The sequence below is a fragment of the Pseudomonas arsenicoxydans genome (assembly GCF_006438915.1).
Classification (GTDB): Bacteria; Pseudomonadota; Gammaproteobacteria; order Pseudomonadales; family Pseudomonadaceae; genus Aquipseudomonas; species Aquipseudomonas arsenicoxydans_A.
On record NZ_RCZE01000012.1, the window covers coordinates 1 to 56,511 of the forward strand.

Below are 56,511 nucleotides of genomic sequence, written 5' to 3' on the forward strand. Positions count from 1 at the left end.
GGCCTGCCGCCAGCGTTCAATCTGAGCCATGATCAAACTCTTCAGTTCAAACATCTTTGGGTTTTTAAGAAACCCTAAACTTGGCTCAGCAATCGTTGGTTACATCTTTGATTTCTCGCGGAGTAACTTGTGATGCTGATAATCTTGTTGACTATCAGTCTGACTCCACAAGCACCCACACGAATTGCTTGATTCAGTTGTTAAAGAGCGGTTGGTTAAGATCTTTCGTCTCAACCGAGGCGCGCATTCTACAGCAGCCTCTGTTGCTGTCAAGCGGTTATTTTCAGAAGTTTTCAAAATTTCGCTTGGAAATCTTTAACAACTTCAACCACTTGCGCTTCCGATCACTCGGTAGCGGGAGGCGAATTCTACAGCGTTACACGCTGCTGTCAACACCTCTTTTTCAACTCCTTTCGCGCTTCGATGACCTGAAGTCGCTTGCTGCCGAAAACTGCGTAACTCTTTGTTTACCAAGGAGTTTTCCGTTTCGACTGCGCCGGAAGTGGGGCGAATTATAGACATACAGAATCTGCCGTCAACCTTTAAATTCACAATTCTGTCATATGAGTCAAAAAAAGCCCGGAAACACAAGGCCGGCCCCAAGGGGCCGGCCTTATTCCCTTCTACTTACAAGCTAGGGAATGCGAATTGCGACGCTTCATGGCTCGCACGTTGCGGCCAGCGCTGGGTGATGGCTTTGCGGCGAGTGTAGAAACGCACACCGTCCGGGCCATACGCATGCAGGTCGCCGAACAGCGAACGCTTCCAGCCACCGAAGCTGTGATAAGCCACCGGCACCGGCAACGGTACGTTAACGCCGACCATGCCCACTTCGATCTCATCGCAGAACAACCGCGCTGCTTCACCATCACGGGTGAAGATGCAGGTGCCGTTGCCATACTCGTGATCGTTGATCAGCTGCATCGCCTCTTCCAGGCTATTCACCCGAACGACGCACAGCACTGGCCCGAAGATTTCTTCTTTATAGATGCGCATCTCTGGCGTGACGTTATCGAACAGGCAGCCACCCAGGAAGAAACCTTCCTCATGACCGGCCACGCTCAGACCTCGACCGTCGACCACCAGGGTCGCGCCGGAAGAAACGCCGTCTTCGACATAACCACTGACCTTGTCCCGCGCCTGACCGGTGACCAGCGGCCCCATGTCCAAGCCGCAAGTAGTGCCCGCGCCGATTTTCAGCGCCTTGATCTGCGGTACCAGTTTTTCCACCAGCGCATCCGCCACTTGGTCACCGACGCACACCGCCACCGAGATCGCCATGCAACGCTCGCCGCAAGAACCGTAGGCCGCGCCCATCAGTGCGCTGACGGCGTTATCCAGGTCCGCATCCGGCATCAGCACCGCATGGTTCTTCGCGCCGCCCAGTGCCTGAACACGTTTGCCGCGCTTGGTGCCTTCGGCGTAGATGTATTCGGCAATCGGCGTCGAACCGACGAAGCTCAGCGCTTTGACTTCCGGCGCTTCGATCAGCGCATCCACCGCAGCCTTGTCACCGTGCACCACATTAAGCACGCCTTTAGGCAGACCGGCTTCCAGCAACAGTTGAGCGATCAGCAACGTGGAGCTCGGATCGCGCTCGGACGGTTTGAGGATAAAGCAGTTGCCGCAGACGATTGCCAGCGGATACATCCACAGCGGCACCATCGCCGGGAAGTTGAACGGGGTAATACCGGCCACCACGCCCAACGGTTGGAAGTCCGACCAGGCATCAATGTTCGGCCCGACGTTACGGCTGTATTCACCCTTGAGGATTTCCGGCGCTGCGCACGCGAACTCGACGTTCTCGATACCGCGCTTCAATTCGCCCGCTGCATCTTCCAGGGTCTTGCCATGCTCTTCGCTGATCAACTGAGCAATGCGTGCTTCGTTCTGTTCCAGCAGTTGCTTGAAGCGGAACATCACCTGGGCACGTTTGGCCGGTGGTGTGTTGCGCCAGGCCGGAAATGCGGCCTTGGCCGAGTCGATGGCTTTTTGAATGGTTTCGCGGCTGGCCAATGGCAGCTTGTGGATCGCCTGGCCGGTAGACGGGTTGAACACGTCGGCCGTGCGACCGTCTTCGGTCACCAGTTCGCCATTGATCAAATGCGGGATAAGGCTCATGTAACGCTCCTGAAAAGTTGTCCACAGGCGCCCCGTTGAAGGACGCCTCTATATAGAAGAGAAAATCAGTCGATTTTGTTCAGCACTTCGCCGACCGCGTCGAACAGACGATCAAGGTCTTGCGGCTTGCTGTTGAAGGTTGGGCCGAACTGCAGGGTGTCGCCGCCGAAGCGCACATAGAACCCGGCTTTCCACAGCGCCATACCCGCTTCGAATGGACGCACGATCGCGTCGCCATCACGCGGCGCGATCTGAATCGCACCGGCCAGGCCGAAGTTACGAATGTCGATGATGTTCTTCGAACCTTTCAGACCGTGCAGCGCATTTTCGAAATGCGGCGCCACCTCGGCCACGCTCTGCACCAGGTTTTCCTTTTGCAGCAGGTCGAGTGCTGCCAGGCCTGCGGCGCACGCCACCGGGTGCGCGGAGTAGGTGTAGCCGTGCGGGAATTCCACCGCGTACTCAGGCGTCGCCTGGTTCATGAAAGTCTGGTAGATCTCGGAGCTGGCAATCACCGCGCCCATCGGGATCGCGCCGTTGGTGACTTGCTTGGCGATGCACATCAGGTCCGGGGTTACGCCGAAGGTATCGGCACCGAACATTTTGCCGGTACGGCCGAAACCGGTGATCACTTCGTCGAACACCAGCAGGATGTTGTGCTGATCGCAGATCTCGCGCAGTCGCTTGAGGTAACCCTGTGGCGGAACCAGTACGCCAGCGGAACCGGCCATTGGCTCAACGAATACCGCGGCGATGTTCGACGCGTCGTGCAACTCGATCAACTTCAGCAGCTCATCGGCCAAAGCAATACCACCCAGCTCCGGCATGCCGCGAGAGTAGGCATTGCTCGCCAGCAAAGTGTGCGGCAGATGATCAACATCCATCATCGCCTGACCGAACATTTTGCGGTTGCCGTTCACGCCACCGAGGCTGGTGCCGGCGATGTTCACACCGTGGTAACCACGGGCGCGACCGATCATTTTGGTCTTGGTGGCCTGACCTTTCAGGCGCCAGTAAGCGCGGACCATTTTCACGGCGGTATCCGCACACTCGGAACCCGAGTCGGTGAAGAACACGTGATTCAGGTTGCCCGGGGTCAGGTCGGTGATTTTCTCGGCCAATTGGAACGACAGCGGATGGCCGTACTGGAAGCCTGGCGAGTAGTCGAGCGTGCCCAATTGCTTGGCAACCGCTTCCTGGATTTCCTTGCGGGTGTGCCCGGCGCCGCAGGTCCACAGACCAGACAGCGAGTCATAAACTTTGCGGCCCTTGTCGTCGATCAGCCAGCTGCCTTCCGCCGCGACGATCAGACGCGGGTCGCGCTGGAAGTTACGGTTGGCGGTGTAGGGCATCCAGTGAGCATCAAGCTTGAGCTGGCTGGCCAGGGAAGACGGGGCGTTTTCAGGCAAGTTCATGGGCAAAACCTCGCAGGCAATAAGCGGCGTAGAGATCAAAAGCGTTCTTGCAGCTAAATTGCCACGGGGATAAAGTCTGTGAAATCCAACTTTTCTAACGTTCAGTCAGGCTGCTACTAAACTATGAGCACGCGTCGTCCCGATCCACTGGCGCAAGTCAGCGACTTTGATATCCGCTTGTTGCGGATCTTTCGCAGCGTGGTCGAGTGCGGCGGCTTCTCGGCGGCGGAAAGCGTGCTGGGGATTGGTCGCTCCGCCATCAGCCAGCAAATGAGCGATCTGGAACAACGCCTGGGCTTGCGGTTATGCCAACGCGGACGCGCCGGATTCTCCCTGACCGAAGAAGGTCGCGAGGTGTACCAATCGGCCTTACAGCTATTGAGTGCGCTGGAAAGTTTCCGCACCGAGGTCAATGGCCTGCACCAACACTTGCGTGGCGAATTGACCATTGGCCTGACCGACAACCTGGTCACCCTCCCCCACATGCGCATCACCCACGCCTTGGCACAATTGAAGGAGCGCGGCCCCGACGTGCAGATTCAGATCCGCATGATCGCGCCCAATGAAGTGGAGCAAGGTGTGCTGGATGGCCGTCTGCACGTCGGCGTGGTGCCACAGGCCAGCGCGCTGTCGGGGCTGGAATATCAACCGCTTTATAGCGAGCGCTCGCTGCTGTATTGCGCGGTTGGGCATCCCCTGTTTTATGTCGATGACAAACAACTCGACGATGACCGCCTCAACAGCCAGGACGCGATCGCGCCGACCTTCCGACTGCCGGCGGACATCCAGGCCCATTACCAGGCACTCAACTGCACCGCCAGCGCTTCGGACCGTGAAGGCATGGCTTTTCTGATCCTGACCGGGCGTTACATCGGCTATCTGCCGGATCATTACGCCAGCCTCTGGGTGCAACAAGGCCGCTTGCGTGCGCTGAAACCGAAGGCACGCTTCTACGACCTGAGCCTTGCATCGGTCACGCGCAAGGGCCGTCGCCCGCATCTGGTTCTGGAAAGCTTCCTGGAAAGCCTCGCCGCGACGCGCTGAACAACCGAAGAAACCTGTGCCCCGGGACTTGTCTCAATCCCGTGGGTGCGCTATCAACGCACTGGTTGCACCCACCTACTTGTCTGGAAGTGCCTATGACCTTTGAAGTCCCAGCTCACGGCGGTAAACCTGCCAGCCGCATTCGTCAGAAGAACGAAGAGACCATTATCAAAGCCGCCGAAGACGAGTTCGCCCGTCACGGGTTCAAAGGCACCAGCATGAACACCATCGCCCAGAATGCCGGGTTGCCCAAAGCGAACCTGCATTACTACTTCACCAACAAACTCGGTTTGTATGTGGCGGTGCTGAGCAACATCATCGAGTTGTGGGACAGCACCTTCAATACCCTGACTGCCGAAGATGATCCGGCCGAGGCATTGACCCGCTACATCCGCGCCAAGATGGAGTTTTCCCGGCGCCAGCCACAAGCCTCGCGAGTCTTCGCCATGGAAGTGATCAGCGGCGGCGAGTGCCTGACCGAGTACTTCAACCAGGACTACCGCGCCTGGTTCCAGGGCCGGGCCGCGGTGTTCCAGGCGTGGATCGACGCCGGCAAAATGGACCCGGTCGATCCGGTCAACCTGATCTTTCTGTTGTGGGGCAGCACTCAGCATTACGCCGACTTCGCGACCCAGATCTGCCGAGTCAGTGGCCGCACCAAGCTGACCAAACAAGACATGGAAGAAGCCGGCAACAACCTGATCCGCATCATTCTCAAAGGCTGCGGCCTGACCCCTGTTATTTAAGATCCCTATGCCTTTTACCCTCAGCGACTTTTGCGAATACCGCGAAGAGATTCGCAAAAGCCGCTTCATCACCTTCGCCGCGCCGATCTCAAGCCCGGCTGACGCCCAGGCGTTCCTCGAGCAGCACAGTGACCTCAATGCGTCGCACAATTGCTGGGCGTGGAAACTCGGCGACCAGTACCGCAGCAACGACGATGGCGAACCCGGCGGCACCGCTGGCCGGCCGATTCTGGCGGCGATCGAAGCGCAGGACTGCGACCAGGTCGCGGTGCTGGTGATTCGTTGGTACGGGGGCATTCAATTGGGCACCGGCGGCCTCGCCCGGGCGTATGGCGGCGGTGCCAACAAATGCCTGCAAGCGGCACCCAAGGTTGAGCTGATCAGTCGAGTGCCCGTCAGTTGTGCCTGCGCCTTCGGTGAATTGGCGCTGGTGAAACTTCGAGTCGCAGAGTTGGGCGGTTTGCTGGTGGAGGAAACCTTCACAGCCTATGGTGTGGAACTTCAATTGGCCGTCGGAAAAGAGCAGATCGACACACTGCAAACGCAACTGGCGGACTTGAGTCGCGGACGCATTGTGTTGCAGCACTGACCGCACCAACACCGTTCACCCTTATTCCGTCGACGTTGAGATTTTGCCCACATCTACTGTGCACCCGGCTGTGGATAACCTGAGCACATGTGCCTGTAACCCTTCTGTCATGCGGGTTTGCGGGCTTTGTTCATTTTTCATCCAATTTGCCATCACCATCGTTAATTTCACGTAAAAACAAACAGTTAGCACGGGTTATCACATTTAGAAGATAGCCGCACAGTGCTTATGCCCGCCCATTGAGCTTGCGCACAAATACTGTGGAGCAATCTGTGGATAACCCGTTCATGGTCGTCGCGGCCCCGTATCCGGCATGGCTTGCGGGCTACTGTTCATTTTTTAACCAAATCCCCGCGAGCAAAACTGGAGCCCGATCAACCGCGTTGCCCCCAAGTGGTGCCTGATTCTGTGTCGATAGAACGCAACGCATTGTCCTTGAGGGTGAGCCTGCGCGGATTTTCAGCTTTCCTGACCCAATGGCCAGGAAATTGCTTTATCCACAGGCATCACGCCCATCGACCCGAGTCAGTCATGCCCAACCCCGTGCCGATCCCCGATCAAACGCCCCGTCTGCAATTGCGCCACATCAGCAAACGCTATCCCGGATGCCTGGCCAACGACGCCATCGACCTGACCATTGCGCCTGGCGAAATCCATGCCCTGCTCGGGGAAAACGGTGCCGGCAAAAGTACGCTGATGAAGATCATCTACGGCGTCACCCAGGCCGATTCCGGGGAGATGACCTGGCAAGGGCAACGCGTGAACATACGCAACCCTTCCCAGGCCCGGGGTCTTGGGATCGGCATGGTGTTCCAGCATTTCTCGCTGTTCGAGACATTGAGCGTGGCACAGAACATCGCCCTGGCGATGGGCGCAGCGGCCGGCACACCGAAACAGCTTGAACCGAAAATTCGTGAAGTGTCCCGCCGTTATGGCATGGCGCTGGAGCCCGAGCGACTTGTCCACAGCCTGTCGATTGGCGAGCGGCAACGGGTGGAAATCATTCGCTGCCTGATGCAAGACATCCGTCTGTTGATCCTTGATGAACCGACCTCGGTACTGACCCCGCAAGAAGCCGAAGAACTGTTCATCACCTTGCGCCGACTCGCGGCCGAGGGCTGCAGCATTCTGTTTATCAGCCACAAACTCGGTGAAGTCCGGGCGCTGTGCCACAGCGCCACCGTGTTGCGCGGCGGTCGAGTGGCCGGGCATTGCCAGCCGGCCGAATGCTCGGACCGGCAATTGGCGCGACTAATGGTGGGCGAAGCCGCCGAGACGATTACGGATTATCCGAAGGTGGTTGGCGGCGGAGTGTTTCTCAGCGTCAGCCAGTTGTCCTGGCACAATCCCGATCCGTTCGGCTGCTCGCTGAAGGAGGTTGATCTTGAAGTGCGCAGGGGTGAAATCGTCGGCATCGCCGGTGTGGCGGGTAATGGTCAGGATGAGTTGCTGGCCTTACTGAGTGGCGAAGAACGGCTGACCCGCAACGACGGCGCAACGATCCGATTCGCCGGGCAAGCGGTCGCCCACTTGCGACCCGATGCACGACGCAAACTCGGCCTGGCCTTCGTCCCCGCTGAACGGCTGGGTCACGGCGCCGTGCCGGAATTGAGCCTCGCCGATAACGCGCTGCTCACGGCGTTTCAACAAGGCCTGGTCAGCAACGGGCTGATCCAGCGCCGCAAGGTCGAAGCGTTGGCCGAAGAAATCATCCGTCGTTTCGGGGTCAAGACGCCCGATGCCCAAACACCGGCCCGCAGCCTGTCTGGCGGTAATTTGCAGAAGTTCATCCTCGGCCGGGAAATCCTCCAGCAACCCAGACTGCTGATCGCCGCACACCCGACCTGGGGCGTGGACGTCGGCGCCGCCGCAACCATTCACCGCGCGCTGATTGCCTTGCGCGATGCCGGCGCGGCGATCCTGGTGATCTCCGAAGACCTCGACGAATTGTTCCAGATCAGCGACCGCCTCGGCGCATTGTGCGGCGGTCGTCTTTCGCCACTGAAAGCGACCGTCGACACACGCTTGATCGACGTCGGCGGTTGGATGGCTGGCCAGTTCGACGCCCCTCACTCACCTGCACCCGCAACGGCTTAACGGAGCTTTCCATGCTGCTTTCTCTCGAACCCCGCGGCCAGCAATCGCGCCTGATGCTCTGGTGCTCGCCGTTGCTCGCGGCGGCCCTGACGCTGGGCTGTGGCTCATTACTGTTTATCGCGCTGGGCCACGATCCGTTGCTGACCTTGCACACCTTGTTGATCGCGCCGATCAGCGACGGGTATGGCGTCTCGGAACTGTTGGTCAAAGCGTTGCCGATATTGCTCTGTGCATTGGGGCTCGCCGTGGCTTATCAGGCGCGGATCTGGAACATCGGCGCCGAAGGTCAATTGTTGCTCGGCGCGTTGGCCGGCAGTGCCTTGGCGGTGAACATCATCGACCTGCAAAGTCGCTGGGCGCTGGTGTTGATTCTGCTGGTCGGCACCCTGGCCGGCGCGGCGTGGGCCGGACTGACTGCGTGGTTGCGCACGCGCTTCAACGCCAATGAAATCCTTACCAGCATCATGCTCAATTACGTCGCACTGAACCTGCTGCTGTTCTGTGTCCATGGGCCGTTGAAGGATCCGGCAGGGTTCAATTTTCCGGAGTCGGCGATGTTCAGTGACTTCAGCCGTTTGCCGTTATTGATGGAGGACGGTCGGGTCCACGCCGGGGTGTATTTCGCCTTGCTGGCGTTGGTCGCGGTGTGGGTTTTGTTGCAGAAAAGCTTTATCGGTTTCCAGATTAAAGTGCTGGGGCTGGACAAGCGTGCGGCGGGTTTCGTCGGGTTTCGCGAGAAGCGCTTGATCTGGCTGGCGTTGTTGATCAGCGGCGGTTTGGCGGGCCTGGCCGGCGTATGTGAAGTGACCGGCCCTATCGGCCAATTGGTGCCGCAAGTCTCGCCGGGCTACGGCTATGCGGCGATCACCGTGGCGTTTCTCGGGCGACTCAATCCCATCGGCATTCTATTTTCCAGCCTGTTGATGGCGCTGCTGTACATCGGCGGTGAGAGCGCGCAGATGAGCATGAACCTGCCGCAAGCCATCACCCAATTGTTCCAGGGAATGATGCTGTTTTTCCTGCTGGCCAGCGACGTACTGATTCTCTACCGACCGCGTTTGAATGTGCGCTGGGCCCGCCGCGCGCCAGCCACCGTACCTGCAGGAGCGCTGTGATGGATATCGATCTGCTGAGCAATATTTTCTACGCGATGGTCCGTTGCGGCACGCCGTTGCTGTTAGTGGCGTTGGGTGAATTGATCTGCGAGAAGAGCGGCGTGCTCAACCTCGGCCAGGAGGGGATGATGCTGTTTGGCGCGGTGATTGGTTTTATCGTCGCGCTGAACAGCGGCAACCTGTGGCTCGGTGTGCTGTTGGCGATGCTCGCCGGAATGCTGTTGTCGTCGCTGTTTGCCTTGGTGGCGTTGGTGTTTAACGCCAATCAAGTGGCCACCGGGTTGGCGCTGACGATCTTCGGCGTGGGCCTGTCGACGTTTGTCGGAGCGGCATGGGTTGGTAAACCGCTGGCCGGGTTTGAGCCGGTGGCGATTCCGTACTTGAGCGAGATTCCGCTGATCGGGCGGATGCTGTTTGCGCAGGATCTGTTGGTGGATCTGTCATTCGCGCTGTTTGCGCTGGTGGCGTGGCTGATTCTGAAAAGTCGCGTCGGATTGATCATTCAAGCGGTCGGGGAAAACCCGGACGCGGCCAGCGCGATGGGCTTGCCGGTGCTGGGCGTGCGCACGCTGGCGGTGTTGTTTGGCGGTGCTATGGCCGGGTTGGCCGGGGCGTATCTGTCCCTGGCGTACACACCGATGTGGGCGGAGAACATGAGCGCCGGGCGCGGCTGGATTGCGCTGGCGCTGGTGGTGTTTGCCAGTTGGCGGGTGTGGCGGTTGCTGCTGGGGGCGTACCTGTTCGGGCTCGCCAGCATCCTGCATCTGGTGGCGCAGGGGTTGGGGCTGGCGATTCCGTCGAGCCTGCTGGCGATGCTGCCGTATGTCGCGACCATCGTGGTATTGGTGCTGCTGTCGCGGGATGCGGTGCGCACACGGCTGTATGCGCCGGTGTCGTTGGGGCAGCCGTGGCGGGGTGGGCATTAAGGGTGACTCTCCCGGCCTCTTCGCGAGCAAGCCCGCTCCCACATTGGAATTCTGTCGGTCATTAATCATGAGTTCGACTCGGTCAAATGTGGGAGCGGGCTTGCTCGCGAAGAGGCCCGAATTGGCAACACCTGCACAACGCCCCACGCCAATTCAAAGACCAGGAAAACCACCAGCAACGAACTGGCCCCGTGGAGCAAGGCGTACAACTGCCAAGCCGAAAACAGAAATCTACCAACCGCGTCATACCGCCCAAACACCTGCTGCGGATCGCGAATCCGCAGCACCGCCCAAACGCACACAATCGACCCCAACAGATTCGCCATCAGCATGTGCATCGGCTCAAACGCCGGTAGCGTTCCAGGCAAATCCAACGCCTGGCTCAACCCCGTCAACCCGCTATGCAAAATCGCAAAACTCCACGGCGTGGCAAACGCCGCCGTCACGATCAAGTCATACCAGGCACTGCCCCGCACCAACCGGCGATATTGCGCTGAAGTCCACATCGGCCCTGCTCCATACATTCGAGGAGCAACAAGGCTAAAGCCTGGAGTATGCTCCAGGGTCAAGCCCTCTCGAGACGTCAATATGCGCATCGGTGAATTAGCCCAGGCCAGCGCCGTCAGCCGCGATACGCTGCGGTTTTACGAGCAACGCGGATTGATCGCGGCGCAACGCAGCGCCAATGGTTATCGCGACTACCCGGCAGACATGGTGCAACTGGTGCAGTACATCAAGACCGCTCAGCGACTGGGTTTTACCCTCGGCGAAATCGGCAACAGCGTCGCAGCAATCTGGCAGTCCCCCGACCCGGACAGCGCCGTCACGCAACTGCTGCAAGACAAACTCAAACTGATCGAAACCCGAATGGATGAACTCGGCGCGTTGCGTCACGAGTTGCAACAACGGCTCGGGCAACGCTGTCCACTGAATCCGTGATCCTCTTTTTTTAAGGAAGCCACTCATGTCCAAGGCAAAAACCGCGCTCATCATCGGAGCCTCCCGAGGCCTGGGCCTAGGCCTGGTGAAAACCCTGCTGGCCGACGGCTGGCAAGTCACCGCCACCGTACGTAACCCACAAAACGCCGAGGCGCTGCAAGCGCTGGGCAAGGTGCGGGTCGAGAAACTCGACATGGACGATCAGTCTGCGGTGATCGCCCTCGCCCAACAGCTCAAAGGTGAAATGTTCGACCTGTTGTTCGTGAATGCCGGGGTCAAGGGTCCGGCAGTTCAAACGCCAGGGGGAGGCGCGACACTGGCCGACGTCGGTCAACTGTTTTTCACCAATGCGGTGGCGCCGATCAACCTGGCCCAGCGTTTCGTCGCGCAGATCCGTGACGGCAGCGGCGTGCTGGCGTTCATGAGTTCCGGGCTGGGTAGCGTTACCGTGCCGGACGCTCCTGAATTGGCGCTGTACAAGGCCAGTAAAGCCGCGCTGAATTCCATGACCAACAGCTTCGTCACGCAGCTGGGCGAACAGAAACTCACCGTGCTGTCGCTGCATCCGGGCTGGGTGAAAACCGACATGGGCGGTGAAGGCGCGGACCTGGACGTGGACACCAGCACACGCGGGCTGGTTGATCAGGTGAACGCCTACACCGGCAAGGGCGGGCATCACTTCATCAATTACAAGGGCGAAACCATTCCCTGGTAATCATGTAGGAGCCGGGCTTGCCCGCGATTGCATCAACTCGGTCTCGCTGACAGACCGAGGTGCCTGCATCGCGGGCAAGCCCGGCTCCTACAGGGATTTGTGTTGTCTGGTCGGGTCGGGCTTGCCCGGCGCTGCGTTTTGTCCGAAACTGCGCACCTCGCCCCCGCGGCGATCCTGGATCAGCAGACAGGGTAATCACTGAGCTGGCAACCCTGAACCCAACTTTCAGAGGAGCCGGCCAACATGCCCGCATCCCGTACCTGGTTAAAAAATCCCCTCGCGATCTTCACTGCCAATGGCCTCGATGCCCGTGGCGGCCTGGTTGTGCAAGACGGTGTGATCGTCGAAGTGCTCGCCGCCGGCCAGCAACCGTCCACGCCCTGTGGACACGTGTTCGATGCCCGCGAGCATGTGATCCTGCCGGGGCTGATCAACACCCATCACCATTTCTATCAAACCCTGACCCGCGCCTGGGCGCCGGTGGTCAACCAGCCGTTGTTCCCGTGGCTGAAAACCCTGTACCCGGTCTGGGCCCGCCTTACGCCGGAAAAACTCGCCCTCGCCACTAAAGTCGCGCTGGCCGAGTTGCTGCTGTCCGGCTGCACCACCGCTGCCGATCACCATTACCTGTTTCCCGAAGGCCTGGAAAACGCGATCGACGTGCAGGTCGAAAGCGTCCGCGAACTGGGCATGCGCGCCATGCTCACGCGCGGTTCCATGAGCCTCGGCGAGAAGGACGGCGGCCTGCCACCGCAGCAGACCGTGCAGGAAGGCGCAGTGATTCTCGACGACAGCCAGCGCCTGATCGCCGAGTACCACGAACGCGGTGACGGTGCGCAAATCCAGATCGCCCTCGCACCATGCTCGCCGTTCTCGGTGACCCCGGAAATCATGTCTGCCAGTGCTGAACTGGCGAACAAACTCGACGTGCGCCTGCACACCCACCTGGCCGAAACCCTCGACGAAGAAGACTTCTGCCTGCAACGTTTCGGCCTGCGTACCGTGGATTATCTGGACAGCGTCGGCTGGCTCGGCCCGCGTACGTGGCTGGCCCACGGCATCCACTTCAACCCGGACGAAATCGCCCGCCTCGGCGCCGCCGGCACCGGCATCTGTCATTGCCCGAGTTCGAACATGCGCCTCGCTTCCGGCATCTGCCCGACACTGGACCTGACGGCGGCTGGCGCGTTGCTCGGGCTGGGCGTGGACGGTTCAGCGTCCAACGATGCGTCGAACATGATGCTCGAAACCCGTCAGGCGCTGTACATCCAGCGCCTGCGGTATGGCGCAGAGAAGATCACGCCGGAGCTGGTGCTGGGCTGGGCAACCAAGGGCTCGGCGAGTTTGCTGGGGCGTACCGATATCGGTGAGCTGGCGGTTGGCAAGCAGGCGGATCTGGCGTTGTTCAAACTGGATGAGCTGCGCTTCTCCGGCAGCCATGACCCAGTGTCGGCGCTGCTGCTGTGCGGCGCGGATCGGGCGGATCGGGTGATGGTCGGCGGCAAGTGGCGAGTGATCGATGGGCAGGTTGAGGGGCTGGACCTCAAAGGATTGATTGCTGATCACAGCCAGGCCGCTCGCCAATTGATCGCCGGCACCTAAGGTCGATCACGGTCAAATGTGGGAGCGGGCTTGCTCGCGAATGCGGTGTGTCATTCAGCATTGATGTCGACTGACACACCGCATTCGCGAGCAAGCCCGCTCCCACATTGGTTTTGTGGTGGCTTTAGAGACCGAGCAGCGACAACATGATGAATGTCGCGAACAGCACAAAGTGGGTCATCCCTTCGATGGCGTTGGTTTCGCCATCGTTGAGGTTGATCGCGCTGACGATCAATGTCAGGAAGATCATCAGCGTCTGCACCGGTGTCATTGCCATTTGAAACGGCTGACCGGTATACAGCGCCATCGCCTCCATCACCGGCACCGTCAGGATCACCGTCGATAGCGACGCGCCCATCGCGATGTTGACCACCGACTGCATCCGATTGGCCAGTGCCGCGCGCAATGCCGTCAGAATCTCCGGCGCCGCCGAAATCGCCGCCACCAGAATTGCCGTGATCACCGGCGGAGCGCCCGTCCCTTCCAGCCCCAGATCGAGGGTCTTGGACATCACTTCTGCCAGCGCACCAATCACCACCACACCAAACACCAACATGCCGATACTCAGCGCCACATTGACCGGTTCAGGTTCCTCTTCCGGGACTTTGCGGCGGCGTTTTTCCGGGTAGCTGTAGCTGAAAAAGTAACTGTGCGGCCCGACCTGCATCCGCAGGAACAACGCATAGAGCACGACCATCGCACCGATGGTGAAGCCCGAATACAGTTTCCAATTGGCCTCGGGAATGAACTCCGGCACCACCATCGACACGCCCATGGCCGTGAGGATCATCACGCTGTAGCTGCGCGCGGAGTCATCGTTGTAGGACTGCTCGCCGTGCTTGAGCCCGCCCATTAATGCGGCGAGGCCGAGGATGCCGTTGATGTCGAGCATGACGGCCGAGTAAATCGTGTCCCGCACCAAAGTGGACGAGGCTTCGTTGCTCATCATGATCGCCAGGATCACCACTTCCACCAGCACCGCGGCCAGCGTCAGGATCATCGTGCCGTAGGGATCGCCGACTTTTTCCGCCAGCAACTCGGCGTGATGGGCGACACGCATGGAGGCGGCGACGATGAACGCAATCAGCACCAGCCCGGCGCCCAGCGCGACCGGTTGGCCGCTGTGGAGCATCCAGTGCTCCAGCGGGTACGCGACGACAGCCGCGAGCACGGCCAGCAGCAGAAATGTTTCTTGCTTGAGGAGTGTGAGCATTGCAGGCCTTTTTTGCGCAGTGGAGCGAAAGCAAAGTGATGAGCTACTGACTGCGGTGCGGCGCTAACGTTTCGTTACACCTTAGCGCACCAGTGGATGGCAGCCGTGATCGGCCATGCACTTTTATTGGCCTTGCGGGCCTCATCGCGGGCAAGCCCGCTCCCACAGGTGACCGCGATCTAATGTGGGAGCGGGCTTGCTCGCGAAGGCCGCGACTCGGTTTCGGGTTGTTTGTTGTCTTGTTGGTCAGTAATTTGCATTGACCCTGCCAACCTCAAAACAAAATGGAGTTGGAATTCATGCATAAACGTCCGCTGAAGAAGCTGCTGTGCGCCGTCGCCACCACCATCGGTCTGAGCGCCAGCCTGACCGCCAGTGCCGCCGAACCGCTGAAAGTTGGCTTCGTCTACATCGGCCCGATCGGTGACCACGGCTGGACGTATCAGCATGAACAGGGGCGCAAGGTGCTGGCCGAGAAATTCGGTTCGCAGATCACCACCAACTATGTGGAGAACGTCGCGGAGGGCGCCGACGCCGAGCGGGTGATTCGCAACATGGCCAAGGACAACTACGACCTGATCTTTACCACCTCCTTCGGCTACATGAACCCGACCCTGAAAGTTGCCAAGCAATTTCCCAAGGTCACCTTCGAACACGCCACCGGCTACAAACAGGACAAGAACCTCGGCACCTATTTGGCGCGAACCTATGAAGGTCGCTACGTTGGCGGCTTTCTCGCGGCGAAGATGACCAAGACCAAGAAGATCGGCTATGTCGCCTCCTTCCCGATTCCGGAAGTGATCCGCGACATCAACGCCATTCAACTGGCCCTGAACAAGTACAACCCGGGCACCGAGATCAAAGTGGTGTGGGTCAACTCGTGGTTCGATCCGGGCAAGGAAGCCGACGCCGCCAACGCGCTGATCGACCAGGGCGTGGACGTGGTGTTCCAGCACACCGACAGCCCGGCGCCGATCCAGGCGGCTGAACGTCGCGGCGTGTATGCCGTCGGCTACGCTTCGGACATGGCGCATTTCGGGCCGAAAGCGGTGCTGACGTCCATCGTCAACGACTGGGGTCCGCATTACGTTCAAGCGACCCAAAGCGTGCTCGACCACGATTGGAAATCTCAGGATTACTGGGGTGGTTTGAAGGAAGGCACGGTTCAACTGCCGATCAGTGAGCTGGTGCCGGCACCGGTGAAAGCTGAAGCCGAGCAGATCATTGCCGACATCAAGAGCGGCGCGCTGCATCCGTTCACCGGGCCGATCAAGGATCAGGCCGGCGCAGAGAAAATTGCGGCGGGGGCGACGGCGAGCAATGCGGAGCTGGCATCGATGAACTATTACGTTGAAGGCATGAAGGCCGAGATTACGAAGTAGTTTTCCGCACTCAACACAAATTCCTTGTGGGAGCGGGCTTGCTCGCGAAGGCGGTGGGTCAGTCAACAGAGGTGTTGAAAGTGCAGGCCCCTTCGCGAGCAAGCCCGCTCCCACATTAGCCTTTCAGCGTTCTTGAGAATTGCGCATGAACAGTCTTCCGATCATCGACATCGCCCCGCTCTACAGCGATGACCAAACCACTTGGCAATTCGTCGCCAGCCAAATCGACCACGCCTGCCGCGAATGGGGTTTCTTCTACATCAAGGGCCACCCGATTTCCGCGCAACGCATCGCTGCCGTACTCGACCACGCCCAACGCTTCTTCGCCCAACCCACCGCCGAAAAGCTCAAGATCGACATCACCCAAACCCGCCACCACCGCGGCTACGGCGCCATCGCCACCGAACAACTCGACCCGAGCAAGCCCAGCGATCTCAAGGAAACCTTCGACATGGGCCTGCACCTGCCGGCCGATCACCCGCAAGTCCTCGCAGAAAAACCTTTGCGCGGCCCAAACCGTCATCCCTCGCTGCCCGGCTGGGAAGTGCTGATCGAGCAACACTACGTCGACATGCAGGCCCTCGCCCAAACCCTGTTGCGCGCGATGACGTTGGCCCTGGGCATCGAGCGGGATTTTTTCGACAGCCGTTTTAACGAACCGGCCAGCGTGCTGCGCTTGATCCACTACCCGCCCCGTCACACCGCCAGTTCTGCCGAACAACAAGGCGCCGGTGCTCACACCGATTACGGCTGCATCACCCTGCTGTATCAGGACGCCGCCGGTGGCTTGCAAGTGCGCAACGTGAAAGGTGAATGGATCGACGCGCCACCGATTGAGGGCACGTTCGTGGTCAACCTCGGCGACATGATGGCGCGCTGGAGCAACGACCGTTACCTGTCGACGCCGCATCGGGTGATCAGCCCATTGGGCGTGGACCGTTATTCGATGCCGTTCTTTGCCGAGCCGCACCCCGACACACGCATCGAATGCCTGCCCGGCTGTCAGGATGAATTGCACCCGGCGAAGTACCCGGCCACCACCTGCGCCGAATTCCTGCTCTCGCGCTTCGCCGATACCTACGCCTATCGACGGGAACCGCAAGCGGTGTGATCAACCGGCTGGTCAGGTTTTGCTAAATGTTTCTCCGGGCATCTGTAGAATGCTCGCCATCTGCACCTGATGAGAAAAGACCATGTACGACTGGCTGAACGCCCTGCCCAAGGCAGAACTGCATTTGCACCTCGAAGGTTCGCTGGAGCCTGAGCTGCTGTTCGCCCTGGCCGAACGCAACAAGATCGCCCTGCCGTGGAGCGACGTCGACACCCTGCGCAAAGCGTACGCCTTCAACAACCTGCAAGAATTTCTCGACCTGTATTACCAGGGCGCCGACGTGTTGCGCACCTCGCAGGATTTCTACGACCTGACCTGGGCGTACCTGTTGCGCTGCAAGGCGCAGAACGTGATTCACACCGAACCGTTCTTCGACCCGCAAACCCACACCGACCGTGGCGTACCGTTCGAAGTGGTGCTCAACGGCATCGCCGCGGCCCTCAAGGATGGCGAGCAGCAACTGGGCATCACCAGCGGTTTGATCCTGAGTTTCCTGCGCCACTTGAGCGAAGACGAAGCGCAGAAAACCCTCGATCAGGCGCTGCCGTTCCGCGATGCGTTTGTGGCCGTGGGCCTGGACAGTTCCGAGATGGGACACCCGCCGAGCAAGTTCCAGCGCGTGTTCGACCGTGCCCGTCACGAAGGCTTCCTGACCGTGGCCCACGCCGGTGAAGAAGGCCCGCCCGAGTACATCTGGGAAGCCCTCGACCTGCTGAAAATCCAGCGCATCGACCATGGCGTGCGCGCCATCGAAGACGAGCGTTTGATGCAGCGAATCATCGACGAGCAGATCCCGTTGACCGTGTGCCCGTTGTCGAACACCAAGCTCTGCGTGTTCGATCACATGTCCCAGCACAACATCCTCGACATGCTTGAGCGTGGCGTGAAAGTAACCGTGAACTCGGATGACCCGGCGTACTTCGGCGGCTACGTGACCGAGAACTTCCATGCGCTGTACACCGATCTGGGCATGACCCAGGATCAGGCCAAGCGCCTGGCGCAGAACAGCCTGGATGCCAGACTGGTCAAACCGTAAGGCTGCTGAAGATCAAATATGGGAGCGGGCCCTGTGGCGAGGGGGCTTGTCGAAACGTCGCACCGCCCCGTTGGGTCGCGGAGCGGCCCCTCAAGTAATCTGAAGCCCTGGGACTGCTACGCAGTCCAACGGGGGCAAGCCCCCTCGCCACAGGGCCCGCTCCCACATTGGCTCAGTGTTTAACTGGCGATCGTCGCCTCAGTCAACTCCTCCAGCGTCTTCCCTCGCGTCTCCATCCCGAACACCCACACCACCCCCGCCGCAATCGCAAAACACATCGCCCCCAACGCGAAGACCCCGCCCTGACCCATTATTGGAAACACCAACCCCGTCACCAACGGACCGAGCAACGATCCCACCCGCCCAATCGCCGAGGCAAACCCCGAACCTGTGGCGCGCGCCGACGTGGGGTACAACTCCGGCGTGTAGGTGTAGAGCACCGCCCACATGCCGAACAGGAAGAACTGCATCAACAGTCCCGAGGTAATCAACAGGCTGACGTTGCCGCCAAACACCGCGCTTTGCCCGTAGAGAAATGCCATCACCCCACCGCCGAGCAAGGTCACGACGCACACCGGCCTACGCCCCCAACGCTCCACCAGCCAGGCGGCCATGAGGAAACCGGGAATCCCGCCGAGGGAAATCAGCACCGTGTAATACACCGACTGTGTCACGGCAAAACCCGACTGCTGGAGCAAGGCACTGAGCCAGGACGTGAGGCCATAAAAGCCCAGCAAGGCAAAGAACCACACGCTCCAGATCATCATCGTGCGCTGGCGATACTGCGGCGACCAGATCTGCCGCAACGCCGAAAAGAAGTGACCCGGCGTCGTTGCCACGTGCGGCAGCCGAACCGGCTCAGGCAAATCCGCACGGCCCAGCGACACACGCACACGCTCTTCGATCCGTCGCAGCACTGAGTCGGCCGCTGCATGATGCCCGGCCTGTTCCAGCCAGCGTGGCGACTCTGGAATGAAAAAGCGGATCGCCAGCACAAACACCGCCGGCACCGCCAGAACGAGAAAGATGTCCCGCCAGCCAACCACCGGCAACAGGAAATAGGACAGCACCCCGGCCGCGACAAAACCCAGCGGCCAGAAACCGTCCATCAATGCGATATAGCGCCCACGTCGCTTGGCCGGAATCAGCTCGGACAGCATCGACTGGGCAATGGGAAACTCCATACCCATGCCGATGCCCAGAAGGATTCGGAACAAGGTCAGCGTTTCAACGTTCTGCGCCGTGGAACACAGGTAACTGGCGATGCCCCACAGCACGATGCTCCACTGGAACACCGGCTTACGGCCGAAGCGGTCGGCGAGCATGCCCGACAGTGAAGCGCCCAGCACCATGCCGAAGAAGCTCGAACTGGCGAGCAACCCGGCCTGTGCCGAACTCAGGCCGAACTCGGTTTTGATCGAGCCGAGCAGAAAGGTCATCATCGCCAGGTCCATGGAATCGAAGAAAAACGCCAAGGCAATGATGATGAAAATGATCCGGTGATAACCGCTGATGGGCAGACGTTCCAATCGTTCTGCCGCGCTGAAGCCTCGTGTTTCCATGCCACATCCCCCATCCGAAAGTCCCTGGATCGAGTGTGCGCGATAGCGTCTGGCGGTTATTGCTGGATGCGACCTGTCCACAACTCTGAACGACGTCTGAACCCGCTGGCGGCAGACGTCGGCATCAGGACGCTCTAAAGCGCCATTTCCAGCTCGGTTTCCTTGGCGAAACGATGGATTTCACGCTGCCCCGCGGCGGTGATCTGCAAGGCACGGGATTCGTTGGGCAGGCTCAACCAGCCCGATTGCATGAACAGCTGCAACAGGGCGGCGCCCAGTGAGCCGCCCATGTGCGGGCGTCTTTCGCTCCAATCCGGACAGGCGCAGGCAACCCGACTGTTGCGATGGGCCAGCGCCTGGATGAACACGCCGCGTGTCGCCAGTTGTGTGGAGCCTTTGTGGGTAATCATGACCCGCTGATCGATCTGTTCGATCCAGCCTGCATCCAGCAGTCGCTGGTAAAGGTCGGCGGCCAGGGTGCCGCCCAAATGGTCATCGCACAGTCTGGCGCGCAACAGTGACGAAGGCGCTGCCTGAGGTTTGGCGATGGTGTTGGGGCGTTTGAAAACATCCGGGACTGTCCGTGGCGCACTGGCCAGCGTTGCGCTGGCCAGTGCCTCGATGGCCGCTCCGACTTCGGGGGCGGCCAGGCGGAAAAAACGCTTTCGCCCACGGATTTCAACTTTCAACAGACCGCCTGCGGACAACCGCCCCAAGTGCGCGCTGGCCGACGAGGGGGACAGACCGGCCAACAATGCCAGCTCTTCGGTATGCCGCGCCGCGCCGTCCATCAAGGCCCACATCATTGCGCTGCGCTTTGGGTCAGCCAATAACGTGGCGATCTGGCTGATGCAAGGTGCATGTTCCATGTATTCACTCCCTGTTGAATCGTTTGGTCTGCTGCTCAGAGACATCTTGACCAGTAATGTGTCGTCGGCCAAGACGCGGAAACCGCCATTAGCCGGGCAAAGTCCCCCGCTCACCCGAGCCATTGCTTCGCAGCCTGGGCGAAGGTCGGGAACTTGAACGGAGTGCCAGCCGACTGTAACGCGGACTCGCTATCGCGAGACCGACGGTGCGTACATGAGGCGGGCGCTAGTATAAGCGGGTTAACCGCCGGTTCCTGCCCTTGGGAAACCGTGGGTGCTGATAGTTGCTGACAGAAATTTCGCTATTTGCCTGCGACTAATGATCGTTGCCCGATATCGTCGGGAATTGCCCGCTTAAATGAGCGCATCGGCTGGCAAGCATTTCCCGTAACAGGTTCACAGGCTTACTCAATTGTGCGCGATGGGCGCACAGCAAATTCAGCGGTGCGCGCTCACAGAGCAGTTCCGGCATCAGCACTTTCAACCGTCCGGCAAGCACATCGGCGGCGACATCGAGCCAGGACTTGTAAGCGATCCCGGCGCCAGCAACCGCCCACAAGCGCACCACATCAGCATCGTCACTGAAGCGATCGCCGCTGACGGTCAGGCCGACTTCGCGTTTGCCGTCATGGAAACTCCAGTGATCGTGGACCCGACTGCCCAGCATGAACAATAAACAATTGTGCTGAGCCAATTGCTCCAGCTGCCGGGGCTCGCCGTGTCTGGCCAGGTAACCCGGCGCGGCGCACAGGACGCGGCGGTTCTGTGGGGCAATGGGCAGCGCCACCAGGCTTGAGTCTTCCGGCTCGCCATAGCGCAGGGCGATGTCGACCGGTTGCCGGAACAGGTCGGCGATGCGGTCACCCAGCAGCAACCGCACGGTCAGTTTCGGATGCTCGCGCTGAAACTCGTCCAGCCAGGGCAGTAACAGGTTGCGGCCAAAGTCCGACGGAGCCGACAGCTGCAGAATCCCGCTGACCTGATCCTGACCACTGGCCAGCAAACGACGCCCTTCATCCAGGTTGCTCAGGGCCGCCCGGGCATATTCCAGAAAGCCCTCGCCTTCGGCGGTCAGGCGCAGGCTACGGGTGGATCGCGCGAGCAAGCGTGCGCCGAGTTGTTGCTCGATGCGCTTCAACGCCGCGCTGGCCACCGCAGCGGACATGTCCATCACCCGCGCCGCCGCCGACAGGCTCCCCAGATCGGCAGCGCGGACGAACAGCTGCAAGTCATCGAAACGCAGCATTTTCAGCCTCGACTATCAAAAAAATATTGAAAGAGACTGCTCTTTTAGCGGGTTTTATCTTGCGGCGAAATAGCCAATCATCTGTCACATCGAATTCATCACGCTCCCGGAGTCGTCCATGTCCCAGCCATTTACCGCCATCGCCACCCTCATCGCCAAAGCCGGCCAGCAAGACGCCCTCGAACAACACCTGCGTGCGCTGCTGGAACCGACCCGCGCCGAGGCCGGTTGCGGCCAATACGATCTGCACCAGGACCTCGCCAATCCCCTGGCCTTTTACATGATCGAACAGTGGAGCAGCGACGAAGCCCTGCAAGCGCATGACGCCAGCGCCCACATCCAGAACTTCCGGGCCAAGGCCGGTGACTTCCTCGAACACTTCGACCTCAAGCGCCTGCGTACCGTGGCCTGATCCCTTTCTTTATTGCCTATCCACTTTATTACCTTAGAGCTCCTTAGATGAAAGCCATTGCCTACTACAACTCGTTACCGATCAGCGACGAACAATCCCTGCAAGACATCGAGCTGCCAGAACCGGTGGCCGGCCCCCGCGACCTGCTGGTGGACGTCAAAGCCATCTCGGTCAACCCGGTGGACACCAAGGTCCGCCAGAACGTCCAGCCTGAAGAAGGCTCGGCTAAAGTGTTGGGTTGGGACGTGGCCGGCGTGGTGACGGCCGTCGGCAGCGACGTGACCTTGTTCAAGGTCGGCGACAAGGTTTTTTACGCAGGCTCCATCGCCCGTGCGGGCGGTAACAGCGAACGCCATGTGGTGGATGAACGGATCGTCGGTCACATGCCGAAAACCCTCGGTTTCGCCGAAGCCGCCGCACTACCGCTGACCGCCATTACCGCTTGGGAATTGCTCTTTGAACGCCTGCAAGTGCGCGAAGGCAACACTGATGAAGGCCAGAGCCTGCTGATCGTCGGTGCGGCGGGTGGCGTGGGTTCGATCCTCACGCAACTGGCCAGTCAGCTCACCGGGCTACAGGTCATCGGCACCGCCTCCCGTGCGCACACCCAGGACTGGGTGCGTGAATTGGGTGCGGACCTGGTGATCGATCACAGCCAACCGCTGAGCGACGAACTCAAGCGTGCCGGCGTGGACGCCGTGACTCATGTCGCCAGCCTGACCCAGACTGACCAGCATCTGGATCAATTGGTCGAGGCACTGGCGCCGCAAGGCAAACTGGCGCTGATCGATGATCCGAAGTCGCTGGACGTGACCAAGCTCAAACGCAAGAGCCTGTCGCTGCACTGGGAGTTCATGTACACCCGCTCGTTGTTCGAAACCGCGGACATGATCGAGCAGCACAAACTGCTCAACCGCGTTGCCGGGCTGATCGACGCTGGCACTCTGAAAACCACGGTTGGCGAGCACTTCGGCACCATCAACGCGGCCAACCTGCGCCGTGCACATGAGCTATTGGAGAGCGGCAAAGCCAAGGGCAAGATTGTGCTGGAAGGTTTCTGAAACATGATGAAACAGTGCCGTCCAGCAATGGACGGCACCGTCAGTCCGAAGGTTGACGTCTGTCACAATAGCGATCGTATTCGGGTCTACAATCGAAACCTCTGCGGCACATTCTTTACGTAGCAGCTTTTACGAGAGGAGCGATCAGCAATGAAGATCCTGATAAAAGAAGTGGCTAAATCTCAATGGCAGGTCCGTCTGGACCAGCATGCTGTGACATTCCGCAGTGAAGCCGAAGCACTGGCCTTTACCCGAACCCTCGAAGCACGCCTGTACGCCCCCCACCAGATTCCCGGTCGCCAGCCGCAGCGCGCAGCTGGCTGAGCCCGTCCTCAAACCTGGGCTTGCGCCAACGCCCGGGCATTTTGCAAACGCCGGGTGAGCATTGCAGCGCTCACCACCAATAGTCCGCACAAGCTGATGACCATCGCCATCGGCACGGCGCTGCCATCGTGTAAAACACCGACCAGCGCAGCCGCACCGGCCGCGACGGTGAACTGCAGGCACCCGAGCAATGCCGACGCACTGCCGGCGCGGGCGCCCTGCCCGTTCATGGCACAGGCCGACGCATTGGGCAGGATGCAACCGAGGCTGGAGATGCAAATAAACAGCGGGATCAGCAACGGCCACAAGTGCTCAGGGTGCAGCGCACTGACGGCGAGCAACGCCAGGCCGGCGGTCAGGTAAACCCACACGGCACGCGCCAGCAAGAACGCCGGACCGCGTTTGGCCAGTAGTCGCGCGTTGACTTGCGCCACCAGAATGAACCCCGCCGCGTTGGTGCCGAACAGCCAGCCGAAATGTTCGGCCGGTACGCCATAGAGTTTGATGAACACGAACGGTGATCCGGCGATGTAGGAAAACATCCCGGCGATAGCGATGCCGCCCGTCAGGGCGTGACCGAGATAGACCCGGTCGGACAACAGGCGACCGTACTGCCGCAAGGCACCCGACAACGGCTGACGTGGCATATGCGCGGGAAGGCTTTCCGGCAACCCGAGTGCCACGGCCAACGCGGCCAGGGCACTGAAACCGGACAACGCCAGGAAGATCGACTGCCAACCCGTGGTGTTGACCAGCAAGCCGCCGAGCATCGGCGCGAGGATCGGCGCCAGGCCCATGACCAGCATCAGTTGCGAATAAACTTTCGCCGACCCCACGGCATCGCATTTATCGCTGACCACTGCACGGGAAATCACCATCCCCGCACAACCGCCCAATGCCTGGACAAAACGTGCGCCGATCAGCCACTCGAGGTTCGGCGCATAGGCGCAGGCCAGCGAAGCGAGGGTGAACAGACCAACCCCGGTCAGCAACGGGATACGCCGTCCGAAACGGTCGGCCACCGGGCCGTAGGCCAGTTGACCAATCGACAAGCCGAGGAAATACGCTGCGAGTGTCAGTTGAACGTGTTTTTCATCGGTGCCGAAGGCCAGCGCCATCGCCGGGAAGGCGGGCAGATAAAAGTCGATCGCCAGCGGACCGAAAGCGGTCAGGGCGCCAAGAATCAAAATGGTACGGAAATTCATCAGGCATCCAGTTGAGCATGGGTCGGCAGGCCCCACAGTCTAGCCGCGCATGAACGCGTTGAACATTCCGATAGCTCGCTAACTATTAAAAACCCACTGAATAAATGCAGAACAATGTGGGAGCGGGCTTGCTCGCGAAGGCGGTGCATCAGTCAACATTGATATTGAATGACACACCGCCTTCGCGAGCAAGCCCGCTCCCACAAAGGTTTGGTGCCTGGCCTCAGGCGATTTTGGCGTCGTAGCCTTCTTCGGTGATCGCGGCGATCACTTGCTCAGTAGTCAGCGCGCTCTCAACCCCGACTTCCCTGGCCGCCAGATCCACCCGCACGCTGGCCGCCGGATCCCTGGCTTGCAATGCCTGGGTAATGGCTTTGACACAGTGACCGCAAGACATGCCCTGAACGTTGAACACTTGCATGGTGTGGCTCCTTTATTGAGGTTGCGAGCAGTCTCGAGCTTGCCACCATGGCAAGGTCAAGTTCTTCAACAATCTGCCGGGCTGGCAATCGGCGTCGTGCTCGGCCAAGCTGCGTGCATCAATGACTCGATTTCAGGAGATTCAGCCATGCGCTGGTCAGCTCTCAGCCTGTTTGGCTTGCTCAGCCTCTTTGCCGCGACACCTTCGGTTCAAGCTTCCGGGGAGGACTATGGCGTACTGATCATTTCCCGCGAGCGCCTGGAAGTCGCGACCTCCTGCGAAATCGGCGTGTATATCCAGGATCAACTGTCCGCACGGCTATTTCAGGAACAAAGCACCTCGTTCAACCTGCCGCCGGGCAATGTGTCCCTGCGCCTCAAACTGCTGCCGGGCCAAGTGCCGGGTTGCAACCCGGGCATGCTCGCACCGGGCTCGCAGATCATTTCGCTCAAGGCCGGTGATGTCCTGAAGTTCCGGATTGCGATGACGCAGGAAGGGATGTACTTAAAGCCTGCGGCTCTCGAATACTGACATTCACCTTTTATGTTGGATGACAGGGCCCCTTCGCGAGCAAGCCTGCTCCCACATTTGACCGAGTTTTTTCAGACAGGACTCGATCGAATGTGGGAGCGGGCTTGCTCGCGAAGGGGGCAAACCGGTCTTCTTGCTCACCTCATATCCGGCCCCCCCAGTAACTTTTAGATTGGTGCTTGACCTTGCCAGCATGGCAAGGTTGATCCTGTAGGCCTCTACTACAGGGAGTGCGACCGATGTCCGAATCCACCACGTTCGATCTGCCGATTGCCGGCATGACCTGCGCCAGTTGTGCCGGGCGTGTCGAGCGCGCCTTGAGCAAAGTCATCGGCGCCACCGCCGTCAGCGTCAACCTTGCCACCGAACAGGCCCGCGTCCAAGCGCCCAGCGACAGCTTGCCCGCGTTAATGGACGCTGTTGAACAGGCCGGTTACAGCGTGCCCCGGCACAGCCTGGAACTGAGCATCGACGGCATGACCTGCGCCTCGTGCGTCGGCCGGGTCGAACGTGCTCTGGCCAAGGTGCCGGGGGTCCAGAGCGTCAGCGTCAACCTGGCCAACGAACGCGCCCACCTCGAACTGCTCGGCCAGATCGATCCACAGACCTTGATCGCGGCGGTAACCAAAGCCGGTTACGTCGCCAGCGTCTGGGAAGTCGAACACCCACCCACCGACACTCAACAACAGCGCCTGCACCGTGAGCGTTGGGCATTGATCATGGCGATCATCCTGGCCGTGCCGCTCGTGCTGCCGATGCTGCTGCAACCGTTCGGCGTGCACTGGATGCTTCCCGCCTGGGCGCAATTCGCCCTGGCAACGCCGGTGCAATTCATCTTCGGTGCACGTTTTTATGTGGCGGCCTGGAAAGCCGTGCGCGCCGGGGCCGGGAATATGGATTTGCTGGTCGCCCTCGGCACCAGCGCGGGTTACGGCCTGAGTCTTTACGAATGGGCCACCGCCGCCGGGCGCATGCCGCACCTGTATTTTGAAGCCTCGGCCGTGGTGATTGCCTTGGTGCTACTGGGCAAATACCTGGAAAGCCGCGCCAAGCGCCAGACCGCCAGCGCCATTCGTGCCCTCGAAGCCTTGCGTCCGGAGCGGGCGATTCAGGTGATCGAGGGTCGCGAGCAAGACGTCGCCATCAGTGCCCTGCGCCTCAATGACCTGGTCATGGTCAAACCCGGTGAACGCTTCCCGGTGGACGGTGAAGTGGTCGAAGGCCAGAGCCACGCCGACGAAGCGCTGATCAGCGGTGAAAGCCTGCCGGTGCCCAAGCAACCGGGAGACAAGGTCACCGGCGGCGCGATCAACGGTGAAGGACGATTATTGGTTCGCACCCAGGCCTTGGGCGCGGAAACCGTGTTGGCGCGCATCATCCGTCTGGTCGAAGACGCCCAGGCCGCCAAGGCGCCGATCCAGAAACTGGTGGATAAAGTCAGCCAAGTGTTCGTGCCCACCGTTCTGTTGATCGCGTTGGCGACGCTCATCGGCTGGTGGCTGTACGGCGCGCCGATTGAAACCGCGTTAATCAATGCCGTCGCGGTGCTGGTGATTGCCTGCCCATGCGCTTTGGGACTGGCCACACCAACAGCCATCATGGCCGGGACCGGCGTGGCGGCACGTCACGGGATTCTGATCAAAGACGCCGAAGCGCTGGAACGCGCCCACGAAGTCAGCGCTGTGGTGTTCGACAAGACCGGCACGCTGACCTCCGGCGCACCGCGCATCGCGCATTTGACGGCCATCGACGGCGACGAAGCCGCCCTGCTGAAAATGGCCGGCGCGCTGCAACGGGGCAGCGAACACCCACTGGCCAAGGCAGTGCTGGACGCCTGCGCCGAACGCGGTTTGACCGTGGCGGATGTCGGCGACAGTCAATCGCTGACGGGGCGAGGCATCGCCGGCACGCTTGAGGGTCGTCGACTGGCATTGGGCAATCGTCGTCTATTGGACGAAAGTGCTTTAAACGCCGGTTCGTTAGCGGACTCGGCAACCGCCTGGGAAACCGAAGGCCGAACCCTGTCCTGGCTGATCGAACAAAGCCCTGAATCGAAAGTGCTCGGCCTCTTTGCCTTTGGCGACACCCTCAAACCCGGCGCACTGCAAGCTGTGCAACAGCTCAACGCGCGGCACATCAGCAGCCACCTGCTGACCGGCGACAACCGTGGCAGTGCCAAAGTGGTGGCCGAGGCTCTTGGTATCACCGATGTGCACGCCGAAGTGCTGCCCGCCGACAAAGCCGCCACCGTCGTCGAACTGAAAAAAAACGGCGTGGTGGCGATGGTCGGTGACGGCATCAACGACGCTCCGGCGCTGGCGGCGGCGGACATCGGCATCGCCATGGGCGGCGGCACCGATGTTGCGATGCACGCGGCCGGGATCACCCTGATGCGCGTTGATCCACGGTTGGTGCCGGCGGCGCTGGAGATCAGCCGCAAGACGTATGCGAAGATCCGGCAGAACCTGTTCTGGGCCTTCGTCTATAACCTGATCGGCATTCCGCTGGCAGCGTTCGGCTTCCTCAACCCGGTGCTGGCCGGGGCGGCCATGGCGTTGTCGAGCGTCAGCGTGGTGAGCAATGCGTTACTGTTGAAAACCTGGAAGCCCAAGGACCTGGAGGACAACTGATGAACATCGGTCAAGCAGCCCGTCAATGCGGGCTGAGCGCGAAGATGATCCGTTACTACGAGTCCATCGGCCTGCTCAAGGCCGCCCATCGCACCGACAGCGGCTACCGCGTTTATGGCGACGATGACCTGCACACGCTGGCCTTCATCAAGCGCTCCCGGGACTTGGGGTTTTCCCTGGAAGAAGTCGGCAAGCTGCTGACCCTCTGGCAGGACCGCCAACGCGCCAGTGCCGACGTGAAGGCCCTGGCCCGTCACCACATCGACGAGCTGAACCAGAAAATCCGTGAACTCGGCCAGTTGCGCGACACCCTGCAAGACCTGGTCGAGCATTGCCAGGGCGACCATCGCCCCGACTGCCCGATCCTCAAGAACCTGGCGTCGGGCTGCTGCGCCGAACCTGTTCGCTCCTGATCGCCAGGCCCTTCAACACCAGCAACGTGGTGAGGGGAATGCCGTGGAACAGCAACACCACCGCGCCCGGCGTCCACCACGAATAAAACGGCGCGGCGATCAACATGCCGACGCCGAACCCGGTCATTTGCAGCAAGGTCAGCAAGCTGAAAATCGGCAAACGCAGAGCGTCCGGCTCACGTTGCAGACGCGACATCAGGCCGACTTCCGAGAAGCCGTCACCCAACCCCGCCGGCAACGAAAACAACAGCAAACCGAAAAGGGTCTGCTGCTGAAACGTCAGGATGAAGCCGCAGGACATCAGCAACACCCCGAAGAAAAATCGCCGTTCCAGATGGATGTTGTCCGAGCCTTTGAGGCGACTGGCGATTCGCGCACCGATCAGTTTGCCAATGGCCCAGACCGCCAGCATCAGGCCCAGCGTGGTGCTGGCCGATTCGGGGGTCAGCAGTCTGGAAATAATCGGCAAGCCCACGTTGTGCGCGGCACTGCCAAGGGTATCGGCCATGGTCACCGTGAGCATCGCGGCCACCACCGGCGCGCTGCGCAGCCCTTGGCGCAGGGCCGTCCATTCGCCTCCCTTGTGGGACGATTCATCACTGGCCAGCGGGATGGAGAAGCGCAGCGGCAGGATCAACAACGCGGCCAACAGGTACGTCACCACGTTCAGCGCAAACACCGTTTCAAACCCCAACGCCGCCACCAATAGCCCCGCCACCAGACTGCCGCCGACCATGGCGGCCGAGGAGGCAGAGGTGATCCAGGCGTTGGTCTTGAGCAGCTGTTCGCCTTCAATCAAGTGCGGCAGCTGACTGTTCAGGCCGATGGCAAACATCGAGTTGCCCAAGCCCAGGCCAAACGCGATAACAGGGAGCAGCAACGCCTGTTGATCAACCGGCAGCACTAGCAGCAAACCAAGCAATCCTGCACGCAACAGGTCGAAGGCGATCAACGGCATGCGCCCGCCCCAGCGGCGGTAGAACGCGGTGCCGATCAGACTGGCGAAAATCCCGCCGCCGACACGGCTGGCGAGGAAGATGCCGACACTCATGGCGCTGTTACTGAGCAGGTAAACGTAAGTGGCCAGGGCGACCATGTTGAGGAAAGCGCCAAAGTCCGAAACCAGACGGGCGGCGATGATCAGTCGGGCGTTGCGGGTGGAGGTGTTCACATTCAATCCTTGAGTGTGGAGGGTATGGCAGTTGTGGATTGTCTGGTCTGACGCCATCGCGGTTCCACAAATAAAGCCTCTACAAAAAACCCGGCCGAAGCCGGGTTTTTGTTTAGCCCATCACTGCATCCAGGGCGGAGGCGGTTCTTCGGCTTTGCTCGGTGGCGCATCGTCAGCAGCGCGGATCGCTTGCTTACGTTCTTCGTCCAGCCGTGCGGCCTCGATTTCACGCATGATCCCGCCAACGTCGGCCAACTCTTCCGGCTCGTCGAACTCGCCGGTCAAGATACTGGCCGGGTGCAAGGTGCCGGCTTCGTACAACGCCCACATTTCCTTGGCGTACTTGGTCTTTTTCAACTCCGGCGCAAACCGCCCGAAGTAGGACGCCATGTTGCCCACGTCCCGCTCCAGCATGTTGAACGCGTGGTTGTTACCCGCCGCATCCACTGCTTGAGGCAAGTCGATGATGACCGGGCCGTCCGGGGTCAACAGCACGTTGAACTCCGACAGGTCACCGTGTACTAGACCGGTACACAACATCAGCACGATCTGCGAAATCAGGAACGCGTGATATTCACGGGCCTGATCCGGCTCCAGCACCACGTCGTTCAGACGCGGCGCGGCATCGCCGTATTCATCGGCCACCAGTTCCATCAGCAGCACGCCTTCGAGGAAGTCATACGGCTTGGGTACCCGCACACCGGCACCGGCCAGACGGAACAGGGCCGCCACTTCGGCGTTTTGCCAGGCGTCTTCGGTTTCTTTCTTGCCGAACTTGGAGCCCTTGGCCATGGCGCGAGCCTGACGGCTGTTGCGCACCTTGCGGCCTTCCTGATACTCGGCCGCCTGACGGAAACTGCGTTTATTCGCCTCCTTGTAGACCTTCGCGCAACGTAACTCGTTGCCGCAGCGCACCACATAAACAGCTGCTTCTTTACCACTCATGAGTGGGCGCAGCACCTCGTCGACCAGACCGTCCTCGATCAGGGGTTCAATGCGTTTTGGAGTCTTCATCAGCTTTTATTGTGGGTCCTTTATTACCAAACACGCGAAAGTCATTCGTTATACGGCAATCCACTCGTTCGGGGGAGGGGTTGCCGACCTATGAACGTCGTGATGCACACAATGTGCCGGATTAATCGCTCATCCGCCGCCGGTCGTCAATGACCGTCGCAGATCATAGCTGAGCCGACGACATGCGTAAGCGAATGGTTTTGAGGGCATTTACGACAGAAGCTGACATCTGAATTCGCACCCTTCGTAGGATTTTTCCAAACAGGCCTAAATTTCCCCCACCAGCAGCCGAAGTCCTCAGTGACAAAAGGTATTTGTCCGACAATCGTTCCTACAAAAAACGACGGCGCACTCACGGACCCGAGACAAAAGACAACGTTTTCGGCTGCCAATATTCCGCGAGTCATCTGCACTGCGTGGGCCTACAAGAAAATCTGGAGCGCGGATGAACATCAAACAGAAGTTGACCTGGGCGTTTGCAATCATCGCCTGCTTGCCCGTGGTGCTGGTCGCCACCCTGGTTGTGATGAACTTGCGCAGTGACGCCAAGGAGAGTTTCGTCGACGGCAGCGGCCGCGAAATTCGTCAGGTCAGCAACGCTATGCAACTGTTTTTCGACGGCATCAGCCAGAACGTTGACTACCTGGCCAAACAACCGCTGATCAAAAACTCCGACGACAGCCTCAAGACCTACATGAGCGCCAACGCCGAGAGCATCCCGCAAGGCGAGATGGACAAAAAAGTCTTCGACCTGCTGCAGGACCTGGGCAACAGTCACCCGTCCTACGCCTATGCCATTCTCGGCACTGCGGCCGGCGGTTATGTGTCGTGGCCAGACGACCCGAAGATGAATAATTACGACCCGCGCCAACGCCCCTGGTACAAAGCCGCCCAGGCCAAACCGGGAAAACCGTTTCGCACCGAGGCCTATTATTGGGCTCAGGACGACGCGACCTACGTCAGCACCGTGCGCACTGTCGACAACAAATTGGGCACTAACGGCGGCGTGGTCAGTATCGACGTGACGCTCAAGCAGCTCACCGAAATCGTCAAGCAGATCAAGCTCGGTGAAACCGGCTACCTGATGCTGCTGGAAAACACCGGCACCGTGCTGGTCGACCCGAAGCAACCGGAACACAACTTCAAGCCACTGAGCAGCCTCGGCGAGGGTTACGCGCAACTGGCCAAGGCCGGCAAAGGCCTGGTGGAAGTCGAACTCAACGGCGAACGCTACATGGCCAACGTCTGGCCGTCGGAGCAACTGGGCTGGACCTTCATCGGCCTGATCAAACAAAACGACGTGATGAGCTCGGCCACCCAACTGACCTGGCTGATCGCAATCATCGCCGCCGTACTGGCCGTGTTCTTCGCCATCCTCGGCGCCAGTTTCGCCAGCGTCATCGTGCGACCGATCCGCAGCGTGGCCAGCGGCCTGGAAGGCATCGCGCAAGGCGAAGGCGACCTGACCAAGAACCTGGAAATCCGTGGCAGCGACGAAACCGCGCAACTGGCCAGTTGGTTCAACCAGTTTTTGACCGCGATTCGCAACCTGATTCAAAGCATTGGCGGGGCCGCGACCAAGATTCTCGCCACGTCCAAGAGCTCGACCCAGGTCTCCCACGACATGGCTGAAGCCGCCGGGCGCCAGCGTGAAGCGGTGGACATGGTGTCCACGGCGTTCCACGAAATGGTCGCCACGGCCAACGAAGTCGCGCGCTCTTGCAGCCAGGCGGCGGACTCTGCCGACAGTGGCCAGCGTCAGGCACGCGAAGGTCAGCAGCAGATTGATGCCGCGGTGAGCAGCGTTGATCGCTTGAGCCAGGAAATTGAACAATCGGCGCAGTCGATGCAGCAACTCGAGCGCGACAGCAACGACATCCAGTCGATCCTCGGGACCATCCGCTCGATCGCCGAACAGACCAACCTGCTGGCGCTGAACGCGGCCATTGAAGCGGCACGTGCCGGTGAGCAAGGTCGCGGGTTTGCGGTCGTGGCCGATGAAGTGCGGGCACTGGCCAAGCGCACGGCGGACTCCACGGCGGAAATCGACGGTTTGCTCGGCAACCTTGCCAAACGCACCAGCCAGGTGACTCAACAGATGCATGCGAGCCTGGAAGTGTCGCAGCAGTCGGTGAGCCGCATCGGCGAAGCGCGCAACAGCTTCGGGCTGATTCGCGAATCGGTGGACGTGATACGCGACATGAACACACAGATCGCGACAGCAGCCGAAGAGCAGCATCACGTGGCCGAAGACATCAACCGGCACATCAGCCAGATCCATGGCGATGCGCAATTGGTCGCGGAACTGGCGAACTCGGCGCGCCTGGATTCGCAGAGCCTGGCCGGGCTTTCGAATGAACTGGACGGGTTGGTTCGACGCTTCAAAACCTGATCTCAATAACACCGCATGTAAAATGTGGGAGCGGGCTTGCTCGCGAAGGCGGAGTTTCAGTCGACATCTTCATTGACTGACACACTGCCTTCGCGAGCAAGCCCGCTCCCACACTCGATCTGCGGTGTTACTGTTTGAAGAGTTCGCCAGGGGTAAACCCGAACAGGCTTTTGAACGCCGCAATAAACGCCGACGTCGAGTCGTACCCACACGCCAGCGCGGCATTGGTCACGCTGTCGCCCTCCTCCAGCAAACTCAACGAAGACAACAGCCGCATCCGTTGTCGCCAGCCGCGAAAGCTCAAACCCGTCTCGCGCTGAAACAGGCGCATCAGCGTCTTTTCCGACGTACCCAAGCGCTCCGCCCACGCCTGCAACGTCACGTTCTGCTCTGGGCTTTCAATCAACTCGTTGCACAGTCCCAGCAGCCGCTCATGCCGTGGCAGCGGCAGAGAAAAACCCACTTCCGGCAAGTTCGCCAACTGATCCAGTAACACACCCACCAACCGCGCTTCCTGGCTGTCGCCCTGCGGATACTCCACGGGCAGCAAGCAAAAACTCTTGATCAGCTCCCGCGCCAACGGCGTGACTTCCAGCACCCGACAGCGACCGTCCGCCCACTCACAATCCTCGCGGCGCACGTACAGGCTGCGCATTTCGGCGCGCATCGAGGTCACGACTTGATGTTCAAGGTCCGCCGGAATCCAGATGCCCCACTGCGGCGGCGCATAGAAACTGCCTTCGGCGGTGTGAACACCGAGGACGCCGCTGATGGCGTAGGAAAACTGCACCCAATCGTGGCGATGGGGCGGCGTCCAGGAACCGGCGTTCAGGCTTTCTACCCGGGCGAATAGCGGACGAGGCAAGGTCGACAGGGTCGGGATTGTTCGTTCGAGGGAAGTTTGTCCGTTAGTCGGCATCAACAAGCCTTATATCGCATGAGGGCTGATGGGGCCGACGTTAGGCCAAGTAGCGGATCCATACAAATCTATTTGATGCCCAAAAATCTAATGTGGGAGCGGGCTTGCTCGCGAATGCGGTGTGTCATTCAGCTTAATTGTTGACTGACATACCTCATTCGCGAGCAAGCCCGCTCCCACAGGGGGACAGTCTCAACGCTCGATAATGGCCGTGACGCCTTGGCCGCCCGCCGCGCAGATTGAAATCAATCCCCGGCCCTTGCCCGCCGCGTCCAGCAACTTCGCGAGATTGGCGACAATGCGCCCGCCGGTCGCCGCAAACGGATGCCCGGCCGCCAGTGAACTGCCTTTGACGTTGAGGCGGCTGCGGTCGATGGAGCCCAACGGCGCATCAAGCCCCAGACGGGTTTTGCAATACTCAGGATCTTCCCAGGCCTTCAACGTGCAGAGCACCTGCGCGGCGAAGGCTTCGTGAATTTCGTAGTAATCGAAATCCTGCAAGGTCAGGCCATTACGCGCCAGCAAGCGCGGCACTGCGTAGACCGGCGCCATCAATAGGCCTTCGGCACCGTTGACGAAATCCACCGCCGCCGCTTCGCCATCGCGCAGATACGCGAGGATCGGCAAGCCACGTTCCTTCGCCCATTCTTCACTGCCCAACAGCACCAGCGACGCACCGTCGGTGAGTGGCGTCGAGTTGCCCGCCGTCATCGTGCCCTTGGCGCTTTTCTCGAAGGCGGGTTTCAGCTTGGCCAGTTGTTCCAGGGTCAGGTCCGGGCGCAGGTTGTTGTCGCGGGTCAGGCCGAGGAAGGGCGTCATCAAGTCGTTGTGCCAGCCTTCGGCGTAGGACGCGGCCAGGTGGTGATGGCTTTCCAGCGCCAGTTGATCCTGCTCCTCGCGGGGGATGTTCCAGGTCTGCGCCATCAGCTCGCAATGTTCGCCCATGGACAAGCCGGTGCGCGGTTCGCCGTTGCGCGGGAATTCCGGAATCAGATGCCGGGGGCGCAATTGCAGGAATGTTTTCAATTTGTCGGCGGTGGTCTTGGCGCGATTGGCTTGCAGCAAAATCTTGCGCAAGCCTTCACTGACGCTGATCGGCGCATCGGAGGTGGTATCGACACCGCCGGCAATGCCGCAATCGATTTGCCCCAAGGCAATTTTGTTTGCCACCAGCAACGCCGCTTCCAGCCCGGTGCCGCACGCCTGCTGAATGTCATAGGCCGGCGTTTGCGGCGACAGCCGCGAGCCGAGCACGCATTCACGAGTCAGGTTCATGTCCCGCGACAGTTTGAGCACCGCCCCCGCGACCACTTCACCCATGCGCAGGCCGTGCAGGTTGTAGCGTTCGATCAAGCCTTCGAGCGCTGCGGTGAGCATCGCCTGGTTACTGGCGGTGGCATACGCCCCGTTGGAGCGGGCGAAAGGAATACGGTTACCGCCGATAATCGCGACGCGGCGCAGCTGAGTCATGAAAAGCTCCTTCTAAATTATTCAAATTGAAAACTGATCCCCTGTGGGAGCGGGCTTGCTCGCGAAGAGGCCGGCACATTCAACATTTCTGTTACCTGACACACCGCCTTCGCGAGCAAGCCCGCTCCCACAGGTTCTGCATTCCCCAGCAAGTTCTGCTAAACCCAAGCTCCAACTACTCTGCACTGTTCAAGCGTAGGCCTTATCTCGTGGATCGAACGACTGATTGCCATTCGTGGTCCACACTTTGAACCCCAGCCGCCGGAGCACGTTCCATGTCAGACCGTTATATCGACTTCGCCAATTCGTCCATCGGCCATCGCCTGGTCGGGGCTTTGGGTTTGCCGTCGCCGGTTCGCCTGGAACGCTGGCAGGCAGGCCGGCTGCGACCTGTCGAAGGGGCGTTGTTAATCGGTGGGGGGCCGCTGGTAGAGAAAGTCAGTGCTTTCGCCAATCGCCTGACCGACGCGATCTACAGCTATGGCACCGAGCCGTCGCTGGCCACCGCGTGGATTCCCGGCCACGGTCCGAAACTCAAAGCCGTAGTGTTCGACGCCAGTCATTTGGTGCAGACCGATCAGCTCAAACAACTGCGCGAATTCTTCCAGCCGCTGATGAAAAACCTCGACCACAGCGCGCATCTGGTGATTTTGGGTCGTGCGCCGGAGACATTGAGCGACCCCTTCGCCGCCAGTGCCCAGCGCGCACTGGAAGGCTTCAGCCGTTCGCTGGCCAAGGAACTGCGCAGCGGTGGCACGTTGCAGCTGATCTATGTCGGCGAGGGTGCAGACGATCAGTTGGAAGGACCGCTACGGTTTTTCCTCTCACCAAAAAGCGCGTTCGTGTCCGGGCAAGTGATTCGTTTGAAAACGTGCGCCACGCCCGTTCAGGACTGGACGCGACCGCTGGCAGGACGCAAGGCGTTGGTGACCGGCGCCGCGCGTGGCATTGGCGCCTCGATTGTCGAGACCCTGGCCCGTGACGGCGCCGAGGTGATTCTGCTCGACGTGCCACCGGCCAAAACCGATCTCGACGCCCTCGCCGCACGTCTCGGCGGGCGCAGCATCACCCTCGACATTTGCGCCGAAGACGCCGCTGCACAATTGGTCGAACACCTGCCCGACGGCGTCGACATCGTGGTGCACAACGCAGGGATCACCCGCGACAAAACCCTGGCCAACATGACCCCGGAATTCTGGGACGCGGTGCTCGCGGTCAACCTCAACGCGCCACAAGTGCTGACCAAGGCCCTGCTCGACAGCGGCACCCTGCACGACAACGGCCGGGTGATTTTGCTCGCCTCCATCAGCGGCATCGCCGGCAATCGCGGGCAAACCAATTACGCGGCGAGCAAGGCCGGGCTGATTGGCCTGGCGCAAGCCTGGGCGCCGACGCTGGATCAGCGCGGCATCAGCATCAACGCGGTGGCGCCGGGGTTTATTGAAACGCAGATGACCGCGCACATTCCGTTCGGCTTGCGTGAAGCGGGCCGGCGCATGAGCTCGCTCGGCCAGGGCGGCTTGCCGCAGGACGTCGCCGAAGCCGTGGCGTGGCTGGCGCAACCGGGCACCGGCGCGTTTACCGGCCAGGCGTTGCGGGTCTGTGGACAAAGCGTTCTGGGGGCCTAGCGATGATCACCGACTGGCACACACTCAACCGCGAACCGAGCCTGCCGGCGTTGTACGTGCGAGCGGCGACGCGACGCAAAATCACCGGCACCACCTTGCCCGACACCGGGTTGCACTGTTGGGTCAATGTCGATCCCAAACGCCTGGCGGCGTATCGCAACGTCTGCGGATTTGCCGACAACGGTTTGCTGCCGCCGACCTATCCGCACATCCTCGCGTTTGCCTTGCAGATGCAATTGCTCACCGCCAGGGAATTTCCGTTCCCCCTGTTGGGGCTGATACACCTGAGCAACCGTATTCGCGTGTTGCGCCCTATGGGCGGTGTGAATCGGGTACGCGTCAGCGTCCAGGTGCAGAATCTGCAACCGCATGCCAAGGGGGCGACGTTCGATCTGCTGACCACGCTGGACGATCAATTGGGGACGCTCTGGGAAGCGCAAAGCCAGATGCTGTGCCGGGGCGTCAAACTGGACGGCGAACCGGTCGAGGAGGTGTTGGCCTCGACGCTGAAGATGATGGAAATGAGCCGCTGGAAAGCGCCGGCCGACATTGGCCGCCAGTACGCCAAGGTGTCCGACGACTACAACCCGATTCACTTGAGTGCTGTCAGCGCGAGACTGTTTGGTTTCCCCACCGCCATTGCCCATGGGTTATGGAACAAGGCGCGGACGTTGGCGGCGCTGGCTGATCATTTGCCGACGGCGAACATCGAGATTGCCGTGCAGTTTCGCAAACCGGTGCGGTTGCCCAGCGAGGTGGCGTTGATGGCGAGTGCGACGGGGTCCAGTGGGGACTTTCGGTTGGTGGGGGTTGGGGATCTTGAGCACATGGTCGGGCATTGGCGGCCCGTGGCTTGATGCCGGGCAAAAAATCTTGGGTGAGTTTGAAATGGCGATCGCGAGCAGGCTCGCTCCTACAGGTGATTTGCGTATCCACACAAATCCCCTGTAGGAGCGAGCCTGCTCGCGATCGCGGTCGTCCTGACTAAGAAGACTGAACCAGAGGCTGCGGAAACAGGTTATCCAGCGTCTCCAGCAACCGAACGTGATAAATCGGCTTGCGAAACAAGTCGAGCACCTGCAAGCGCAGCATGTCGCTGACGTCTTCCATGTCCGCATGCCCCGACGTGACGATCACCGGCAAATGCTGACGCGAGGTGTGTTCGCGCAAACGCTTGATCAGTGACATGCCGCTTTCCTCCGGCATGCGCAGATCCGTGATCACCAGCCCAATGTCCGGATGGCGGGTCAAGTGCTGCAAAGCGAGCTTGACCGACGTTGCGGTAAAACAGCAAAAACCCTCCCCTTCCAGCAACTCCGCCAGTTCCATCAACGCATCCTCCTCGTCATCGACCAGGAGAAGCTGTTGGCGTGGGTGTGCGGGCGCATTCATGAGGGTTTCCTGCAATGGACCAGGCGATGACGTTAGAACCACTCAGGCTAGTTGGCAAACAGCAATGATCAAGGTCCAGGCAGTACAGCTTTGATGCTGGCGGTAAGCGAAGTAAAAGCGCTCGTAATGGAGCCCATGAAAACGCCCACAGCCACCGCCGCAAGACCCGCGATGATGGCGTATTCGATACCCGAAGCGCCTTCGGTGTCTTTGGCCAGGTTGTAGTAGAACGCGATCTCACTCTTGATGTGCTGGACAGCGCTTTTAAAGGACATGACGACTTCTCCTAAAGACTGCGGGTGTTGCGCGGCCGCAACATGATTCCCCTGTGCCAGCATCAGCATTGTCGGCATTTCCCAACCCAACAACTGTAAGAACGTATTAATACGAAAGTAGTAACCCACCCGTTTTCGGCAAAAAAACGGGGTTTGGCGGTTCAGTCACCCACTTTCGTCGGTTTTTTTGCCTGCCAGTAATGGCGTTTTGCTCTAGCTGCACTACCTTCAAATAGCGAAATAGTTCCATGTATTTAAATGCTTTTTTGGGAATCTATCTCGTTCGAAACGGTACGGATCATCGACAGCAGGAAAGGGAGAGCCCTCATGAACAGCCGTGTCACCCTGGGATTGGCCGGGTTGTTTCTGGTGGGTGCCGTCATTGCCGGTTACTGGGGACTTGCACTGAGCCGTGAACCCGCTCTCCAGCCTGCCGCGCCACCTGTCGTTAACACAGCGCCAATCGCTCCAGCCCCTGTGCCAGTGGACGATCCCACCCGCCAACCGGTGGTGGTCCTGCTGCACGACATAGCACCCTTCGTTCAAATCACCGCTGCCGACGTCACGCTCGAAAAACTACGTACCGCCCCGGCCGGCAGTCTGACCACGCTTGAGCAAGCGATTGGCCGTAAGCCGTGGCACGCCCTCACCGCCGGCACCTGGCTCAGCGATCAAAGCTTCGAAACCGGCAGCGCGCTGTCACGGATGATCCGCCCGAATGAACGCGCGCTTGCAGTCGCGGTGGATGAAGTGACCAACGCCGGCGGACAACTGAGCCCAGGCGATTATGTCGACGTGATGCTGTTCCTGCGCGTCGACGCCAATAACACTCAGCAGTCAGCCCAGGTGGTGGTCCCGGCGTTGCGATTACTCGGGGTCGGCGAACAGCTGGGGCTGACCAACGACGGTCGCCCCGCCAACCCGGCGCGCAGCACTGAAGAACAACTCAAGCAGGACCAACTGCGTGCCAATGCCCGCTCGGTGTTGCTCGCCGTTCCCGAACCCTTGCTGAGTCGCCTGACGCTCGCGGCCCAAGCCGGTACGTTGCGCCTGGCCGTGCGCAGCGCCGAAGAGAAACGCCTGGCGCATTACTGGGCCGGCGAAAGCGCTTCGCCGGCCAATCTCGCCAGCGCCAATCGCGACCTCGTGCAATTTAGTCAACTGGCCCTCGTCGGCACCCCCAAACCCCTCACCCTCGGTGCCAGTCCGGCACCGCAGAAAAAAGGCGTGGAAGTCATTCGCGGCAATCAGATCACTCAACAAACTCCCTGAATTGAGCAAGGACGCATCTACATGCGCAGAAGTACCATGTTCATGTTTCAAGGCCTGCTCTGGGGCTCGCTGCTGAGCAGCGTGCCATTGACGGCAACCTTTGCGGCCACCGGTAACTGTGCCGCACTCGGCCAATTGCCGGCGACACTGGAAGTCGGCGAAGGCTTGCAGCAGGAAGTGCAATCACCGGTGGCGATTACCCGGTTGGCCGTGGGTGACCCGAAAATCGCCGACGTGCGGGTCAACGGTAACCAGGCCTTCCTGCTCACCGGCATGTCGCCCGGCGCCACCAGCCTGATGGTCTGGACGGCCTGCGCCAGCGCCCCGCGTCAAAGCATGGTGTTCGTGAAAGGTCGGGCCACGGCGGCCATGACCGGCAGTTCTTCCCTGCCCTCCCAGGACCCGTTGCTACCGTCGCAAGTGCAGACCGACATTCGCTTCGTCGAGGTCAGCCGGACCAAGCTGAAAGAAGCCAGCACCTCGATCTACGGCAAAAACTCGAACTTCCTCTTTGGCTCCCCCGGCACCGTGCCGAACACCGCCGTAACCCCGCGAGTGCTGCCATTGCGCAACATCGATCCACGGATCGCCGTGCCGAGCATTCCGCTGGCCAATGACATGTTCAACATCGTCGCCGGCGGCGGCAACTTCCTCGCGATCATCAACGCCCTGGAAGGCAGCGGCTTCGCCTACACCCTGGCGCGGCCGAGCCTGGTGGCGATCAGCGGGCAGAGCGCGAGTTTTCTTGCGGGCGGCGAAATCCCGATCCCGGTGCCGAGTGCCAACAGCAACAGCTACTCCATCGAGTACAAGGAATTCGGGGTCCGCCTGACGCTCACGCCAACCGTGGTCAGCAACGATCGCATCGCCCTGAAAGTCGCGCCGGAGGTCAGCGAACTGGATTTCGCCAACGCCGTCACCATCGGTGGCACCACGGTCCCGGCGTTCACCATTCGCCGCACCGACACCAGCATCTCCCTGGCCGATGGCGAGAGTTTTGTCATCAGCGGTTTGATCAGCACGCAAAACACTTCCCAGGTCGACAAGTTTCCGGGGCTGGGGGATATCCCGGTCCTCGGCGCCTTTTTCCGCAGTTCATCGATCAGGCGCGAAGAGCGTGAACTGCTGATGATCGTCACGCCGCACCTGGTTCAACCGCTGGCCGTCAATGCACCACTGCCATCGTTGCCCGGTGAACAATTGCGCAACTACGACCCCGGTTTTTATCGCATGTTCTTCCTCGAAGACGGCAACTTCGATAAACGCAGCGGGTTATCGCAATGAGCCAGAACCTGAGCCAGACCTTCCTCGCGATTACGCGCAACGACACTGACCTTGAGTGGCTGCAAGGCGCCCTCGCCCCGTTGGGCCAGGTGGTCAGCGCCGGCGGCGGCAGCCTCGACGAACTGTTGGCGCTGGTCGACGTCACCTTCGCCAGCCTCGTGTTCGTCGGGCTGGACCGCGAACACGTGGTGGCGCAAAGCGCGCTGATCGAAGGGGCGCTGGAAGCCAAGCCGATGCTGGCGATCGTGGCCTTGGGCGACGGCATGGACAATCAGCTTGTGCTGAATGCGATGCGTGCCGGCGCGCGGGATTTTGTCGCCTATGGCTCACGCTCCAGCGAAGTTTCGGGGCTGGTGCGCCGGCTCGGCAAACGCCTGCCAACGGTGGCGCCGAGCACCCAGCTCGGTGGCCTGACCGTGCTCTACGGTGCGCAAACCAACGCCGACGGTGCGCTGATCGCCAACCACATGGCACAAGTGGTGCAGAAAAGCGGCCAGCAAACCTTGTTGCTGGACCTGGGTTTGCCGCGCGGCGACAGCCTGGCGTTGCTCGGGCTGGAGAGCTCGTTTCATTTCGGTGACGCCGTGCGGCATTTGCGGCGCCTCGACGCCACGCTGATCGACAGCGCATTCACCAGCAATGAGACGGGACTGCGAATCCTCGCCTACGCCAGCCACGATGAACCACTGGAGCGCACCAGCGCCGCCGAGTTGTACATGCTGCTCAGCGCCCTGCGCCAACACTTCCAGCACATCGTGGTGAACCTCACCGGCCAGCCGGACAGCGAAGCGCTGCGCACCTTTGTCAGCCATTGCGACAAGCTGCTGTGGTACACCGACCAGAACGTGCTCGACTGCCGGCGCAACCTCGCGGTGCTCAACCTGTGGCGCGAAAAAGGCCTGAAGCTCGATCACGCCCGGTTACTGATTGACCGCTACCTGCGCAATGTCGCTCCCGACGCCGACACCCTGGGAAAAAGCTTTGGCATGGAAGTCCTCGCGATTCTGGCCTTCAGCCCGGAAGTGCGCCTGAACGCTAAAAACCAGGGCGTGAGCCTGTTCGAACTGGCCCCGCGTGAAGGCCTGACCCAAAGCCTGCGCACCCTTGGCGAACGCCTGGCCAAACGCTCCGAAGGCCTGGCCAAACCCAAGACCGGCTGGTTCAACCGGCTGAGGGGTGCGCAATGAGCACGGAAAAACTCTTCGGCGCCCCGGCGCGCACGTCGGCCGGCAACTCGGACCACGAAGGTCTGAAACTGGTGCTGCACCGCTACATCATCGACGCCATCGAAGAGTCCGGAAAAAACCTGCTGGAAGGATCGAGGCCGGCGCTGTCGCAGTTCGTCATCGACAAAGTGGCCGAATACATCGCCCGGTTGCACTTGGCGATTTCCCGATATGAAATGGAGCGCCTGGCGGAAGAACTGGTCGACGAGCTCACCGGTTTCGGCCCGCTGGAAGTGCTGCTGCGCGACCCTTCCGTAACCGAAATCCTGGTCAACGGACCGCACCGGGTGTTCATCGAGCGCGATGGCGTGCTGCATCAAAGTGACTTGCGTTTCATCGATTCGCACCACGTCGAACGCGTCATGCAACGCATCCTCGCGCCCCTCGGCCGACGGCTCGATGAATCCTCGCCGATGGTCGATGCGCGCCTGCCCGATGGCAGTCGTGTCAACGCGATCATTCCGCCGATTGCCCTCGACGGCCCGTGCCTGTCGATTCGGAAATTCCGTAAGGACATGCTCAAAAGCACCGACCTGATGGCGATGCAAACCATCGATCAGGCGATCTACGACTTCATTCAGGAAGCCGTGGGCAAGCGCTGCAACATCCTGATCAGCGGCGGCACCGGCACCGGCAAAACCACGTTGCTGAACATTCTCAGCCAGTTGATCAACCCGCATGAACGCCTCGTCACCATTGAAGACGTGGCCGAATTGCAACTTGGCCACCCGCACGTCGTGCGTCTCGAAACCCGGCCGCCGAATGCCGAGGGCCATGGCGAAGTGAAGTCCAGCGACCTGATCCGCAACGCCCTGCGGATGCGCCCGGACCGGATCATCCTCGGCGAAATTCGCGGCGTCGAAGTGCTCGACGTCCTCACCGCCATGAACACCGGCCACGACGGTTCGATGAGCACCGTACACGCCAACAATGCCCAGGACGCGCTGCTGCGCCTGGAAACACTGGTCGGCCTGACCGGCCGCACCATCGCTGAAAAGACCTTGCGCCAGATGATTTGCGCCGCGCTGGACGTGGTGATCCAGCTCACTCGCCTGCCCGACGGCCGCCGCTGTGTCAGTGAGGTGGTGGAAGTGGTCGGGGTGCGCGAAGACGTGTACGTCACCAATACATTGTTCAGGCTGGACCGTCGCACCGGTTTTGGTTTTATGCGCGAGGCGGTCAATCCCGCCGGCGACAAACTGCGCCGCGAGTCGGCGCTTGTTTCCTCACCGCACTGAGGCCACGGCATGCTCAAACCGGCGCTGCTGATTCTCGTTTGCCTGATCCTGTTCGGGCTATCGATCCGCTTGTTGCTCCGCGGGCTGCGCCAGACCGGGACCGAACGCGTGCTGGGGCGCCTGACCCAAGGGCAACCGCAGATCGTCGTCGAGAAAACGTCCTGGGCCGGACCGGAGCGGGCGTTTTTGCGCGCCGGTCTCGGGCGTCCCTCCGAACGATTGGGGCGCTGGCTGTTGCTGTGGGCCCTCGCTATTTTGTCGGGTTTTGTCGTTGGGGGCTGGATCGGTGCATTGGTGTTTGTACTGGCGCCGCCGTTGCTCCTGCGGCTGTATGTCAGTTGGCGTTATCAGCGTCGACTCAAGCGCATGATCGAGCAACTTCCGCCGTTGCTTGATCACACCGTGCGCAGCCTGAAATCCGGTCGAACCCTGGCCGATGCCCTGCTCGGTGCCATAGAGGCCGCCGACGACCCGCTGAAAAATGCCATGGGCCGGGTTCAGCGCAACGTGCAGTTGGGCGTCAGCCTGCCTGACGCCGCATCGGACTTCGCCGAGTTGTATGAGAGAGATGAACTGCGCCTGCTTGCCCTGGGTTTGAAGGTCAATCATCGCTACGGCGGCAATGCCAGTGAACTGCTGGAGAACTTGATCAAGATGATCCGCGAGCGCGAGCAGGCCGCCCGCCAGCTCAGCGCCATGACCGGTGAAACCCGTGTAACCGCTTGGGTGCTGGGCATTTTACCGATAACGATGGCCGGCTATTTTCTGGTCGCCAACCCCACCTACTTCCTCGCGATGTGGCACGACAGCTCGGGACAAATCATGCTGGCGACAGCGTTCGGCCTACAGGTAGTGGGCAGCCTGGCGCTCTGGCGCATGTTGCGCAGCGTATGAAAATACCTCTGTTGATCAGCGCGCTGTTGTTTTTGGGGGCCACGCTGTTGTTGCTCAGTGGCCTGCTGGACCAGCGCCGGCGGGCGCGTCAGGTGGCCCAGCGGCTCGACGGCAAACCGCTCGGCCACAGTCAGCTGGGTCTTTTGTTGCAGGCGTTGGGCAATAGCCGGATCGGTCAGCGCTCGGTCAATCTGGACAACGAAACCCAGACACTGCTCAACCGCCTGGGTTGGCGCAGCGCCCGCCGGCGCTCGCTGTTCGCCGCCTTTCAGGTGGGCGTGCCGGTGCTGGTACTGGCTTTGAGTCTGTTGTTTCAGGGGCTGTTTTACCCCAACGTGGAAAACCACTGGATCACCCCGCTGTTTGCCACGGCCATCGGCTATTTGCTGCCTAAACGTTTACTCGCCGCTGCTTCGCAACGTCGACAAAAACAGTTGGCACTGGAAGTTTCCACCTTCATCCCGCTGCTGCGCATCCTGTTCGAATCGGGCATGGCGGTAGAGCAGTCGTTGCGTGTCCTGAGCACCGAAGGCAAACAACTCATGCCCGCGCTGACCCATGAACTGCGCCTGGTACTGGCCCGTGTCGACTCCGGCCTGGAACTGGGCGAGGAACTGCACAAGGTCAGTCGTTTGCTGGCGGTCGATGAATTCACCGACACCTGCGTGATCCTTGAACAGTTGATCCACCAGGGCGGCGGCGCGATGAAATCCCTGCTGACGCTCAAGCAATTATTCGATGACCGGCGCCTGACGCGCCTGCAGGAATACATCTCCAAGATGTCCGCCAAAATGTCCGTCGTGATGATGCTGTTTCTCTTCCCGGCGTTATTGATCGTACTGGCCGGCCCGGGCTTCACCGCCCTGGCCCACGCCATTGGTTCGTAGAGGGATCCTGATGAAAGCAATGATTGCCGGTTTGAGTTTGCTGTTATTGGGCGGTTGCGCCACCGAGGGCCAGGCACCGTGGAACGCCCTGACCAGCAGCGCCAGTTGCAGCAAATTGAGTGCCGATGAACAGCTGAAATTGAACCTGGCCGACGACATGGCCAACGACGGCAAACTGCACGCCAGCCTGGCCAACCTGCAAAGCCTGCCGGACAACGTGGCCGACGTCCGCCTGCGCCGGGCCAAGGTCTACCGCCTGCTGGGCCGCAGCGAAGCCGAGCCGTTATACCGCAGCCTGCTCGGCACCTGCATGGCCGCCGAAGCCGAACACGGCCTGGGCCAACTCGCCGCCACCAAGGGCGACAACGGCCTGGCCCAGGCCCACCTGCTGCGCGCCGCACGGCTGGCGCCCACCGACGACAAAATCCGCAACGACCTCGGCGTGGTGTACCTCAATCAACTGCGCGTCGACGATGCACGCTTCGAATTCCTCACCGCCATGGAACTCAAGCAAGGCGATCCACTGGCCGCGTTGAACATGGTGACGCTGCTGATCTACCAGGACGACTGGAGCCGCGCCGCCGAACTCGTCAGCCGCCTCGGCCTCAGCCCCGCCCAAGTCACCGAAGCCCAGGAACGCGCACAAAAACTCAAGACCCCGGGCAAGACAGGCCCGATTCCCGCGAACCAGGTCGCCGTAGTCGCGACGCCGAGCCTTCAATAGGGAGTCCTTTGCGATGAAACCAATCGTCCTCTGCTGCCTCGGCCTGCTGGCCCTGCCCCTCACCGCCCATGCGCTCGACGGTCGCTCCTCGCCGCAACAGGCGGAAACCGAAGGCTGGCTGCAACTGCAAAGCAGCAACAAGGCCGCTTCGCAGAAACCACAGACCTCGACGGCGACTGAACGGGAGTTGAGCATGCAGCGCTGGTTGAAGAGTTATGAACACGAGATCCCACAGTTTTTTGATCAGAATCAGGGGGGGACGGTGAGCAGTGGGTCGGGGGGGTAGGTCTTGGTTTTTTTTGTGTCTGGTTTGCCGCCTTCGCGAGCAGGTCGAATCGCCGCACCGTCGCTCCCACATTTCGAGTGGGATCAGTCTGAAAATTTACGCGGGTCCTACAGCCGGGACGGTTTTTGAGGCAGATTCCGACAGGTTGTGTCGGTTGTTGGGTCAGACGGGAAATGGGTAGGCTTTGGGTGTCGCTGGCACTTCAGCGATCGGGCCTGGAAAACCCGAAGATAGGATTACAGCACATGACATAATGCGGCGTTTTTTCAGCTCCGCGATTTAAGTTATGGCGGCTGTGCGTGGGAGACCTTCGGGTCTGCCGGGTTTGATCCTTCTCGGTTTTTCCAGTCCGCGTACAGCTGCCACCCTTCCGTCTGGAAAACGGAAAGTGGCAGCTCCTCGACTCTAAGGATCTTTGCCAATGATTAAAGAAACTCCAAACCCTCCGGAAACCGACGACGTTTCCCCCTACGAATCCGTCGATTCCAAAAAATTTCACGACGCCGCCGAACGCGCGCTGAATCACTACCTCAACCCCGCGGCCCTGAAATCACCACCCACCCGCAAACCCAGTACGATGTTCCTCCTCGCACCGGACCTCAAGCACGAGGACCTGCTGGCCCACACCTGTGAATCCCTGGCCCAGGCCAGCGTAATGGCCGGCGATTTTGCCGCCTACCTGGAAGGCCCGCATCGCAACACGGCCATGGCGATCCAGCAAATTGTCATGCTCGCCGAACTGGCGGCAAACCGGATGATGGACAACCTGGAAATCCCCAAACCCGCGCCACATCGCTAATCCCCCGGCAGAAATCCATCCCCCTGTAGGAGTGAGCCTGCTCGCCAAATCGGTAGGTCAGACAACATTGATGTTGAATGTTAAATCGCATTCGCGAGCAGGCTCGCTCCCACAATTGGATTGGGTACACCTGATGGGGATTGGTTGGCTGTGATGCCGTCTTCGCGAGCAAGCCCGCTCCCACAGTTTGATCTGGGTACATCTGATGGAGAATGGTCGGCTGTCAGGCCGCCATCGCTGGCAAGCCAGGCTCCCACAGTTTGATCTGGGTACATCTGATGGAGAATGGTCGGCTGTCAGGCCGCCATCGCTGGCAAGCCAGGCTCCTACAATTGATCGGCGCACAGCCGTTGCTCCTCACCACTCAACAGGCCGAGCGTTAGCTCGCCTGCAGCTTTTGATCTTGATTCACCCGCCCCCTCGGTAGGCTGAGTGGAGGTGTGCATCCGGGGAGTGGCGCGCAGCGCCGTTCGACGCAGTCGAACACGCTGCATGTAGGTCGTAGCGAAGCAGACCGGAGGGCAGTGTCCCCGGATGGATACCGGAGCGAAGGAACGCCGAGCCTAGGCGAGGGGCCGGACGCTCGGGGCGAGACCTTTGGTTACTTTGGGGCGTTTGCCAAAGTGACACGCCGTAAGGGCGGAACCATTAGTGGCCGTTACCGCAGGAATGGATATGTACACCAAGCAAGAGAATGGTCGGCCCTAAGGACGCCTTCGCGAGCAAGCCCGCTCCCACAGTTTGAACGGTGTACACATCAAGAAGAATCAGTGAGCCGTGACCCGCTGGCGCATCCCCGAATTGCCGGGCGACAACGCCAACGCCAACTGCGTCCGGTTATGCATATGCGTCAACCGCAACACCTGCGACACATACAATTTCACCGTGTTCTCGGTAATCCCAAGCTCACAGGCAATCTGATAATTGGTCTGCCCCTTGCCCACCAACCGCGCCACATCCAACTGACGAGGCGACAACTGATTGAAAATCGCCGGCATCTCCACCCGATCCACATCACCAACCTCAGCATCGGCAACATCCGCCTGCGGACCACGTCGGACCTTATCCAGATCCTGATACAAATCATCGATCGACTCGGACAGATACTGCAGCTTCTGATTCAAATGCCCCAGCGCCAGATTTTTTTGCCGTTCCTGCAACGCCACTTCCTGACGCTGAACCCCTTCCAGCAACTCACCCAGATCGACCGGCTTTTGATAGTAATCAGCAAACCCGGCCCGCAGCGCCTTGATCACATCCTGCTTGTCCGCACGCCCCGTCAGCATGATGGCTTCAAACGCCCGGTGCTTGCCAGACAACCGCTGCAACGCCTGAACCAGTTCAATCCCGTCCAGCCCAGGCATCTGCAAATCGCACAGCACCAGGCCGATATCCAGATCCTCCTCAAAGCGCTCGACCGCCTGCTGGCCGGACTCACACGCAATACAGCCATAGCCCTTGCTCTGGAGGAATTCGCACAACTCCTCCACGATCAAAGGCTGATCATCGACCACCAGGATTTTTACCGCAGACGTAAACTTATTCACGCGCCACTCCATGCTCAGGCCAACGCAAACCACTCCTGTACCGACAGCCCCAGGCTGTACAACCAGTGATTTGAAAGTAGACGCACTTTCTGACTCTGTACATAGAACGGGCGACTAGTGAATCCAGGCGAAGGTGAACAACAACCCCACCAACACAAAGGGCGCAAATGGCGGCTTCCTTGACACTCCCGGCTCCAGGTATCGAAGACGACTTCTAAGCCCTTGACCCAAATGAAGCCAGACTCTTGGCGCCACCAGCAGCCATAAAATACTGGCCAGTGCGGCGCCGATAAAGCTGCCCAGCAGGTGCATACCGTCCGTCGCAAGCCCCAGGGCGCCCATCAGTTTTACATCGCCTGCGCCCATGCGACGCAGCGCATAACCGGGCAAGGTGAAGGCCAGCGCCAGCAACAACGCCCAACCGCCCTGCGCGGCCTCGGCGCCCAGCCAGGTGGTGTCGGTCCACAGCAGCCAGGTCAGCGCCAACACACCTGCGCCGAGGGTCAGGCTGTTGGCGATGTGCTTTTCCCGGGCGTCCTGTGCGGCGCAGAGCGTCAGCCAGATCAATAAAACAAAGCTTTGCATGCGGTAAAAAACATCCGTTATGGCTGAATGATTCTATGCTGATATCACGCTGTGACAGTCAGGGTAGACGCACTCATGAAATCAAGCCTCCCCCGCAAGCAAAAAGGCGCCGTCGCGATTGAGTTCGCCTTGGTGTTCGTGGTCTTTTTCGCCGTGCTCTATGCAATTGTGAGTTACAGCTTGCCGCTGTTGCTGATGCAATCGTTCAACCAGTCGACCGCCGAAGCGGTGCGACGTAGCGTGGCGGTGGACCCGAATGCGCCCGGTTACGCGGCCACGGTGCAAGCCACCGCGGCGGCCGAACTGACCCGGCAGTTGGCCTGGATTCCTCCGGCACTGAACTTCAATGTCGCCACCGACGCCACCATCACCTTTGTCGGCGGGGTATTGAAGGTGCAAATCAGTTACCCCAGCAGCAAGCTCAATCGTGTGATGCCGTTTCTGGTACTGCCGGGGATCGGCTCGGTGCCCAGTCTGCCGGCGACGCTCAGCGCCAGTTCGAGTCTGCAATTTTGAGTTCCGGGGACACACTGTTCGGCCGCCTGCTGAACCGCCCACCGCCACAGCCTGTGGCCATGCCCGACACTTTGTGCGTGCAGAGTGTCGGCTTGCAGTTGTACCTGGATGCCGAAGGCCGGGTGATTCATCAGACGGGACCGCTGCGGCATATGCTGGCCCAACAGATTCCAGCCGCGCAGTCCCCGCTGCTGGTGGATTACCTCATGCCTCACAGCAGTCTCGTGGTCGAAGGTGCGCCCGCCGACTGGCAGGGACAGACCCTGGACCTGGACTTCTACACCATCAGCGGACAACCGCTGCACCTGCGCGGCTGGGTCCAGCCCGTGGAAAAAAACTGGTTGTTGCAGTTGCTCGACATCGGCGACGTTTTGCTCGAGCGCCGGCAATCACGCAGCCGCGAACACAATCAATTACTCGCGGCGAAGATCAGCGAACAGCTACGCCTGTGCAGCCTGGCGCGTCTGCCCGATGTGCTGCTGGATCAGCTTCAGGTGCTGGCGCAACGTTTTCACATCCCGTGCATCGCGGTGGCGTTGCTCGATGAGCAGGCACAGGGCTGGCATATTCAACAGCAATACACCGCCCTCGATGCGCCGAAGCTGTGGCAAAACGCTCAGCGCCTGGGCACCGGGCTCGACAGTTTGAACGGCTCGGTCGCACAACACCTGACGCCCACCGCGCACCCGCGCCTGCAAGACATCTTCGGGCATGCTGATGGCTTGGCGGTGCCCTATTACGACGCTCACGGCGTGGTCGCCTGGTTGCTGTGCGGTGTGTATGCGGCACAGCAACGCGCCCCCGACCTGAACGACAGTGACTGGTTGCAGCTCTGCGCTGCACTGGCCAGCCCGCTGCTGGAACGCTTGCGCGAGCATCGTCATCAATTGCAACTGGAGCGGTTGGAGTCGCTGCAAGGATTGCTCGGCACCGGTTGGTGGGAAGTGTTCAGCGACCGCGCCGAGGTGCAATTGGCGCCGTCGCTCGCCAGTGTGCTGAACCTGACGAGCACACAATTACCGTTGAGCGAATGGCTCGACCACGTACACCCCGCGGACCGCGAAGAACTGCGCAGTCGCTTGCAGGATTTACAGGACGCCGGCACCCCGTTGTTGCTGTGTGTGCGCCTGCATCGACCCGATGCGACACAGGCGCCGATCTGGTATCGCCTGCAAGGCCAGGCCCTGGGCGCCGGCAAACAGCGGCGTTTGGTCGGCTTCATGCTCGACATCAGCGACATCAAAAACCAGGAACACAACGCCGCCACCGCCCATGCCCGGCTGGACAATCTGATCGCCAGTTCACCCGCGGTGATTTACGTGCAGCGCTACGTCGAAGGTGCGTTGCAGCCGACGTTTTTCAGTGACAGCTTGCTGCCACTGCTAGGCCTGAGCCTCGCCGATTGCAGCGCCGGGGCCTTGATCGAACGTATTCACCCGCTGGACCGCGATCAGTATTTCGAGCGCACCCGGCAGTTGCTGCGCGAAGGTTCGGTGCGCGCCCGTTACCGACTGCGCGACCATCGCGGCGATTACCACTGGCTGCTCGACGAGGCGAAGCTGCTGCGCGATGACCTCGGCCTGCCGGTGGAAGCCGTCGGCTTGTGGCTGGACGTCACCGAAGCGACCCTGGCCGCCGAACAGGTGAAGCAGAGTGAAGAGCGCTACCGGATTCTGGTGGAGGACTCGCCAGCGATGATTTGCCGGTATCGCCCGGACCTGACGCTGACCTTCGGTAACCGGCCGTTGGCGACCTATCTGGAATGCCTGCCGGAACAGCTGCCCGGGGTGAATCTGGGCCAATGGATGTCGGACGAACAACGCGAAGCGTTCGTGCAGCGGCTCAGTCAACTGAGCCCGGAATTCCCGGTGAGTACCGCGGAAATCAACCTGCAACTGCCCGGCCGGGAGCACGCGTGGTGGGTCTGGTCGGATCGCGGGGTGTTTGATGACCAAGGGCACCTGCTGGAGATTCAGGCCGTCGGGCGCGATAACACCGAAGTCCGGCGCTCGCAGCAGCAACTCACCCAGAGCGCCAAAATGGCCACCCTCGGCGAAATGGCCACCGGCCTGGCCCACGAAATCAATCAGCCGCTGAACGTGATGCGCATGGCCATCGTCAATGTGCTCAAGCGCCTGAGCACGGGCGAGGTGCAGATCGACTACCTCACCGACAAGCTCAACCGCATCGATTCCCAGGTCCAGCGCGCCGCGCGGGTGGTGGATCACATGCGGGTGTTTGGCCGTCGTTCGGAGATCGAACAACACCCGTTCAACCCGGCCCAGGCCATCGAGGGCACGCTGTCGCTGCTGGGCGAAGGCATGCGCGGCAAAGGCGTTGAATTACGCGTCAGCGAGACCGGTTTTGACGTGCAAGTGCGCGGCTACGTCGATCAGCTGGAGCAAGTGTTGATCAACCTGATGGTCAACGCCCGGGATGCGCTGCTGAGCAAACGCGAGGCCGACCGGGAATTCAAACCGTGGATTTCGGTGTACGCCGAACGGGACAAGCAGTCGGTGCGATTGTGGGTCGAGGACAATGGCGGCGGTATTGATCCGCGGCTGATGGAGAAGATTTTCGAACCGTTCTTCACCACCAAACCGGTCGGCATCGGCACGGGGTTGGGGTTGTCGGTGAGTTACGGCATCGTCGAGAACATGGGTGGACGCTTGAGCGTGCGCAACTCGGTGGAAGGCGCACGGTTTTGCATCGAGCTGCCGGTTGCTCCGCCGGATCAGATCACCAGCGATGCCCGGCCGGAGTGACAGCTGAGGTTGGCGCCGACCTGGATTTTCCCGACCTCGATGCCAAGGGTTTTCAGGACGGTGTTGAGCAGGTTGTCCAGCAGCGGGCTGAGGATCGAGTTGAGTGTCGTCGTCAGCAGCGAAAACACACCCGTGAGCAGTGAGTTCAGCAAATCGAAGACAACCTGTAACAGGAAACCGGGACTGAATGAGGGCGTGTGGATGATCAACGGCAAGGGGTTGATCGCTTGCGACAAGCCAGAAATCGCATTGGTGGCGGACAAGGTATAAGGCGGATTGGAGGGAGCCAGCCCGACTTTCGGCGGGTTGAGGAACGTGGTTGATGCGCTGCTCGGTACGACAGGGCTGTCGATCATGACTTCAGCGCCACCACCGGAAAATGGCACGCCGGCGTGCCGGATATCGAGCAAGGTGTAAGGCGTGACGCTCAGAGGTGCAGTCGAGGAGGCCCAATCCGGATTGACCCGCCCGACCCGCAACTCAGCCACCGTGGTGGTGGTGAAGGCGGTCAGGCTCTTATTGGTCTCGCTGGCGCAGGTGTAGTCAGTGACGTAACTGCTGCCGCCACCGGCTTCAAGACTGACGTCCAGATTGTGATTGGGCAACACGCGCAGATCGAGTCCTAGTGGCGCGACGACAACGGACAGGATGCCCGACACCAAACTGGTCAGGTTAGTCACCAACGACAAATCCAGGCTCACCAATACCCGGACCTGCGCGGTGCGAACATAAATTCGATTAGCGCCCAAAGGCGCCAGTTTTGCCAACGCAGGGTTACCCACCACCGACAACTGCGGCGGCTCGATCACTTTGACGCTGGCAGTGGCCCCCAGGCCCAGCCCCAGCAGATTCACCGGAAGCGTGCCCGTCAGCGCGCTCTTGCTGTTGCCCAACTCGATAAAGGCCTGGACCAACTGAAGTGCGTTCACGTTGGCGTTCAGACCGGACGCGGTGCTGCCCGTCTGCAACTGCAAGATGTCACCCAGATGCACCTTGAGCGGGCTGACGACCGTGCTGGCCAGCCCGTTAAAACCGGTTTGCACGTCCGCCGTGGCGCCATTGGTCTGGGCTACCGTCGCGGCGGCTCGCAGCAATTGGCCCACCGTGGCATCGGCGCCGAGCAGTTGCGTGTAGTCACCGGCGGTGACATGCAGGTCAATGGCGAGCTGGTCCATGTATTTGAGCAGGTTGATATTGGCGGCCACCAAACCGTTCCAATTCGCGACCGTCAGGTTGATAGGCGCACCGCTCAAGCCGGACAACATACCGTTCAACAAATTAACGTCGGCCAGGGTGTTACGAATACTCAGTTGGGCAACCGGCGGCCCCGCCACTGCCGCGACCGCTGTGGCACTCAGGTTCATGGTTGAGTTGGCGGGAGCGCCGCCGAACATTGCGCTGAGACCACCGGCCAGACTCTGCGGCACCACATGGCTGGCAATCACCTGGATCGCCTCGCTTTTGCTTGCGTCAGTTGCGAATACCCGAATATTGCCGGCGTTAACGTTCACCACGCCGCAAGCAACGGCCAGGGCACGGCCGACACTGGGGATGGCGAAACCATTGCGTTGGGCGCTGGCGGTGGCGTAGGTGACGGCGGTTGTGCCAGCCAGGCAGTCGCCGCCCCGAGTGGCGGCTTCCAGCGCGGCCATGTCGGCGACGCGTTGCAGGTTGCGTTTTTCCAGGTAGAGCCGGCCGGTGTCGACCACGAGCACCAGGCACAGCAGCGCCGCCGCCATGGTCAGCGCCGCCATCAAACCAATCGCCCCCCGTTGCCGGACCGGTCCACGAAACTGCATGCGGGGAGACATCGCGCACTCCTTTGCCGGTGCACAGCCGGGGGCTTTCTCCGTTGGTGATGAGCAGTGTAGACAAGGGTTGAGCAGACTGCTGGCAACTCGCCAGCAAAAACACCACAAATCAAAATGTGGGAGCGGGCTTGCTCGCGAAGAGGCCTTTACATCCAGCATCTTTGTTGAATGTAAGTCCGCCTTCGCGAGCAAGCCCGCTCCCACATTGGTCAGGGGGTGTTAGTGAGCCAGCTTGGGTGGGTAGTTAGCCAGGATGCGCTTCACGTTTTGGTGTATAGCATTGCTGCGATCCTCCGGGTTCGGCGAGCCGCTGAGCAGTTGTTCGTCGCTGCCACGCCACACCAGCTTGCCGTCCTTGCCGTCGAGCAGGTCGATCTGGAGGGTCGCCACTTTGTAACTGACGTTACGGGTTTCGTTGTACATCGGCGCGCCCCAGTAACCGTTCCATGGGTTGCCATAGCCACCGCCATAGTTAGTGGTGACTTGTTGCTGGCGCTCTTCGACGATCAGGTAGGTTTGCACGTTCAAGTCGGCCCGGGTGCCAGCGGCGGCTGGACGCAAGCCCCGCTGATCGAGCTGATCACCGACCGATTCGCGGATGCGCTGTTCAGTCAGGTCACTCTTGATTCGCGGGTCATCGGGGCGGTACTGCAAGGTGGGCTCTTTCCAGCTCCAGCTGCGGTAGGCGGAAAAATCGCGGCTGGCGTCAAAGTCATAATTGACCGGGTTGGCAGCGCAGGCACTGAGCAGCGCGGCCACAGCCAGTACAGCGAGACGGCGGTACATGATCTTTCTCCGGTTGAGGCCTGCGAAGGCTTATTAACTAAAGAAGCTAACTGGGAGGATACGCCGACATTGCCTTTTCTACAGCCTTTCGCAGGGCATCGGCTTGCTCACTCTGGCTGCCGCTTTGGCCGGTTTCGGCGCTGCCGCTCCAAACGGGCTGGCCGGTGCCGGCGTCGTACAGGTCCACCTGCACCACCAGGACTTGTTCCTGATAGGTACGCACGATCGGCACGCTGCCGTACATGCCGTAACCGCTGCCATAGTGGTTGTAACCGCCATAACCGCCACCGTAATAACCGTAGTCGTCCTGTTGCTGGAGCAAGCGGGTTTCCAGGTGCAGGTTGGCGCTGACAAACAAGTCGGCTGGACGGTTATCGTGCAGCGGACGCAGGCCGCGCTGATCGAGGGCATTGCTGACCACTTCGGCCACCTGCGCCGAGTCTGCCCAGTTGGTACCCGGCGGCAGGCGCCCGTCGAGCCACGCCCAGCTGCGATAACGCCCGTAGTCACGGGGCGCCGCCGGGTAGGCGCTACGGTCGAAAACCTTGGCGGCGCCGGGCGGCGCCGGCGGCATCGGGTTGGACGACGCCACATACGGGTTGCTGCCCTGGCAGGCCGCCAGCCCGAGACAGATCACCAGTACCCCTGAACGACTTTTCATTTCGAGCTCCGATCAGACCGGCCGACAGATCCAGTGCAGATAGCGCCCGAGCCCGGCAAAGCTCGGGTGACGACGGTGGGCCAGCTCCATTTCGAGCAGGTCCGTAAGCTCGGCGCGAGCCTGGAATTCCACCGGCATATAGTCGTGAAAAACCCGCACGCCACTCTGGGTTTCGACCTGCCACAGGCCTTCAAGTTGCGCCGCCAATTCACGCGGATCCAGCGGTTGTTGCGGGGTCAGGCTC

53 protein-coding genes and 1 pseudogene (1 of these 54 only partly in view) are annotated in these 56,511 nt (G+C 60.6%); 33 read left to right on the top strand and 21 right to left on the bottom strand.

Annotated features, from left to right (window positions below; translation table 11 throughout):
* Positions 1–627: 627 nt before the first annotated feature.
* The gene (locus EAH78_RS23020) at positions 628–2,121 is read right to left on the bottom strand and encodes a CoA-acylating methylmalonate-semialdehyde dehydrogenase (RefSeq protein ID WP_123436029.1); all 1,494 of its coding nucleotides are present in this window, start codon (positions 2,119–2,121) and stop codon (positions 628–630) included.
* Between the two features lie 65 nt (positions 2,122–2,186).
* A complete protein-coding gene (locus EAH78_RS23025) occupies positions 2,187–3,536 on the bottom strand; it encodes an aspartate aminotransferase family protein (protein ID WP_140669574.1) in 1,350 nt (449 codons plus the stop codon).
* Positions 3,537–3,659: 123 nt separating this feature from the next.
* On the opposite strand from EAH78_RS23025, the gene EAH78_RS23030 reads away from it, so the two are divergent.
* From EAH78_RS23030 to EAH78_RS23055, 6 genes are all read left to right on the top strand, one after another.
* Positions 3,660–4,580 (top strand): LysR family transcriptional regulator, encoded by a 921-nt coding sequence (locus EAH78_RS23030; RefSeq protein ID WP_123436027.1) that lies wholly within the window; start codon positions 3,660–3,662, stop codon positions 4,578–4,580.
* 95 nt (positions 4,581–4,675) lie between these two features.
* Complete coding sequence (locus tag EAH78_RS23035; protein WP_140669575.1) at positions 4,676–5,326, top strand: TetR/AcrR family transcriptional regulator; 651 nt, start codon at positions 4,676–4,678, stop codon at positions 5,324–5,326.
* 7 nt (positions 5,327–5,333) lie between these two features.
* Positions 5,334–5,915: an IMPACT family protein gene (locus EAH78_RS23040; RefSeq protein WP_140669576.1), complete on the top strand. Its 582-nt coding sequence runs from the start codon at positions 5,334–5,336 to the stop codon at positions 5,913–5,915.
* Positions 5,916–6,446: 531 nt separating this feature from the next.
* Entirely contained in the window at positions 6,447–8,012 is a 1,566-nt protein-coding gene (locus EAH78_RS23045) for an ABC transporter ATP-binding protein (protein ID WP_140669577.1), read from the top strand.
* Between the two features lie 11 nt (positions 8,013–8,023).
* On the top strand, positions 8,024–9,127 hold the full coding sequence (locus EAH78_RS23050; RefSeq protein WP_140669578.1) for an ABC transporter permease: 1,104 nt from the start codon (positions 8,024–8,026) through the stop codon (positions 9,125–9,127).
* Positions 9,127–10,053 (top strand): ABC transporter permease, encoded by a 927-nt coding sequence (locus tag EAH78_RS23055; protein WP_140669579.1) that lies wholly within the window; start codon positions 9,127–9,129, stop codon positions 10,051–10,053. Before EAH78_RS23050 ends, EAH78_RS23055 begins: the two co-directional genes overlap by 1 nt.
* 65 nt (positions 10,054–10,118) lie before the next feature.
* Here EAH78_RS23055 and EAH78_RS23060 read toward each other — a convergent pair whose 3' ends face one another.
* Positions 10,119–10,559: a hypothetical protein gene (locus tag EAH78_RS23060; protein ID WP_140669580.1), complete on the bottom strand. Its 441-nt coding sequence runs from the start codon at positions 10,557–10,559 to the stop codon at positions 10,119–10,121.
* A gap of 82 nt (positions 10,560–10,641) precedes the next feature.
* On the opposite strand from EAH78_RS23060, the gene EAH78_RS23065 reads away from it, so the two are divergent.
* From EAH78_RS23065 to EAH78_RS23075, 3 genes are all read left to right on the top strand, one after another.
* On the top strand, positions 10,642–10,992 hold the full coding sequence (locus EAH78_RS23065; RefSeq protein ID WP_046032956.1) for a MerR family transcriptional regulator: 351 nt from the start codon (positions 10,642–10,644) through the stop codon (positions 10,990–10,992).
* 25 nt (positions 10,993–11,017) lie between these two features.
* Complete coding sequence (locus EAH78_RS23070; protein WP_140669581.1) at positions 11,018–11,707, top strand: SDR family oxidoreductase; 690 nt, start codon at positions 11,018–11,020, stop codon at positions 11,705–11,707.
* 243 nt (positions 11,708–11,950) lie between these two features.
* On the top strand, positions 11,951–13,309 hold the full coding sequence (locus EAH78_RS23075; protein ID WP_140669582.1) for an 8-oxoguanine deaminase: 1,359 nt from the start codon (positions 11,951–11,953) through the stop codon (positions 13,307–13,309).
* A 124-nt stretch (positions 13,310–13,433) separates the two neighbouring features.
* Here the strand turns inward: EAH78_RS23075 and EAH78_RS23085 are convergent, their stop codons facing one another.
* The gene (locus EAH78_RS23085) at positions 13,434–14,522 is read right to left on the bottom strand and encodes a calcium:proton antiporter (protein WP_140669583.1); all 1,089 of its coding nucleotides are present in this window, start codon (positions 14,520–14,522) and stop codon (positions 13,434–13,436) included.
* A gap of 299 nt (positions 14,523–14,821) precedes the next feature.
* Here EAH78_RS23085 and EAH78_RS23090 point away from each other — a divergent pair, with 299 nt between their 5' ends.
* The 3 genes from EAH78_RS23090 (at position 14,822) to EAH78_RS23105 (ending at position 18,051) form a co-directional block, all read left to right on the top strand.
* Positions 14,822–15,904, top strand: a complete 1,083-nt coding sequence (locus EAH78_RS23090) for a BMP family ABC transporter substrate-binding protein (RefSeq protein WP_140669584.1) — start codon at positions 14,822–14,824, stop codon at positions 15,902–15,904.
* 145 nt (positions 15,905–16,049) lie between these two features.
* Positions 16,050–17,015, top strand: coding sequence for a 2-oxoglutarate and iron-dependent oxygenase domain-containing protein (locus EAH78_RS23100; RefSeq protein WP_140669585.1), 966 nt, complete (start codon positions 16,050–16,052; stop codon positions 17,013–17,015).
* Between the two features lie 82 nt (positions 17,016–17,097).
* On the top strand, positions 17,098–18,051 hold the full coding sequence (locus EAH78_RS23105; RefSeq protein WP_123436014.1) for an adenosine deaminase: 954 nt from the start codon (positions 17,098–17,100) through the stop codon (positions 18,049–18,051).
* A gap of 179 nt (positions 18,052–18,230) precedes the next feature.
* Here the strand turns inward: EAH78_RS23105 and EAH78_RS23110 are convergent, their stop codons facing one another.
* From EAH78_RS23110 to EAH78_RS23120, 3 genes are all read right to left on the bottom strand, one after another.
* Positions 18,231–19,613: an MFS transporter gene (locus tag EAH78_RS23110; RefSeq protein ID WP_140669586.1), complete on the bottom strand. Its 1,383-nt coding sequence runs from the start codon at positions 19,611–19,613 to the stop codon at positions 18,231–18,233.
* Between the two features lie 134 nt (positions 19,614–19,747).
* Positions 19,748–20,482, bottom strand: coding sequence for an ArsR/SmtB family transcription factor (locus EAH78_RS23115; RefSeq protein WP_140669587.1), 735 nt, complete (start codon positions 20,480–20,482; stop codon positions 19,748–19,750).
* 316 nt (positions 20,483–20,798) lie between these two features.
* On the bottom strand, positions 20,799–21,728 hold the full coding sequence (locus EAH78_RS23120; protein ID WP_140669588.1) for a LysR family transcriptional regulator: 930 nt from the start codon (positions 21,726–21,728) through the stop codon (positions 20,799–20,801).
* A gap of 118 nt (positions 21,729–21,846) precedes the next feature.
* Between EAH78_RS23120 and EAH78_RS23125 the strand changes: the two genes are divergently transcribed.
* The 3 genes from EAH78_RS23125 (at position 21,847) to EAH78_RS32360 (ending at position 23,525) form a co-directional block, all read left to right on the top strand.
* Entirely contained in the window at positions 21,847–22,140 is a 294-nt protein-coding gene (locus EAH78_RS23125) for a putative quinol monooxygenase (protein ID WP_027921853.1), read from the top strand.
* 47 nt (positions 22,141–22,187) lie between these two features.
* Positions 22,188–23,201: a zinc-binding alcohol dehydrogenase family protein gene (locus tag EAH78_RS23130; protein ID WP_140669589.1), complete on the top strand. Its 1,014-nt coding sequence runs from the start codon at positions 22,188–22,190 to the stop codon at positions 23,199–23,201.
* Between the two features lie 150 nt (positions 23,202–23,351).
* On the top strand, positions 23,352–23,525 hold the full coding sequence (locus EAH78_RS32360; RefSeq protein ID WP_170219156.1) for a hypothetical protein: 174 nt from the start codon (positions 23,352–23,354) through the stop codon (positions 23,523–23,525).
* A gap of 8 nt (positions 23,526–23,533) precedes the next feature.
* On the opposite strand, the gene EAH78_RS23135 is transcribed toward EAH78_RS32360, so the two are convergent.
* Positions 23,534–24,730, bottom strand: a complete 1,197-nt coding sequence (locus EAH78_RS23135; protein ID WP_140669590.1) for a multidrug effflux MFS transporter — start codon at positions 24,728–24,730, stop codon at positions 23,534–23,536.
* A 223-nt stretch (positions 24,731–24,953) separates the two neighbouring features.
* Positions 24,954–25,151 (bottom strand): cation transporter, encoded by a 198-nt coding sequence (locus EAH78_RS23140; RefSeq protein ID WP_140669591.1) that lies wholly within the window; start codon positions 25,149–25,151, stop codon positions 24,954–24,956.
* 147 nt (positions 25,152–25,298) lie between these two features.
* Between EAH78_RS23140 and EAH78_RS23145 the strand changes: the two genes are divergently transcribed.
* The 3 genes from EAH78_RS23145 (at position 25,299) to cueR (ending at position 28,725) form a co-directional block, all read left to right on the top strand.
* Positions 25,299–25,682, top strand: a complete 384-nt coding sequence (locus tag EAH78_RS23145; RefSeq protein ID WP_140669592.1) for a hypothetical protein — start codon at positions 25,299–25,301, stop codon at positions 25,680–25,682.
* A 239-nt stretch (positions 25,683–25,921) separates the two neighbouring features.
* The gene (locus EAH78_RS23150) at positions 25,922–28,312 is read left to right on the top strand and encodes a heavy metal translocating P-type ATPase (protein ID WP_140669593.1); all 2,391 of its coding nucleotides are present in this window, start codon (positions 25,922–25,924) and stop codon (positions 28,310–28,312) included.
* Positions 28,312–28,725, top strand: a complete 414-nt coding sequence (cueR, locus tag EAH78_RS23155) for a Cu(I)-responsive transcriptional regulator (RefSeq protein ID WP_140669594.1) — start codon at positions 28,312–28,314, stop codon at positions 28,723–28,725. Before EAH78_RS23150 ends, cueR begins: the two co-directional genes overlap by 1 nt.
* On the opposite strand, the gene EAH78_RS23160 is transcribed toward cueR, so the two are convergent.
* Positions 28,679–29,896 carry an MFS transporter gene (locus EAH78_RS23160; protein WP_140669595.1) on the bottom strand — a complete coding sequence of 406 codons (1,218 nt, stop codon included), beginning with the start codon at positions 29,894–29,896 and terminating at the stop codon, positions 28,679–28,681. The genes cueR and EAH78_RS23160 overlap by 47 nt on opposite strands.
* Before the next feature lie 120 nt (positions 29,897–30,016).
* A complete protein-coding gene (locus EAH78_RS23165; protein WP_027921861.1) occupies positions 30,017–30,910 on the bottom strand; it encodes a PA4780 family RIO1-like protein kinase in 894 nt (297 codons plus the stop codon).
* 526 nt (positions 30,911–31,436) lie between these two features.
* Between EAH78_RS23165 and EAH78_RS33435 the strand changes: the two are divergent.
* Together EAH78_RS33435 and EAH78_RS33440 are read left to right on the top strand one after the other, a co-directional pair.
* A pseudogene (locus EAH78_RS33435) lies at positions 31,437–32,444 on the top strand (cache domain-containing protein); the annotation flags it as partial.
* A gap of 129 nt (positions 32,445–32,573) precedes the next feature.
* Positions 32,574–33,302, top strand: a complete 729-nt coding sequence (locus EAH78_RS33440; protein WP_371258932.1) for a methyl-accepting chemotaxis protein — start codon at positions 32,574–32,576, stop codon at positions 33,300–33,302.
* Positions 33,303–33,429: 127 nt separating this feature from the next.
* Here the strand turns inward: EAH78_RS33440 and EAH78_RS23175 are convergent, their stop codons facing one another.
* Together EAH78_RS23175 and EAH78_RS23185 are read right to left on the bottom strand one after the other, a co-directional pair.
* Complete coding sequence (locus EAH78_RS23175) at positions 33,430–34,221, bottom strand: AraC family transcriptional regulator (RefSeq protein WP_140669597.1); 792 nt, start codon at positions 34,219–34,221, stop codon at positions 33,430–33,432.
* A 192-nt stretch (positions 34,222–34,413) separates the two neighbouring features.
* Positions 34,414–35,691 carry an acetyl-CoA C-acetyltransferase gene (locus EAH78_RS23185; protein WP_140669598.1) on the bottom strand — a complete coding sequence of 426 codons (1,278 nt, stop codon included), beginning with the start codon at positions 35,689–35,691 and terminating at the stop codon, positions 34,414–34,416.
* Positions 35,692–35,966: 275 nt separating this feature from the next.
* Between EAH78_RS23185 and EAH78_RS23190 the strand changes: the two genes are divergently transcribed.
* Positions 35,967–37,319: a 3-oxoacyl-ACP reductase gene (locus tag EAH78_RS23190; protein WP_140669599.1), complete on the top strand. Its 1,353-nt coding sequence runs from the start codon at positions 35,967–35,969 to the stop codon at positions 37,317–37,319.
* Positions 37,320–37,321: 2 nt separating this feature from the next.
* Positions 37,322–38,176, top strand: a complete 855-nt coding sequence (locus EAH78_RS23195) for a MaoC family dehydratase (RefSeq protein ID WP_140669600.1) — start codon at positions 37,322–37,324, stop codon at positions 38,174–38,176.
* Between the two features lie 127 nt (positions 38,177–38,303).
* Here EAH78_RS23195 and EAH78_RS23200 read toward each other — a convergent pair whose 3' ends face one another.
* On the bottom strand, positions 38,304–38,711 hold the full coding sequence (locus EAH78_RS23200; RefSeq protein ID WP_140669601.1) for a response regulator: 408 nt from the start codon (positions 38,709–38,711) through the stop codon (positions 38,304–38,306).
* 68 nt (positions 38,712–38,779) lie between these two features.
* Complete coding sequence (locus EAH78_RS23205) at positions 38,780–39,055, bottom strand: Flp family type IVb pilin (RefSeq protein WP_345789807.1); 276 nt, start codon at positions 39,053–39,055, stop codon at positions 38,780–38,782.
* Positions 39,056–39,313: 258 nt separating this feature from the next.
* Here EAH78_RS23205 and cpaB point away from each other — a divergent pair, with 258 nt between their 5' ends.
* The 9 genes from cpaB (at position 39,314) to EAH78_RS23250 (ending at position 47,596) form a co-directional block, all read left to right on the top strand.
* The gene (gene cpaB, locus EAH78_RS23210) at positions 39,314–40,258 is read left to right on the top strand and encodes a Flp pilus assembly protein CpaB (RefSeq protein ID WP_140669602.1); all 945 of its coding nucleotides are present in this window, start codon (positions 39,314–39,316) and stop codon (positions 40,256–40,258) included.
* Positions 40,259–40,279: 21 nt separating this feature from the next.
* Positions 40,280–41,542 (top strand): type II and III secretion system protein family protein, encoded by a 1,263-nt coding sequence (locus EAH78_RS23215; protein WP_140669603.1) that lies wholly within the window; start codon positions 40,280–40,282, stop codon positions 41,540–41,542.
* Positions 41,539–42,729 carry an AAA family ATPase gene (locus EAH78_RS23220; protein ID WP_140669604.1) on the top strand — a complete coding sequence of 397 codons (1,191 nt, stop codon included), beginning with the start codon at positions 41,539–41,541 and terminating at the stop codon, positions 42,727–42,729. The genes EAH78_RS23215 and EAH78_RS23220 overlap by 4 nt, the downstream gene beginning before the upstream one ends.
* Positions 42,726–44,006: a CpaF family protein gene (locus EAH78_RS23225; RefSeq protein WP_140669605.1), complete on the top strand. Its 1,281-nt coding sequence runs from the start codon at positions 42,726–42,728 to the stop codon at positions 44,004–44,006. The genes EAH78_RS23220 and EAH78_RS23225 overlap by 4 nt, the downstream gene beginning before the upstream one ends.
* Before the next feature lie 9 nt (positions 44,007–44,015).
* On the top strand, positions 44,016–44,900 hold the full coding sequence (locus EAH78_RS23230) for a type II secretion system F family protein (protein WP_140669606.1): 885 nt from the start codon (positions 44,016–44,018) through the stop codon (positions 44,898–44,900).
* Positions 44,897–45,787 (top strand): type II secretion system F family protein, encoded by an 891-nt coding sequence (locus tag EAH78_RS23235; RefSeq protein ID WP_140669607.1) that lies wholly within the window; start codon positions 44,897–44,899, stop codon positions 45,785–45,787. The genes EAH78_RS23230 and EAH78_RS23235 overlap by 4 nt, the downstream gene beginning before the upstream one ends.
* A gap of 10 nt (positions 45,788–45,797) precedes the next feature.
* The gene (locus tag EAH78_RS23240; RefSeq protein WP_140669608.1) at positions 45,798–46,511 is read left to right on the top strand and encodes a hypothetical protein; all 714 of its coding nucleotides are present in this window, start codon (positions 45,798–45,800) and stop codon (positions 46,509–46,511) included.
* A gap of 13 nt (positions 46,512–46,524) precedes the next feature.
* Complete coding sequence (locus EAH78_RS23245; protein WP_140669609.1) at positions 46,525–46,797, top strand: DUF3613 domain-containing protein; 273 nt, start codon at positions 46,525–46,527, stop codon at positions 46,795–46,797.
* A 421-nt stretch (positions 46,798–47,218) separates the two neighbouring features.
* Entirely contained in the window at positions 47,219–47,596 is a 378-nt protein-coding gene (locus EAH78_RS23250) for a DUF6124 family protein (protein ID WP_140669610.1), read from the top strand.
* A gap of 767 nt (positions 47,597–48,363) precedes the next feature.
* On the opposite strand, the gene EAH78_RS23255 is transcribed toward EAH78_RS23250, so the two are convergent.
* Both EAH78_RS23255 and EAH78_RS23260 read right to left on the bottom strand, forming a co-directional pair.
* Complete coding sequence (locus EAH78_RS23255) at positions 48,364–49,143, bottom strand: response regulator transcription factor (protein WP_140669611.1); 780 nt, start codon at positions 49,141–49,143, stop codon at positions 48,364–48,366.
* 114 nt (positions 49,144–49,257) lie between these two features.
* Positions 49,258–49,728 (bottom strand): prepilin peptidase, encoded by a 471-nt coding sequence (locus tag EAH78_RS23260; protein ID WP_140669612.1) that lies wholly within the window; start codon positions 49,726–49,728, stop codon positions 49,258–49,260.
* Positions 49,729–49,803: 75 nt separating this feature from the next.
* Here EAH78_RS23260 and EAH78_RS23265 point away from each other — a divergent pair, with 75 nt between their 5' ends.
* Together EAH78_RS23265 and EAH78_RS23270 are read left to right on the top strand one after the other, a co-directional pair.
* Positions 49,804–50,244 carry a TadE/TadG family type IV pilus assembly protein gene (locus tag EAH78_RS23265; RefSeq protein WP_140669613.1) on the top strand — a complete coding sequence of 147 codons (441 nt, stop codon included), beginning with the start codon at positions 49,804–49,806 and terminating at the stop codon, positions 50,242–50,244.
* Entirely contained in the window at positions 50,241–53,009 is a 2,769-nt protein-coding gene (locus tag EAH78_RS23270) for a PAS domain-containing sensor histidine kinase (RefSeq protein ID WP_140669614.1), read from the top strand. The genes EAH78_RS23265 and EAH78_RS23270 overlap by 4 nt, the downstream gene beginning before the upstream one ends.
* Here EAH78_RS23270 and EAH78_RS23275 read toward each other — a convergent pair.
* The 4 genes from EAH78_RS23275 to EAH78_RS23290 all read right to left on the bottom strand — a co-directional run.
* The gene (locus EAH78_RS23275; RefSeq protein ID WP_140669615.1) at positions 52,979–54,820 is read right to left on the bottom strand and encodes a pilus assembly protein TadG-related protein; all 1,842 of its coding nucleotides are present in this window, start codon (positions 54,818–54,820) and stop codon (positions 52,979–52,981) included. The two genes, EAH78_RS23270 and EAH78_RS23275, sit on opposite strands and share 31 nt — an antisense overlap.
* Positions 54,821–55,039: 219 nt before the next feature.
* Positions 55,040–55,606, bottom strand: a complete 567-nt coding sequence (locus EAH78_RS23280; RefSeq protein WP_140669616.1) for a DUF4136 domain-containing protein — start codon at positions 55,604–55,606, stop codon at positions 55,040–55,042.
* A 46-nt stretch (positions 55,607–55,652) separates the two neighbouring features.
* On the bottom strand, positions 55,653–56,267 hold the full coding sequence (locus EAH78_RS23285; protein ID WP_140669617.1) for a DUF4136 domain-containing protein: 615 nt from the start codon (positions 56,265–56,267) through the stop codon (positions 55,653–55,655).
* A gap of 12 nt (positions 56,268–56,279) precedes the next feature.
* A protein-coding gene (locus EAH78_RS23290; protein WP_140669618.1) for a methyltransferase domain-containing protein crosses the window boundary here: on the bottom strand, positions 56,280–56,511 show its 3' portion. 518 nt of this gene lie beyond the right edge of the window; only the last 232 of its 750 coding nucleotides appear in the window; its start codon lies beyond the right edge, outside the window; the stop codon is at positions 56,280–56,282.

Coding starts and splice junctions, on each gene's coding strand:
- EAH78_RS23020 (WP_123436029.1), bottom strand. CDS start 2,121: ATGAGCCTTATCCCGCATTTGATCAATGGCGAACTGGTGACCGAAGAC.
- EAH78_RS23025 (WP_140669574.1), bottom strand. CDS start 3,536: ATGAACTTGCCTGAAAACGCCCCGTCTTCCCTGGCCAGCCAGCTCAAG.
- EAH78_RS23030 (WP_123436027.1), top strand. CDS start 3,660: ATGAGCACGCGTCGTCCCGATCCACTGGCGCAAGTCAGCGACTTTGAT.
- EAH78_RS23035 (WP_140669575.1), top strand. CDS start 4,676: ATGACCTTTGAAGTCCCAGCTCACGGCGGTAAACCTGCCAGCCGCATT.
- EAH78_RS23040 (WP_140669576.1), top strand. CDS start 5,334: ATGCCTTTTACCCTCAGCGACTTTTGCGAATACCGCGAAGAGATTCGC.
- EAH78_RS23045 (WP_140669577.1), top strand. CDS start 6,447: ATGCCCAACCCCGTGCCGATCCCCGATCAAACGCCCCGTCTGCAATTG.
- EAH78_RS23050 (WP_140669578.1), top strand. CDS start 8,024: ATGCTGCTTTCTCTCGAACCCCGCGGCCAGCAATCGCGCCTGATGCTC.
- EAH78_RS23055 (WP_140669579.1), top strand. CDS start 9,127: ATGGATATCGATCTGCTGAGCAATATTTTCTACGCGATGGTCCGTTGC.
- EAH78_RS23060 (WP_140669580.1), bottom strand. CDS start 10,559: ATGTGGACTTCAGCGCAATATCGCCGGTTGGTGCGGGGCAGTGCCTGG.
- EAH78_RS23065 (WP_046032956.1), top strand. CDS start 10,642: ATGCGCATCGGTGAATTAGCCCAGGCCAGCGCCGTCAGCCGCGATACG.
- EAH78_RS23070 (WP_140669581.1), top strand. CDS start 11,018: ATGTCCAAGGCAAAAACCGCGCTCATCATCGGAGCCTCCCGAGGCCTG.
- EAH78_RS23075 (WP_140669582.1), top strand. CDS start 11,951: ATGCCCGCATCCCGTACCTGGTTAAAAAATCCCCTCGCGATCTTCACT.
- EAH78_RS23085 (WP_140669583.1), bottom strand. CDS start 14,522: ATGCTCACACTCCTCAAGCAAGAAACATTTCTGCTGCTGGCCGTGCTC.
- EAH78_RS23090 (WP_140669584.1), top strand. CDS start 14,822: ATGCATAAACGTCCGCTGAAGAAGCTGCTGTGCGCCGTCGCCACCACC.
- EAH78_RS23100 (WP_140669585.1), top strand. CDS start 16,050: ATGAACAGTCTTCCGATCATCGACATCGCCCCGCTCTACAGCGATGAC.
- EAH78_RS23105 (WP_123436014.1), top strand. CDS start 17,098: ATGTACGACTGGCTGAACGCCCTGCCCAAGGCAGAACTGCATTTGCAC.
- EAH78_RS23110 (WP_140669586.1), bottom strand. CDS start 19,613: ATGGAAACACGAGGCTTCAGCGCGGCAGAACGATTGGAACGTCTGCCC.
- EAH78_RS23115 (WP_140669587.1), bottom strand. CDS start 20,482: ATGGAACATGCACCTTGCATCAGCCAGATCGCCACGTTATTGGCTGAC.
- EAH78_RS23120 (WP_140669588.1), bottom strand. CDS start 21,728: ATGCTGCGTTTCGATGACTTGCAGCTGTTCGTCCGCGCTGCCGATCTG.
- EAH78_RS23125 (WP_027921853.1), top strand. CDS start 21,847: ATGTCCCAGCCATTTACCGCCATCGCCACCCTCATCGCCAAAGCCGGC.
- EAH78_RS23130 (WP_140669589.1), top strand. CDS start 22,188: ATGAAAGCCATTGCCTACTACAACTCGTTACCGATCAGCGACGAACAA.
- EAH78_RS32360 (WP_170219156.1), top strand. CDS start 23,352: ATGAAGATCCTGATAAAAGAAGTGGCTAAATCTCAATGGCAGGTCCGT.
- EAH78_RS23135 (WP_140669590.1), bottom strand. CDS start 24,730: ATGAATTTCCGTACCATTTTGATTCTTGGCGCCCTGACCGCTTTCGGT.
- EAH78_RS23140 (WP_140669591.1), bottom strand. CDS start 25,151: ATGCAAGTGTTCAACGTTCAGGGCATGTCTTGCGGTCACTGTGTCAAA.
- EAH78_RS23145 (WP_140669592.1), top strand. CDS start 25,299: ATGCGCTGGTCAGCTCTCAGCCTGTTTGGCTTGCTCAGCCTCTTTGCC.
- EAH78_RS23150 (WP_140669593.1), top strand. CDS start 25,922: ATGTCCGAATCCACCACGTTCGATCTGCCGATTGCCGGCATGACCTGC.
- cueR (WP_140669594.1), top strand. CDS start 28,312: ATGAACATCGGTCAAGCAGCCCGTCAATGCGGGCTGAGCGCGAAGATG.
- EAH78_RS23165 (WP_027921861.1), bottom strand. CDS start 30,910: ATGAAGACTCCAAAACGCATTGAACCCCTGATCGAGGACGGTCTGGTC.
- EAH78_RS33440 (WP_371258932.1), top strand. CDS start 32,574: ATGGTGTCCACGGCGTTCCACGAAATGGTCGCCACGGCCAACGAAGTC.
- EAH78_RS23175 (WP_140669597.1), bottom strand. CDS start 34,221: ATGCCGACTAACGGACAAACTTCCCTCGAACGAACAATCCCGACCCTG.
- EAH78_RS23185 (WP_140669598.1), bottom strand. CDS start 35,691: ATGACTCAGCTGCGCCGCGTCGCGATTATCGGCGGTAACCGTATTCCT.
- EAH78_RS23190 (WP_140669599.1), top strand. CDS start 35,967: ATGTCAGACCGTTATATCGACTTCGCCAATTCGTCCATCGGCCATCGC.
- EAH78_RS23195 (WP_140669600.1), top strand. CDS start 37,322: ATGATCACCGACTGGCACACACTCAACCGCGAACCGAGCCTGCCGGCG.
- EAH78_RS23200 (WP_140669601.1), bottom strand. CDS start 38,711: ATGAATGCGCCCGCACACCCACGCCAACAGCTTCTCCTGGTCGATGAC.
- EAH78_RS23205 (WP_345789807.1), bottom strand. CDS start 39,055: ATGCTGATGCTGGCACAGGGGAATCATGTTGCGGCCGCGCAACACCCG.
- cpaB (WP_140669602.1), top strand. CDS start 39,314: ATGAACAGCCGTGTCACCCTGGGATTGGCCGGGTTGTTTCTGGTGGGT.
- EAH78_RS23215 (WP_140669603.1), top strand. CDS start 40,280: ATGCGCAGAAGTACCATGTTCATGTTTCAAGGCCTGCTCTGGGGCTCG.
- EAH78_RS23220 (WP_140669604.1), top strand. CDS start 41,539: ATGAGCCAGAACCTGAGCCAGACCTTCCTCGCGATTACGCGCAACGAC.
- EAH78_RS23225 (WP_140669605.1), top strand. CDS start 42,726: ATGAGCACGGAAAAACTCTTCGGCGCCCCGGCGCGCACGTCGGCCGGC.
- EAH78_RS23230 (WP_140669606.1), top strand. CDS start 44,016: ATGCTCAAACCGGCGCTGCTGATTCTCGTTTGCCTGATCCTGTTCGGG.
- EAH78_RS23235 (WP_140669607.1), top strand. CDS start 44,897: ATGAAAATACCTCTGTTGATCAGCGCGCTGTTGTTTTTGGGGGCCACG.
- EAH78_RS23240 (WP_140669608.1), top strand. CDS start 45,798: ATGAAAGCAATGATTGCCGGTTTGAGTTTGCTGTTATTGGGCGGTTGC.
- EAH78_RS23245 (WP_140669609.1), top strand. CDS start 46,525: ATGAAACCAATCGTCCTCTGCTGCCTCGGCCTGCTGGCCCTGCCCCTC.
- EAH78_RS23250 (WP_140669610.1), top strand. CDS start 47,219: ATGATTAAAGAAACTCCAAACCCTCCGGAAACCGACGACGTTTCCCCC.
- EAH78_RS23260 (WP_140669612.1), bottom strand. CDS start 49,728: ATGCAAAGCTTTGTTTTATTGATCTGGCTGACGCTCTGCGCCGCACAG.
- EAH78_RS23265 (WP_140669613.1), top strand. CDS start 49,804: ATGAAATCAAGCCTCCCCCGCAAGCAAAAAGGCGCCGTCGCGATTGAG.
- EAH78_RS23275 (WP_140669615.1), bottom strand. CDS start 54,820: ATGTCTCCCCGCATGCAGTTTCGTGGACCGGTCCGGCAACGGGGGGCG.
- EAH78_RS23280 (WP_140669616.1), bottom strand. CDS start 55,606: ATGTACCGCCGTCTCGCTGTACTGGCTGTGGCCGCGCTGCTCAGTGCC.
- EAH78_RS23285 (WP_140669617.1), bottom strand. CDS start 56,267: ATGAAAAGTCGTTCAGGGGTACTGGTGATCTGTCTCGGGCTGGCGGCC.